Annotated in this window: 45 protein-coding genes and 1 tRNA gene (2 of these 46 running past the window's edge); 27 read left to right on the forward strand and 19 right to left on the reverse strand. The window is 39.7% G+C overall.

The window, feature by feature from the left end:
* Together WA338_RS06500 and topA are read right to left on the reverse strand one after the other, a co-directional pair.
* A protein-coding gene (locus WA338_RS06500) for a formimidoylglutamase (RefSeq protein WP_009779101.1) crosses the window boundary here: on the reverse strand, positions 1-250 show its 5' portion. 917 nt of this gene lie to the left of the window's left edge; the window shows 250 of its 1,167 coding nt (coding positions 1-250); it begins with the start codon at positions 248-250; its stop codon lies off the left edge, out of view.
* 3 nt (positions 251-253) lie between these two features.
* Positions 254-2,764: a type I DNA topoisomerase gene (gene topA, locus WA338_RS06505; protein ID WP_273005250.1), complete on the reverse strand. Its 2,511-nt coding sequence runs from the start codon at positions 2,762-2,764 to the stop codon at positions 254-256.
* Positions 2,765-3,029: 265 nt separating this feature from the next.
* Between topA and miaB the strand changes: the two genes are divergently transcribed.
* From miaB to groL, 7 genes are all read left to right on the forward strand, one after another.
* The gene (gene miaB, locus WA338_RS06510; RefSeq protein ID WP_009779099.1) at positions 3,030-4,475 is read left to right on the forward strand and encodes a tRNA (N6-isopentenyl adenosine(37)-C2)-methylthiotransferase MiaB; all 1,446 of its coding nucleotides are present in this window, start codon (positions 3,030-3,032) and stop codon (positions 4,473-4,475) included.
* A gap of 10 nt (positions 4,476-4,485) precedes the next feature.
* A complete protein-coding gene (locus WA338_RS06515; RefSeq protein ID WP_009779098.1) occupies positions 4,486-5,742 on the forward strand; it encodes a sigma-54 interaction domain-containing protein in 1,257 nt (418 codons plus the stop codon).
* A gap of 50 nt (positions 5,743-5,792) precedes the next feature.
* Positions 5,793-6,311, forward strand: a complete 519-nt coding sequence (lptE, locus tag WA338_RS06520; protein ID WP_272984584.1) for an LPS assembly lipoprotein LptE — start codon at positions 5,793-5,795, stop codon at positions 6,309-6,311.
* A gap of 36 nt (positions 6,312-6,347) precedes the next feature.
* The gene (locus tag WA338_RS06525) at positions 6,348-7,292 is read left to right on the forward strand and encodes a hypothetical protein (RefSeq protein ID WP_272984583.1); all 945 of its coding nucleotides are present in this window, start codon (positions 6,348-6,350) and stop codon (positions 7,290-7,292) included.
* Between the two features lie 54 nt (positions 7,293-7,346).
* Positions 7,347-7,694, forward strand: a complete 348-nt coding sequence (secG, locus tag WA338_RS06530) for a preprotein translocase subunit SecG (RefSeq protein WP_009779095.1) — start codon at positions 7,347-7,349, stop codon at positions 7,692-7,694.
* A gap of 145 nt (positions 7,695-7,839) precedes the next feature.
* Positions 7,840-8,115, forward strand: a complete 276-nt coding sequence (locus WA338_RS06535) for a co-chaperone GroES (RefSeq protein WP_167596191.1) — start codon at positions 7,840-7,842, stop codon at positions 8,113-8,115.
* Positions 8,116-8,190: 75 nt separating this feature from the next.
* Positions 8,191-9,834 carry a chaperonin GroEL gene (groL, locus tag WA338_RS06540; protein ID WP_009779093.1) on the forward strand — a complete coding sequence of 548 codons (1,644 nt, stop codon included), beginning with the start codon at positions 8,191-8,193 and terminating at the stop codon, positions 9,832-9,834.
* A gap of 88 nt (positions 9,835-9,922) precedes the next feature.
* Here the strand turns inward: groL and WA338_RS06545 are convergent, their stop codons facing one another.
* The 3 genes from WA338_RS06545 to xrtF are packed head-to-tail and all read right to left on the reverse strand — an operon-like array spanning position 9,923 to position 11,478.
* The gene (locus WA338_RS06545) at positions 9,923-10,462 is read right to left on the reverse strand and encodes a DUF3347 domain-containing protein (RefSeq protein WP_272984582.1); all 540 of its coding nucleotides are present in this window, start codon (positions 10,460-10,462) and stop codon (positions 9,923-9,925) included.
* 39 nt (positions 10,463-10,501) lie between these two features.
* Positions 10,502-10,939 carry an exosortase F system-associated membrane protein gene (locus WA338_RS06550; protein WP_272984581.1) on the reverse strand — a complete coding sequence of 146 codons (438 nt, stop codon included), beginning with the start codon at positions 10,937-10,939 and terminating at the stop codon, positions 10,502-10,504.
* The gene (gene xrtF, locus WA338_RS06555) at positions 10,936-11,478 is read right to left on the reverse strand and encodes an exosortase family protein XrtF (RefSeq protein ID WP_272984580.1); all 543 of its coding nucleotides are present in this window, start codon (positions 11,476-11,478) and stop codon (positions 10,936-10,938) included. The genes WA338_RS06550 and xrtF overlap by 4 nt, the downstream gene beginning before the upstream one ends.
* Before the next feature lie 38 nt (positions 11,479-11,516).
* Here xrtF and WA338_RS06560 point away from each other — a divergent pair, with 38 nt between their 5' ends.
* Both WA338_RS06560 and WA338_RS06565 read left to right on the forward strand, forming a co-directional pair.
* The gene (locus WA338_RS06560) at positions 11,517-11,975 is read left to right on the forward strand and encodes a GAF domain-containing protein (protein ID WP_009779089.1); all 459 of its coding nucleotides are present in this window, start codon (positions 11,517-11,519) and stop codon (positions 11,973-11,975) included.
* Between the two features lie 145 nt (positions 11,976-12,120).
* Entirely contained in the window at positions 12,121-12,585 is a 465-nt protein-coding gene (locus tag WA338_RS06565; protein ID WP_009779088.1) for a hypothetical protein, read from the forward strand.
* Positions 12,586-12,588: 3 nt separating this feature from the next.
* On the opposite strand, the gene WA338_RS06570 is transcribed toward WA338_RS06565, so the two are convergent.
* Entirely contained in the window at positions 12,589-13,842 is a 1,254-nt protein-coding gene (locus WA338_RS06570; protein WP_009779087.1) for an ABC transporter permease, read from the reverse strand.
* A gap of 138 nt (positions 13,843-13,980) precedes the next feature.
* Here WA338_RS06570 and purH point away from each other — a divergent pair, with 138 nt between their 5' ends.
* From purH to rodA, 6 genes are all read left to right on the forward strand, one after another.
* Entirely contained in the window at positions 13,981-15,507 is a 1,527-nt protein-coding gene (gene purH / locus WA338_RS06575; protein ID WP_009779086.1) for a bifunctional phosphoribosylaminoimidazolecarboxamide formyltransferase/IMP cyclohydrolase, read from the forward strand.
* Positions 15,508-15,578: 71 nt separating this feature from the next.
* On the forward strand, positions 15,579-16,607 hold the full coding sequence (locus WA338_RS06580; RefSeq protein WP_009779085.1) for a rod shape-determining protein: 1,029 nt from the start codon (positions 15,579-15,581) through the stop codon (positions 16,605-16,607).
* A 14-nt stretch (positions 16,608-16,621) separates the two neighbouring features.
* The gene (gene mreC, locus WA338_RS06585; protein ID WP_009779084.1) at positions 16,622-17,446 is read left to right on the forward strand and encodes a rod shape-determining protein MreC; all 825 of its coding nucleotides are present in this window, start codon (positions 16,622-16,624) and stop codon (positions 17,444-17,446) included.
* Complete coding sequence (locus tag WA338_RS06590; RefSeq protein WP_272984579.1) at positions 17,436-17,942, forward strand: rod shape-determining protein MreD; 507 nt, start codon at positions 17,436-17,438, stop codon at positions 17,940-17,942. The genes mreC and WA338_RS06590 overlap by 11 nt, the downstream gene beginning before the upstream one ends.
* Positions 17,939-19,855, forward strand: a complete 1,917-nt coding sequence (gene mrdA, locus WA338_RS06595) for a penicillin-binding protein 2 (RefSeq protein ID WP_009779082.1) — start codon at positions 17,939-17,941, stop codon at positions 19,853-19,855. The genes WA338_RS06590 and mrdA overlap by 4 nt, the downstream gene beginning before the upstream one ends.
* The gene (gene rodA / locus WA338_RS06600) at positions 19,855-21,120 is read left to right on the forward strand and encodes a rod shape-determining protein RodA (protein ID WP_009779081.1); all 1,266 of its coding nucleotides are present in this window, start codon (positions 19,855-19,857) and stop codon (positions 21,118-21,120) included. Before mrdA ends, rodA begins: the two co-directional genes overlap by 1 nt.
* Here rodA and WA338_RS06605 read toward each other — a convergent pair whose 3' ends face one another.
* The 3 genes from WA338_RS06605 to WA338_RS06615 are packed head-to-tail and all read right to left on the reverse strand — an operon-like array spanning position 21,121 to position 25,188.
* Positions 21,121-21,930 carry a DNA/RNA non-specific endonuclease gene (locus tag WA338_RS06605; protein ID WP_009779080.1) on the reverse strand — a complete coding sequence of 270 codons (810 nt, stop codon included), beginning with the start codon at positions 21,928-21,930 and terminating at the stop codon, positions 21,121-21,123. It abuts the gene before it with no gap.
* 3 nt (positions 21,931-21,933) lie between these two features.
* Positions 21,934-23,055 carry an ABC transporter permease gene (locus WA338_RS06610; RefSeq protein WP_272984578.1) on the reverse strand — a complete coding sequence of 374 codons (1,122 nt, stop codon included), beginning with the start codon at positions 23,053-23,055 and terminating at the stop codon, positions 21,934-21,936.
* Between the two features lie 3 nt (positions 23,056-23,058).
* A complete protein-coding gene (locus WA338_RS06615) occupies positions 23,059-25,188 on the reverse strand; it encodes a carboxy terminal-processing peptidase (RefSeq protein WP_272984577.1) in 2,130 nt (709 codons plus the stop codon).
* A 143-nt stretch (positions 25,189-25,331) separates the two neighbouring features.
* Here WA338_RS06615 and surE point away from each other — a divergent pair, with 143 nt between their 5' ends.
* From surE to WA338_RS06635, 4 genes are read left to right on the forward strand one after another with little or no spacing between them, the layout of a single operon-like run.
* Positions 25,332-26,114 carry a 5'/3'-nucleotidase SurE gene (surE, locus tag WA338_RS06620; RefSeq protein WP_009779077.1) on the forward strand — a complete coding sequence of 261 codons (783 nt, stop codon included), beginning with the start codon at positions 25,332-25,334 and terminating at the stop codon, positions 26,112-26,114.
* A gap of 34 nt (positions 26,115-26,148) precedes the next feature.
* Positions 26,149-27,279: a lipid-A-disaccharide synthase gene (gene lpxB / locus WA338_RS06625; RefSeq protein ID WP_272984576.1), complete on the forward strand. Its 1,131-nt coding sequence runs from the start codon at positions 26,149-26,151 to the stop codon at positions 27,277-27,279.
* 6 nt (positions 27,280-27,285) lie between these two features.
* Complete coding sequence (locus WA338_RS06630) at positions 27,286-27,864, forward strand: C40 family peptidase (protein ID WP_272984575.1); 579 nt, start codon at positions 27,286-27,288, stop codon at positions 27,862-27,864.
* 59 nt (positions 27,865-27,923) lie between these two features.
* Positions 27,924-29,960, forward strand: coding sequence for a ComEC/Rec2 family competence protein (locus tag WA338_RS06635; RefSeq protein ID WP_272984574.1), 2,037 nt, complete (start codon positions 27,924-27,926; stop codon positions 29,958-29,960).
* Positions 29,961-29,969: 9 nt separating this feature from the next.
* Here the strand turns inward: WA338_RS06635 and WA338_RS06640 are convergent, their stop codons facing one another.
* Genes WA338_RS06640 through WA338_RS06655 form a run of 4 tightly spaced genes read right to left on the reverse strand, consistent with a single transcriptional unit; the run spans position 29,970 to position 35,910 of the window.
* Positions 29,970-30,521 (reverse strand): thioredoxin family protein, encoded by a 552-nt coding sequence (locus WA338_RS06640; RefSeq protein ID WP_272984573.1) that lies wholly within the window; start codon positions 30,519-30,521, stop codon positions 29,970-29,972.
* 40 nt (positions 30,522-30,561) lie between these two features.
* A complete protein-coding gene (locus tag WA338_RS06645; protein ID WP_336092764.1) occupies positions 30,562-32,304 on the reverse strand; it encodes a peptide MFS transporter in 1,743 nt (580 codons plus the stop codon).
* Between the two features lie 15 nt (positions 32,305-32,319).
* Entirely contained in the window at positions 32,320-33,732 is a 1,413-nt protein-coding gene (locus WA338_RS06650; RefSeq protein WP_272984571.1) for a peptide MFS transporter, read from the reverse strand.
* A 6-nt stretch (positions 33,733-33,738) separates the two neighbouring features.
* Positions 33,739-35,910: a S9 family peptidase gene (locus WA338_RS06655; protein WP_272984570.1), complete on the reverse strand. Its 2,172-nt coding sequence runs from the start codon at positions 35,908-35,910 to the stop codon at positions 33,739-33,741.
* A 410-nt stretch (positions 35,911-36,320) separates the two neighbouring features.
* Between WA338_RS06655 and WA338_RS06660 the strand changes: the two genes are divergently transcribed.
* Genes WA338_RS06660 through WA338_RS06670 form a run of 3 tightly spaced genes read left to right on the forward strand, consistent with a single transcriptional unit; the run spans position 36,321 to position 39,656 of the window.
* Entirely contained in the window at positions 36,321-37,649 is a 1,329-nt protein-coding gene (locus WA338_RS06660) for a hydroxymethylglutaryl-CoA reductase, degradative (RefSeq protein ID WP_009779068.1), read from the forward strand.
* Positions 37,646-38,734: a serine hydrolase domain-containing protein gene (locus WA338_RS06665; RefSeq protein WP_009779067.1), complete on the forward strand. Its 1,089-nt coding sequence runs from the start codon at positions 37,646-37,648 to the stop codon at positions 38,732-38,734. The genes WA338_RS06660 and WA338_RS06665 overlap by 4 nt, the downstream gene beginning before the upstream one ends.
* Position 38,735: 1 nt before the next feature.
* Complete coding sequence (locus tag WA338_RS06670; protein ID WP_009779066.1) at positions 38,736-39,656, forward strand: GYDIA family GHMP kinase; 921 nt, start codon at positions 38,736-38,738, stop codon at positions 39,654-39,656.
* A 174-nt stretch (positions 39,657-39,830) separates the two neighbouring features.
* Here the strand turns inward: WA338_RS06670 and WA338_RS06675 are convergent, their stop codons facing one another.
* The 6 genes from WA338_RS06675 to WA338_RS06700 all read right to left on the reverse strand — a co-directional run bounded on the left by WA338_RS06675 (position 39,831) and on the right by WA338_RS06700 (position 47,532).
* Complete coding sequence (locus WA338_RS06675) at positions 39,831-41,954, reverse strand: peptidylprolyl isomerase (RefSeq protein WP_336092765.1); 2,124 nt, start codon at positions 41,952-41,954, stop codon at positions 39,831-39,833.
* A gap of 108 nt (positions 41,955-42,062) precedes the next feature.
* Entirely contained in the window at positions 42,063-43,349 is a 1,287-nt protein-coding gene (locus WA338_RS06680) for a hemolysin family protein (protein WP_273017130.1), read from the reverse strand.
* A 197-nt stretch (positions 43,350-43,546) separates the two neighbouring features.
* On the reverse strand, positions 43,547-44,137 hold the full coding sequence (gene lptC / locus WA338_RS06685; RefSeq protein ID WP_040532557.1) for an LPS export ABC transporter periplasmic protein LptC: 591 nt from the start codon (positions 44,135-44,137) through the stop codon (positions 43,547-43,549).
* Complete coding sequence (locus WA338_RS06690) at positions 44,137-45,510, reverse strand: tetratricopeptide repeat protein (RefSeq protein WP_009779061.1); 1,374 nt, start codon at positions 45,508-45,510, stop codon at positions 44,137-44,139. Before WA338_RS06690 ends, lptC begins: the two co-directional genes overlap by 1 nt.
* A gap of 34 nt (positions 45,511-45,544) precedes the next feature.
* Entirely contained in the window at positions 45,545-46,801 is a 1,257-nt protein-coding gene (locus tag WA338_RS06695; RefSeq protein ID WP_009779060.1) for a hypothetical protein, read from the reverse strand.
* Positions 46,801-47,532: a type III pantothenate kinase gene (locus WA338_RS06700; protein WP_009779059.1), complete on the reverse strand. Its 732-nt coding sequence runs from the start codon at positions 47,530-47,532 to the stop codon at positions 46,801-46,803. The genes WA338_RS06695 and WA338_RS06700 overlap by 1 nt, the downstream gene beginning before the upstream one ends.
* A gap of 144 nt (positions 47,533-47,676) precedes the next feature.
* Here WA338_RS06700 and WA338_RS06705 point away from each other — a divergent pair.
* The 5 genes from WA338_RS06705 to WA338_RS06725 all read left to right on the forward strand — a co-directional run.
* Positions 47,677-47,749 (forward strand) — tRNA-Phe (locus tag WA338_RS06705).
* A gap of 49 nt (positions 47,750-47,798) precedes the next feature.
* Positions 47,799-47,945, forward strand: a complete 147-nt coding sequence (locus WA338_RS06710) for a GIY-YIG nuclease family protein (RefSeq protein WP_273006568.1) — start codon at positions 47,799-47,801, stop codon at positions 47,943-47,945.
* A gap of 400 nt (positions 47,946-48,345) precedes the next feature.
* Positions 48,346-49,182 carry an EcsC family protein gene (locus tag WA338_RS06715; RefSeq protein ID WP_009779058.1) on the forward strand — a complete coding sequence of 279 codons (837 nt, stop codon included), beginning with the start codon at positions 48,346-48,348 and terminating at the stop codon, positions 49,180-49,182.
* Between the two features lie 196 nt (positions 49,183-49,378).
* Positions 49,379-50,599, forward strand: a complete 1,221-nt coding sequence (dinB, locus tag WA338_RS06720) for a DNA polymerase IV (RefSeq protein ID WP_009779057.1) — start codon at positions 49,379-49,381, stop codon at positions 50,597-50,599.
* 24 nt (positions 50,600-50,623) lie between these two features.
* Positions 50,624-51,296, forward strand: partial view of a DNA polymerase III subunit alpha gene (locus tag WA338_RS06725; RefSeq protein ID WP_336092767.1) — the 5' portion only. 2,336 nt of this gene lie beyond the right edge of the window; only the first 673 of its 3,009 coding nucleotides appear in the window; the start codon lies at positions 50,624-50,626; its stop codon lies off the right edge, out of view.

Consider the following 51,296-nt stretch of genomic DNA (forward strand, 5'->3'; position numbering starts at 1 on the left):
TATGCCAATTGCCAGGAAATAATCGATATAAAGCTTTACGTATAGGAGCGAAATCAATCAAAGCATCTTCCTGCTCGCTTGCGCCCCGATTTTCGCGCACACCTATAATAGCAATTTGAAGCTCCTGAAGTTCAGGCATTCCATTTTGCCGGGTATGCAATTTAATTTGATTAAAAAGACTTTGCTCATTGAATAAAGCTGCATGAGCCACAACAGCATCTGAAATTGGGATCAAGTTTTCAAAAGCCATGCATTACTTCTTTTTAGCTGTTGATTTTTTACGCGTAGTCTTTTTCTTGGTCGCTTTCTTTTTAGGTTTTGGCCCTTGCTTTTCTAAAATATCCTTAACCTCTTCTAGTGTTAGTTTTTGAGCATCAACAGTTTTAGGCAATTCGATCTTCACCTTACCTTTTATAATATTAGAGCGCCCCCAACGTGCCTTTTCAACACGAATTCCTTCTTCTTTAAAGTCGTGAATAACTTTATCTTTTTCTTTCTGCTTTTTATCTTCAATAAGCTGAACAATATCTTCATCAGACAAATTATCAAAGTCATACTTTTTATTGACATTGATAAACATACTGTTCCATTTTATATAAGGACCAAAACGCCCTACACCTTTTTGAACCGGCTTATCTTCGTAATGATAAATTGGCGCATCAGCTTTTTGCTTTTCCTTGATATATTTTACCGCCTCATCATACTCAACCTCCAACGGATCTCTTCCTTTAGGAAGCGAAACATAGGTTTTACCAAATTTCACATAAGGACCAAAACGCCCGTTATTTACTTGAACAGGCTCGCCTTCAAACTCACCTAAATCTTTAGGAAGCTTAAACAAATCCATCGCCTCTTCAAAGGTGATACTTTCTAATTGCTGATCTGGAAGCAATCCGGCAAATTGCGGCTTCTCTTCATCTTCAACAGAACCTATTTGCACCATCGCACCGTATTTACCTAAGCGTACACTCACCGGCTTTCCGGTTTTAGGATCGGTACCCAAAACACGCTCTCCTACTTCACGTTCGGCATTCTCAGCAACATCTTTTACGTGAGGATGAAAGTCTTTATAAAAGTCCTTCATCATTTTTGTCCACTCCTCATTTCCTTCAGCGATCTCGTCAAAATTCTCTTCAACTTTAGCTGTAAAATTGTAATCAAGAATGTTCTCAAAATGATTCACCAAAAAGTCATTTACAACCATCCCAACATCAGTAGGAACCAACTTCCCTTTATCTGAACCTACTTTTTCGGTAAGCTTTTTGGCTTTGATCTGACCTTTTTTAAGCGTTAAGAGATCATACTCACGCTCAGTTCCTTCAACATTACCTTTCTCTATATATTTTCTATTCTGAATCGTGGTAATTGTAGGCGCGTAGGTAGACGGTCTACCAATACCTAGCTCTTCTAATTTCTTAACCAGAGAAGCTTCCGTATAACGGTAAGGAGCTCTTGTAAAACGTTCTGTCGCCGTGATCCAAAGATTATTCAGCGTTTCACCTTCTTTTAATGGAGGAAGAATTCCGCTTTCTTCTTGATCTTCATCATCAGTCCCTTCAAGATATACTTTTAAGAAGCCATCAAACTTGATCACCTCTCCGTTTGCTGTGAAATTAGAAGGATGGTTTGATGAAGCGATTTGAACATTAGTACGTTCTAATTTAGCTTCACTCATTTGTGAAGCGATTGCTCGTTTCCAGATCAATTCATACAAACGCGCTTGATCGCGCTCCATATTCACCGTATGACGACTAAAATCCGTTGGACGTATCGCTTCGTGAGCTTCTTGCGCTCCTTTGCTCTTTCCTTTATAATTACGCTCTTTATGGTATTTTTCGCCGTAGGCAGAAACAATCTCATTTGCCGCACCTTGCTTAGCATCCTGAGAAAGGTTTACACTATCCGTTCTCATATAAGTAATAAGCCCCGCTTCATATAAGCGTTGCGCCATATTCATGGTCTTACTTACCGAAAAATATAATTTACGCGCTGCTTCCTGCTGTAAGGTTGAAGTCGTAAACGGCGGTGCCGGATTCTTCTTAGCCGGTTTTGTGGTAAGTGCTTCTACCGTAAACGTAGCATCCGAATTTGCCTGAAGAAAATCTTCTGCCTCTTTCTTAGTATCTAAATTCTTCGGAAGCTTTGCTTTTAAAGTTTTACCACCTGCATTTGCAAATTCTGCATCTACTCTAAAGTAATCTTCTGTATTGAAGGCTTGAATTTCTCGCTCACGCTCTACTATAAGACGCACAGAAACCGACTGCACTCTACCCGCACTGAGTCCGCCTTTTACTTTTCTCCAAAGAACCGGAGAAATCTCATAACCTACTAAACGATCCAGAACACGACGTGCCTGTTGCGCGTTGACCAAGTTATAATCTATATCACGAGGATTTTCGATCGCTCGTAGAATGGCTTTTTTGGTAATTTCTGAAAAGACGATACGTTTGGTCTTATCTTTATCAAGTTTCAACTCTTCAGCAAGGTGCCATGCGATCGCTTCTCCTTCCCGGTCCTCATCACTCGCTAGCCAAACGGTCTCTGCTTTATTTGCTAAATCCTTCAGCTTTTTTACAACCGATTTCTTATCCTTATTTACCGTATACTTTGGCGAAAAATCACCATCTACATCAACTCCGAGTTCTTTTGTTGGCAAATCTGCAATATGACCAAAACTACTTTCTACCTTAAATTCCTTACCAAGAAACTTTTCTATAGTTTTTGCCTTTGCAGGTGACTCAACAATTACCAGATTTTTTGCCATAATGCTCTTTTCAAAAATTTGTCATTAAAACGATAAAGACTGCACAAGTCTACATTTTTTCTGACTTTAGATTGGCAAAAGTAGTAGAAATTTTATTATTCGGTATTGAAATCACACGTATACCTATAAATAAGGCAGCGCATACCACACCGATAAACACCTCAAAATTGTAATTTTTCTTTTTTCAATTTCAACCAAATGACACTTTGTCACAACTTTTGTTAATCGTATCTTTGCCCACTATTTTTAGGTAGCAGTACGTATTATGGAGAAGATCATTGACGAAAACAAACAAGGTGAAGCACTGGTTCTAGAACCTCAAGCCGCTAACAGCAAAAAATTATTTATTGAAAGTTACGGTTGCCAAATGAATTTTAGCGACAGTGAGATCGTCGCTTCTATTTTGGCTAAGGAAGGCTACAACACCACGCAGCAACTTGAAGATGCAGATTTGGTTCTGGTTAACACCTGTTCGATTCGAGATAAAGCCGAGCAAACGGTGCGCAAACGCTTAGAAAAATACAACGCCGTAAAAAAGGACAACCCAACGATGAAAGTTGGTGTCTTAGGCTGTATGGCTGAGCGTTTAAAAAGCAAATTCTTAGAGGAAGAAAAAATCGTTGACCTGGTTGTAGGACCAGACGCTTATAAAGATTTACCTAATCTACTAGGCGAAGTTGAAGAAGGTCGCGATGCGATAAATGTTATTCTTTCTAAAGAAGAGACGTATGGAGATATCGCACCGGTACGCCTCCAAAGCAACGGGGTGACCGCCTTTGTGAGCATCACCAGAGGTTGTGATAATATGTGTACGTTTTGCGTAGTTCCTTTTACACGCGGTCGCGAACGCAGTAGAGATCCTCAGAGTATTGTTGAAGAAGTGAATGATCTTGCAGCAAAAGGCTTTAAAGAAGTTACGCTTCTTGGGCAAAATGTTGACAGTTACCTTTGGTACGGCGGTGGTCTTAAAAAAGATTTTGAAAAAGCCAGCGATATGGCAAAAGCCACAGCAGTGAATTTTGCCGGCTTATTAAGTCTTGTTGCAGAAGCTCAACCCAAAATGCGCATACGTTTCTCTACTTCTAACCCTCAAGATATGACGCTTGATGTGATTAGAACTATGGCAAAATATCCTAATATCTGTAAATACATTCACCTACCGGTTCAAAGTGGTAGCGATCGTATTTTAAAGGAAATGAACCGCCTGCATACCCGTCAAGAATATTTTGAGCTTATCGACAACATTCGTGAGATTATGCCAGATTGTGCTATTTCTCAAGATATGATCACCGGTTTCCCTACAGAAACTGAAGAAGATCATCAAGACACCTTAAGTTTGATGGAATATGTAAAATATGACTTCGGTTTTATGTTTGCATATAGTGAACGCCCGGGAACTTTAGCCGCACGTAAACTTGAAGACGACATTCCATTAGATGTAAAAAAACGCCGTCTTGCTGAAGTGATCGCGTTGCAACAAGAGCACTCTTTATATAACACCCAAAAACAAGTAGGCAAGACCGTCGAAGTGCTTATCGAGAAAGCCTCAAAAAAGAGTGACGCAGAATGGGCTGGCCGTAATTCTCAAAACACCGTAGTGGTGTTCCCAAAAGAACACTATAAAGTTGGTGATTTTGTAAATGTTGAAATTTTAGATTGCACCAGCACCACACTTTTAGGCAAAGCTGTTGGATATTCAGAAAATAATTAATCGATTTTAAATGGAATCAGTTCACGCAATTAAACAGCGTTTTGGGATTATTGGAGATGACCCAAAACTCAACAGATCGATTGAAAAAGCAATTCAAGTTGCTCCTACCGATATTTCGGTTTTAGTAACCGGTGAAAGCGGTGTAGGAAAAGAAAGTATTCCGCGCATTATTCACTCGTTATCTCACCGCAAGCACAATAAATATATAGCCGTAAACTGTGGTGCGATTCCTGAAGGAACGATTGATAGTGAACTTTTTGGTCACGAGAAAGGTGCTTTTACCGGCGCAACATCTACGCGTAGCGGTTATTTTGAAGAAGCAGACGGCGGAACCATCTTTTTAGACGAAGTAGGCGAATTGCCTTTACCTACACAAGTACGCCTATTACGCGTTTTAGAAAACGGCGAGTTTCTAAAAGTAGGTTCGTCTAAAACCCAAAAGACAGATGTACGCATCGTTGCGGCCACCAACGTAAAGATGTTTGAAGCAATAAAAAACGAGCGTTTTAGAGAAGACCTTTATTATAGATTGAGCACAGTAGAAATTAACCTGCCTCCGTTGCGCGATCGTAAAAACGATATTCATCTTCTATTTAGAAAATTCGCTTCAGATTTTGCTACAAAATACAAGATGCCAACGATTCGGTTAGAAGAAGATGCTGTTCAAAATTTACTGAAGTATCGCTGGTCAGGAAATATTAGACAGCTACGTAATGTTGCCGAGCAAATTTCGGTATTAGAACAAAACAGAAGTATTTCTGCAGAAAAATTAAGAGCTTATTTACCTGATACAGGGGCTAATCTTCCTGCTGTTGTAGGACAAAACAAAAAGAGTGAAAGCGATTTTAGCAGCGAGCGTGAGATTCTTTACAAAGTGCTTTTTGATATGAAAAGCGATTTAAACGATCTTAAAAAGCTTACGCTTGAATTGATGGAGAATGGAAACAACGCCACCGTTCAAGAGGAGAACAAATCCTTGATCAAAAAAATTTATAGCGAGGACGACACCGATGCCTACGAAAGCGCCGAAGATATTACCGAAGTGCTTCAGCTACCCGAAGAGTCAGTTGTAAGCGCGCCAATGAAAGATAAGTATCATTTCGCTGAAGATGTAGAGGAAGAAGAAACCCTTTCGCTTCAAGAAAAAGAACTCGAATTGATCGAAAAATCTTTGGAGCGCCATAACGGCAAACGCAAAGCTGCGGCAAAAGAACTCGGGATCAGCGAGCGTACGCTGTATCGCAAAATCAAACAATACGATCTATAAACGAATTCGCAACCTCGCGCGTTATAGCACCATAACGAAGTTCTACTTTTATGAAAAAACTACAAGTCGCATTTCTTTTTTTAAGCCTGCTATGCTTTAACAGTTGCGGGTTTAGGTATTCCTTTACCGGTGCAGACATCGGAAATGCCGAAACCTATTATGTGCGTTATTTTCAAAACAACGCTCCTATAGTAGAGCCGGGTATCGATCGTGATTTCTCTTTTGCACTTTCAGATCTTGTACAAAACCAGACCAGCTTAAACCTGGCGACTACAGCAGAGAGCGCAGATCTTATTTATGAAGGTGAGATCATTGATTACTATTTTGCCCCACAAACGGCAACTTCAGACAATGTCGCAGCGCAAACCCGATTGACCATTGTAATTCTTTGTAGATTCACCAATAAATCTGTCGAGGACGGAAGTCAGGATTTTGAGAAACGCTTTTCGTTTTTTGTAGATATTCCCGGTACCGCACAACCGGTAGGCGCAGTACTTGACGGAGCTATTGAAGAAATATTTGAACGTATCACGCAAGATATTTTTCAAGAATCACTGGCAAACTGGTAATCTTAAGAGTACACTTAATTCTCGCATATCGAGGACATGAATACAGAAACGCTCACATATCTTTTAGAACACCCTGACAAAGTAACTTCAGAGGAAACAACGCAACTCAAAACTGTTGTTGAGGAGTTTCCGTTTTTTCAGGCTGCGCGCGCTTTGCATCTCAAAGGCTTAAAGAATGAAGATAGTTTTCTGTACAACACTTATCTCAAAAAAACAGCAGCACACACTCAAGATCGCACCGTCCTTTTTGATTTTATCACTTCTGAAATTTTCAATCAGACCGCGATAAGCGCCCAGATAAAAGCTCAGGAAGATCACTTGCACAATATGCCGGTGCACGAGTTTGTAGATGTTTCTTCTGAAATGGAAGCCGAAGAATTACAAAAGGCCAATCGCGTTTTAGACCCGGAGTTTTTCGTTCGCAAAGAAGCATCTGAAGAAACACAACCTGAAGAACAGCTCCAACTAGGCAAACCGCTAGATTTCAATAAAGCGGAAACGCATTCCTTTAGCGAATGGCTCAAGCTAACGGCTTTTAATAAAATCGATCGTTCAAAAGAAGTGAAAGAAACAATTTCAGCTTCTGCTTCTGATAAAACCGAGGCGTCTTCAGAAAATACTATAATTGAAGAAACAGCTTCTGAAACGCCTCTAGAATTAGAAACTACGATCCCTTCTATTGAGGTAGATCAGGATCCCGAACGCGCTCGCAGATTAGAGCTCATCGATAAATTTATTGAGAGTAATCCTAAGATAAAAGTGAGCACTCCTGACAGCAATTTCAAAAAGCCCAATTTAGAAGATCGCTTTCAACCCAGTGATAGCCTAATGACGGAGACTTTGGCTCGTGTTTATGTAGAGCAAAAAAACTTTTCAAAAGCCAAACAAGCTTATAGAATTTTAAGTTTGAAATATCCGGAAAAAAGTGGTTTCTTTGCAGACCAAATTCGGGCAATAGAAAAATTGCAAGAAAATAAATAAACAACTTAGCGGCAAAAGCCATAGCTTCAAACCGCATATTATAAAGTCAAAACTATGTTTTTTATATTTTTAGTTTTAATCGTAATTGTAGCCTTCTTACTTATTGTTGTAATTATGGTTCAAAACCCAAAAGGTGGTGGTCTTTCTTCTTCTTTTGGAGGAGGCGGTTCTCAGCAAATTGGTGGTGTTAAAAAGACCGGCGATTTCTTAGACAAAAGTACTTGGGGCTTAGCTACTGCATTATTGATCCTCATTTTAATCTCTAATGTGACTATTTTTGGTGGACGCTCTGCAAACACCGAATCTAAATTGATTGACGGTGAAGATGTAGAAAACATTATGCCTGTTCAAGATGCAGCACCGGCTGATATGGCTCCGGCTGCAGACAGCACTACAAACTAAATGACAGTTTAGACATATACAATTTAAAAAGACCGCAATATAGCGGTCTTTTTTTTGCCGTTTTGTCAGTGAAATTTTGATGGCATAATTTCTGACTATACAGCAGCACAACTAAGAAAATTGTTAACTAAAAATTTATATTAAAATGGGAGTAAACATTAAACCTCTTTCAGATCGTGTTTTGGTAGAGCCAATGGCAGCCGAAACCAAGACAGCTTCAGGACTTTATATTCCTGACACAGCAAAAGAAAAACCTCAACAAGGTAAAGTTGTGGCTGTAGGAAGCGGTAAAAAAGACCACGATATGACCGTAAAAGTGGGCGACACTGTTCTTTATGGTAAATACGCAGGAACAGAATTAAAACTTGAGGGTACAGATTACTTAATTATGCGTGAGGATGATATCCTTGCAATAATCTAAGCCTTAAATCTTCTATTTAAATTAAATAACAACATCGTATTTTTCGCAGCCGCGAAAATTCAAAAAACTCAAAAAATGGCAAAAGATATAACCTTTGACATCTCTGCAAGAGATGGCATCAAGCGCGGTGTAGACGCACTCGCAAACGCAGTAAAAGTAACGCTAGGACCTAAGGGTCGTAATGTGATCATCAGCAAATCTTTTGGTGGACCACAAGTAACTAAAGATGGTGTTTCGGTAGCAAAAGAGATCGAATTGCAAGATGCTCTTGAAAACATGGGAGCACAAATGGTAAAAGAAGTTGCTTCTAAAACTAATGATCTTGCCGGTGACGGTACTACCACTGCAACTGTACTTGCTCAGGCAATTGTACAGGAAGGTCTTAAAAACGTTGCTGCAGGCGCAAACCCAATGGATTTAAAACGTGGGATTGACAAAGCAGTTGAAGCGATCACAAAAGATCTTGAAAAGCAAACGAAAGAAGTAGGAAGCTCTTCAGAAAAAATCAAACAAGTTGCAGCGATCTCAGCAAACAACGACGATGTAATTGGTGAACTTATCGCTGAAGCATTTGGTAAAGTTGGTAAGGAAGGTGTGATCACTGTAGAAGAGGCAAAAGGTACCGAAACGTACGTTGATGTAGTTGAAGGTATGCAGTTTGACCGTGGATATTTATCTCCATACTTCGTTACAGATAGCGAGAAAATGCAAACAGAATTGGAGAATCCATATATCTTGTTATTCGACAAGAAAATTTCTTCAATGAAAGATTTGCTTCCGGTACTTGAGCCTGTTGCTCAATCTGGTAAGCCTTTATTGATCATCGCAGAAGATGTAGACGGTGAAGCACTAGCTACTTTAGTAGTAAACAAACTAAGAGGCGCGCTTAAAATCGCAGCGGTAAAAGCTCCTGGTTTTGGCGATCGTCGTAAAGCGATGCTAGAAGATATTGCGATCTTAACTGGCGGTACTGTAATCAGCGAAGAACGTGGCTTCTCATTAGATAACGCAACTATCGATATGTTAGGTACTGCAGAGAATGTAACTATCGATAAAGACAACACTACAATCGTAAATGGTTCTGGTAGCAGTGACGATATCAAAGCGCGTGTAAATCAAATCAAAGCGCAAATCGAAACTACAACCAGCGACTATGATAAAGAAAAACTTCAAGAGCGTCTTGCTAAATTAGCAGGTGGTGTAGCTGTACTTTATGTTGGTGCTGCTTCTGAGGTTGAAATGAAAGAGAAGAAAGACCGCGTAGACGATGCACTTCACGCAACGCGTGCAGCTGTAGAAGAAGGTATCGTTGCTGGTGGTGGTGTAGCTTTAGTACGTGCTAAGCGCGTTTTAGAAAGCTTAGAATCTCTAAATGCTGATGAAGCTACCGGTGTAAAAATTGTAGCAAAAGCAATTGAATCTCCATTACGTACTATTGTTGCTAACGCTGGTGGTGAAGGATCTGTAGTTATTGCCAAAGTAATTGAAGGCGATGAAGATTATGGTTACGACGCTAAAACAGATCGTTATGTAAATATGCTTGCTGAAGGTATCATTGATCCTAAGAAAGTAACGCGTGTAGCATTAGAAAATGCAGCATCAGTTTCTGGAATGATCTTAACTACCGAATGTGCATTGACCGATATTCCTGAAGAGAATGGCGGCGGCGGTGCTGCAATGCCAGGAGGAATGGGCGGCGGTATGCCAGGTATGATGTAAGTACAAGCCGAACAGGCAAACCTTATAAAGCAAAAAATCCCTTCAGAGTATTCTGAAGGGATTTTTTTATAACTCTACTTTTTTTTGCTTAGTTTATTTCAGCATCTACGGTTCCACAGTGTAGCATAACATCACCAAAATACGGGTTAAAAACCTCTTTTTCATTAGAAATCCAATAGGCACCTTTACCTTCAAAGGCCATTGGACAATATTGATAATATAAGGTTCCTGATGTTATATGCTCTTCAACTAAAGCCTTTACTCCGGCCGTCACCGCTTCAAAGTATTCACGTTGAACATTTACATCTTCTTCACTTGAGATCTTCTGTACCGCTTCGGTAAAACCAAGCTCTAATTCGCTAGCCTGTATCGATTCTTGTAAGGTCTTGGCAGCAGCTTGTGCTTTTTGTGAATTGGTATTCACCAGCGCTGTTTTCAGTAAATTGTAGTCATCGTAAATTTGAGCGATTTCAGCATTCTCAAATTCAGCTTCACGTGCTGCTGAAGGGTATTCTGCTTTAGTTTGCTCTGTAGCTTCCTGATTGACCGTTACCGTTTCTTGTTTTGATTTTTGCTCACCACAAGCCAAGAAGGTCAACACTAGAGCGCTTAAAACTATTTTTTTCATTTTAAATCAATTTGACAAATTACAGGGTAAATATACAACCTAAGCTTTGCTCAAAACATTGTTATAGTAAAAAGCAGGCACCAAAACCAGTAAAAATATAGGCTGAATCAAAAAACGCCGTACATAAAACAGCAACATACTAAGGTGTTGATCGTATGTCATCACGATCACACTAAACGCGATGATAAGCAATACGAATAGCGCAACGTATAAAAGTAAGCTGATCTTAAAGATTCCTTTTCTGGGAAAAAACAGAACTAACGTGAGGATAGACAATGCCGAATTGAGCCAATAACGCAAAGAAATATTCAGCAGTAAACTGAAGAAATCAAGCTTTGGCAAATGTGTAGCGTTTAAATATGCTCCTTCAAAAAACAACAACAACGGATCGTAAAACAATGCAGCTTCCCAATAGCGCACACTCACCAAACCGAGGATTAAAATCAAAACAAGGATTGCAGATAGGATCTTTTTCAAAGCCGTTGCTTTTTAAAATTTCGAACCCAAAGCAACCAAAGAACGATCACTAAACCATAAATAATTCCGGGAAAGACGATATCATGCAAGATCATTTTATGCTCTGGATATTTATAGAAACCTATACTTAAAATGGCGATACGAACAATATTGATCAAATAAATCAAAAGACTTCCGCCAAGCACAAAAAACAAAGTAGCGCGCCAGCCCTGAAAAAAGGCAACCACAAAAGCTATAAACAAAATGATGACGCTAATCGCATTACAACCTTCAACGATGCGAGCGACAAACACGTTTTCTACATTCAGCTTCATAGACGCTTCATCGGGATGAGGCGCTATTGAAGCGTCATATCCTAAAAAGTTAACCAACCATTCACTCTGAACAGCCACCTGGTGCGTTATATACTCGGGATAATATGTTTCTGAAGCCGCTGTACGCAAGTAAAAACCATAAATCATGCTCAGCACCACATACACTCCTAAAAATGTAAGGATAAATAAGATTACCGACTTATATTTGCGAATTAACTGAATCAATTTTACAACGGTTTAGACCGCCCTAAAATACGAGAAAAATGGCTCTTGAAACCCTAAAACCTCAAGTATCAAAAATTTTAGAAAGCAGTGCGCTTTCGGTTGAGCACCGCTTAGAAGAAGTATGTTCTTTACTTAAAGACAATGTAGCATACTATGACTGGGTTGGTTTTTACTTTAAAAATGGAGATAAAAACGAATTGAAATTGAGTTCGTATGCAGGCGCTCCAACAGACCACACCATCATCCCTTTTGGCAAAGGAATTTGTGGTCAAGTAGCGGTTTCTAATCAAAACTTTGTTGTTCCTGATGTTGCTGCGCAAGACAACTACATTGCGTGTAGTATTACTGTAAAGGCTGAAATTGTGGTTCCGCTTTTTATTAATGGTGAGAATATTGGTCAGATCGACATCGACTCTAACACTCCAGATCCTTTTACCGAGGCAGACGAGCGCTTTTTAGAATGGGTAAATGAGCAAGTTGCTCAAATCTTAGACTAGTTTTACGCAACCTTTTTTAAAAATACACATCTCATAGTAGACTACCTCAGGGCGAGTCCTCGAGACATTTGTTAGAAACAAATGTATAATTTCAAGACAAACTCAGTAGTACTAAGCCTTTGGTGGCGCCAATAAACAACCTATTATGAGATTTTTTATTTTACTGGCCCTAAGCCTTTCAGTGCTCAGCTGCAACAACAATGATGACCAAAATCTACCCGACTGCAGCTTGGTGGATTGCGCAATTAATGATTTAAATCTAGAACTCATCTCAGCCTCAAGCGGAGAAAATCTTTTTGAGAATGGAACTCTAACCGAAGAAGAGCTGACCATCACAATTATTGAGACTAGCGATGAAGTGCCATTGATGCTTTACCAGGATATACTCAATATTCCTCTAGCCAGCTACGTTGACGGACCTTCACAAATTACGTATCAAATTTCTACGAATGAAGAATTGCTTTTTGAGGTAAGTTTTTATTCAGAACCTGACACTGCAACAAACGTTTGCTGCCCCAACACCCTAATAGAAAACATCTCTTTTGGTGATACTACTATCGAAGTGGTTAACGAAGCGCTTTTCAGCTACAAAGTGTTTTTAGACCTATAGCGCTTACATTCCGGTTCGTATCGCTTCTACAGGATCAAGTCGTGAAGCCATAAATGCAGGAACGATACCGGCGATTAGCCCGATTATTATAGAGCTGCTAAGACCAAAAATAACGTTGGTTGCTGAAAGCACAAACTCAAAATCCCCTGTAAATTGTGACATTACCTGTGCAATGATCCACACGAGCGTGAGACCTATCAATCCACCAATGGTAGCCAGAATAACCGATTCAAATAAAAACTGAAGTAAAATAAAGCGGTTTTTAGCTCCAAGCGCTTTTTGAATCCCTATTAAATTGGTGCGTTCTTTCACGCTCACAAACATAATATTTGCAATACCAAAGCCTCCCACGAGCAAAGAAAACAGACCAATAAAACCGCCGATGGTTGACATAGTTCCTGTAATATTATCTATAAAATCGGTAAGACCTGACAATTGATTAATAAAGAAAGTATTGGTTTCCTCAGGACGCAAGCCTCTTAATTGACGTAAACGCTGTTCTAAAATAGCATTAAACTCTGCGATATCAACACCATCTTTTGGCTTGATCGTAATTTGCGGAAAAGCCGATTTGTTGTTACTTCCATAAATACGGCGCACCACATTAACCGGAAGCACTGCAACTCCATCTTTTGACGGACCAATAAAACTGCTTCCCTCCTTTTCCAACACCCCAATCACAGTAAAGCGTTGTCCAAGTAAACGCACCTGCTTGCCTATAGGATCAAAACTACCAAAAAGTCCGTCTGCAATTTCACTTCCTAAAACCAAAACATTAGAACCACTGTTGGATTCTGATTCATTAAAAAATCTTCCTTCAGCCAATTTTAGTGCTTCAATATTATAATAACCGTCGGTCACCGGAGCGATATTCACTCCTGTCACCAGTTTATCATCATATTTTATAGATTCTGCGCCTACATTCAAACTGAACGACGCCGCCTCCACATCCGGCACATTCCGCTTGATGTATTGATATTCCTCATAGGTCACATCTGGAAACTGCTCCCGTTTCCACTGAGGAATATCGGTAGGACCAAATGAAAAGCGCATCAAAATGATCGTATTGTTATCTAATGAAGATAAGCTTCCCTTAATCTCTTGTTTAAGTGAATCTACAGCGGCCAGAACACCGATAATTGAAAAAATACCAATGGTAACGCCCAGCAATGACAACAAGGTACGCAACTTGTTATTGCGCAACGCATTAATTGCAAAAGCAAGACTTTCTTTTAATACCCTAAGATAGATGAGCATAAAGGCGTTTTAATTTGAATACAAGTATGACGCAAAAGCCTAGAATGTGTTACAAAATTATACTAAGAAATTACGAAAATTAGCAACCAATTTTAGTACACAAATTCATACTTTTGCACCCAAATTAAATATTTCTTCATGAGTACTCCCATTAAGGCAAAAGCCGCGCTGATTTCTGTTTTTAGTAAAGAAGGCCTAGAGCCACTAATTAAAAAGTTTGACGAACTAGGTATAACCCTTTATTCTACGGGAGGCACCGAGAAATTTATCAAAGATCTAGGGGTGCCGGTGGTACCCGTTGAAGATGTAACTTCCTATCCTTCGATTCTAGGAGGAAGAGTAAAAACACTTCATCCAAAAGTTTTTGGTGGAATTTTGAACCGTCAAGACAATGAGAGTGACGTTGCAGAAATGAAAGAATATGATATCCCGCAACTTGACATTGTGATCGTTGACTTGTATCCTTTTGAAAAAACAGTTGCTTCAGGAGCTTCAGAACAAGATATTGTTGAAAAGATTGATATCGGTGGAATTTCATTGATTCGTGCCGCTGCTAAGAACTTTAAGGATACGCTTTGCGTTTCTTCGGTTGATGATTATGAAGAAGTTCTAGAACTCATCAGCGCTAATGAAGGAACGACCACGCTAGCAGATCGTAAGCGTTTTGCTGCAAAAGCATTCAATGTTTCATCACATTATGACACTGCTATTTTCAACTACTTCAATGAAGAAGAAGTTGTTTACAAAGCCAGCTACACACAAGGAAAGTCTTTACGCTACGGAGAAAATCCACATCAAAAAGGAACTTTCTTTGGTGATTTTGATGCGATGTTTGATCAACTTCACGGTAAAGAATTATCGTATAACAACCTGCTTGACGTAGATGCTGCAGTTAATTTGATGGCAGAATTTCAAAATGAAGCCCCCACTTTTGCGATCTTAAAACATAATAATGCTTGCGGTCTTGCGCAACGCGACACCTTACATCAAGCCTATGTAGATGCTTTAGCGGGAGATCCTGTTTCTGCTTTCGGTGGAATTTTGATCGCAAATAAAGAAATTGATAAAGCTACTGCTGAAGAGATTCACAAATTATTTTGTGAGGTAGTTATTGCTCCAAGCTATTCTGAAGAAGCACTTGAAATTTTAAAAGGAAAGAAAAATCGTGTGCTTTTAATTCAAAAGCCAATAGCGCTTCCTAATGATCAGGTACGCAGTTGCTTGAACGGTATTTTGGTTCAGGATAAGGATGCCAAAACCGATAGCCTTGAAGATCTTTCTACCGTTACAAACAATAAACCTACAGAAGAAGAGTTAAGTGATTTAATCTTTGCTTCTAAGATTTGTAAACACACCAAATCAAATACGATTGTATTTGCAAAAGGTAAGCAACTTTGCGCCAGCGGAACCGGTCAAACCTCACGTGTTGATGCTTTACGTCAAGCTGTGGACAAAGCGGTTTCTTTTGGCTTTGACCTTAAAGGTGCTGTGATGGCAAGTGACGCATTTTTCCCATTTCCGGATTGTGTTGAGCTCGCAGACAAAGCCGGGATTACTGCGGTAATTCAGCCGGGTGGTTCTATCAAAGATCAGCTGAGCATCGATTATTGTAATGAAAATGATCTGGCAATGGTAATGACCGGTACCAGACATTTTAAACATTAAAAAGTCATATTTTTTAACTAGATTTAATATTTAACCTTTTAGCATACTCACCCTAATCTCCAGCAGCGCATATGGGCTTTTTTGATTTTCTTACCGAAGAAATAGCGATAGATCTTGGTACCGCAAACACACTTATTATTCACAATGACAAAGTTGTGGTTGACAGTCCGTCTATTGTTGCCCGTGACCGTATGAGCAATAAAATCATTGCTGCCGGTAAAGATGCTGCAATGATGCAGGGAAAAACACACGAAAACATCAAAACCATACGTCCGCTTAAAGATGGGGTAATTGCAGATTTTGACGCTAGTGAACAAATGATGAGTATGTTCATCAAAGAAATCCCGGCGCTTAAGAAACGTATGTTTGCTCCCGCGCTAAGAATGGTGGTGTGTATTCCGTCAGGAATTACAGAGGTAGAAATGCGTGCGGTAAAAGAAAGTGCCGAGCGTGTTAACGGTAAAGAGGTTTACCTTATTCACGAACCCATGGCCGCTGCAATTGGTATCGGAGTAGACATCATGCAGCCTAAAGGAAATATGATCGTCGACATAGGTGGTGGTACCACAGAAATCGCTGTAATCGCTTTAGGAGGAATTGTATGTGATAAATCGGTTAAAATCGCAGGTGATGTCTTTACCAATGATATCATTTATTATATGCGCACGCAACACAACTTGTATGTTGGAGAGCGCAGTGCGGAAAAGATAAAGATTCAAATAGGAGCCGCTACCGAAGATTTAGAGGTTCCACCAGAGGATATGAGCGTTCAAGGACGTGATTTGCTTACCGGTAAACCGAAACAGGTTCAAATCTCTTTCAGAGAGATCGCTAAAGCTTTAGATAAGTCCATTTTACGTATTGAAGATGCAGTGATGGAAACGCTTTCTCAAACGCCACCAGAACTTGCTGCCGACATTTACAATACCGGGATTTATCTTGCCGGTGGTGGTAGTATGCTACGTGGTCTGGACAAGCGTTTATCTCAAAAAACTGACTTGCCGGTGTATATTGCTGAAGATCCATTGCGCGCTGTAGTGCGTGGTACAGGGATCACGCTTAAAAACCTTAATAAGTTCAAAAGCGTACTCATCAAATAATAGCATCGTGATTCATGCAGCAAATCGTCAATTTTTTCATAAAGTACAGAAACTTTCTGCTCTATGTGCTTTTGCTGTTTATTTCACTGGTTTTTACGATTCAGTCGCACTCGTATCATCGCAGTAAGTTTGTCAATTCCGCTAACTTTTTAAGCGGAGGAATTTATAGTGGTCTAGATAACATCACAGCATATTTCGATTTAAAAGTACACAATGCGCAGCTGGTTGAAGAAAACAACAGGTTACGCACCAAACTATTAAACACTCGCGATAGCATTTCGCAGAAAATTGATACGGCTACGTTTCATAAACGCTTTCGGTTTATCACTGCAAAAACCATCAACAACAATTACACCTTTAAAGACAACTTTCTCACCTTACGCGCCGGAAGCAAAGACGGTCTAAAGCAAGATCTTGGGGTTATAACCAGCAAAGGAATCGTGGGGATTGTAGACCGTACTTCCACAAACTATGCTACGGTTATAAGTATTCTTAACAGCAATTCTCAAATAAACGCAAAACTTAAAAAAAGTAATCATTTTGGGATTTTAGTATGGCGTGGTGGTGACCCGAACATAGTAGACCTTATTGATGTACAATCAAAAGCACCTGTACAAAAGGGCGATACCATAGTCACCGGCGGAAAGTCTACCATTTTCCCAGAAGGTATTGGCATTGGCACGATCAAGTCTTTTGAGCTTGATCCCAGTGAAAATTTTTACAGCATCAAAGTAGAGCTTTTTAATGATATGACAAATATTGGTTATGTGTATGTTATTGAAAACCTTGACCGAGAAGAAATACAAACGCTAGAGCAACAAACAGCAGATGAACAATAGCATCACACATAACATCCTGCGATTTGTTTTTTTAGTACTTATTCAAATTGCCATTTTCAACAACATCAACTTTCTGGGATACATCAACCCATACCCCTACGTGTTGTTTATCGTATTGTTTCCTATTGGTGACAACAGAGCTCTACTTCTCTTTACCAGTTTTTTGCTTGGTCTTACAGTAGATATGTTTTGCAACAGCGGTGGGATGCACGCCGCAAGCTGCGTTACCATCGCCTACATACGCCCTTGGATTCTGCAGTCGATTTTTGGCCTGGCTTATGAATATAATGCTGTGAAGGTAGTTAAAGCTGGTTTTGGGCAGCGTTTGCTTTTTATCACCATTCTGGTTTTCACGCATCATTTACTATTATTTTTACTCGAAAGTTTTAACTTTTCAGACATAATCTATATACTTAAAAAGACGTTGTTTAGTGGAGTCTTTACTGTGCTTCTCTGTTTAATTTTTATAACCCTTTTTAGCGTAAAACGTAGATGAGAAAAATTTTGCTTTTTTCTATTGTTTTAATTTCCGGTATTTTATTTACGGGACGCCTGTTCTATCTCCAAATTCTAGATACTTCCTACGCAGGCTTGTCTGCAAACAACGCCATTAAGAGGATTTACGATTACCCACAGCGCGGTCATATTTATGATCGCAATGGCGAACTTCTGGTAAGCAACCAACCGTCGTATGACGTAATGGTCATTCCGCGCGAGGTCAAGCCCTTTGACACCACAGAATTTTGCAGTCTGCTAAAGATGACTAAAGAGGCCCTGGTCAAAAGACTGAATAAGGCAAGAGTATATTCTCCACGATTGCCTTCGATTGTTATCCCGCAGCTTACAAAATCTGAATATGCATACTTACAGGAAAAAATGCGTAAATACGAAGGCTTTTATATTCAAAAACGTTCGCTACGTGACTATCAGGTAGATTATGGCGCTAACTTTTTGGGATATATCGCTGAAGTTAACCGTGCTGACATTGAAGATAATCCTTATTATCAATCTGGAGATTTAAAGGGACGTACCGGTGTAGAACGACAGTATGAAGAAGTTTTACGTGGAGTCAAAGGTGTAAAATACATTCAAAAAGATCGTTTTAACCGTGATATTGGCGCCTACAAAAATGGAACTTTAGATACGCTTCCCACACCGGGAAAAGATCTTACGCTTACCATTGATGCAGAACTTCAGAAATACGGGGAAGAACTCATGGTTAATAAACGCGGTGGAATTGTCGCTCTCGAACCTTCCACCGGAGAAATTCTCGCTTTAGTAAGCGCGCCGAATTTTGACCCTTCGCTCTTAGTTGGTCGTGAGCGTTCACGCAACTTTACCGAGCTCTATTACGATTCGATTTCAAAGCCACTTTTTGATCGTGGTTTGCAAGCACAATATCCACCGGGATCACCGTTCAAAACTCTTAATGCTCTTATCGCTTTACAAGAAGGTGTTGTTGATGAGGAAGAAAGTTTTTCATGTCATATGGGCTATTACTACGGCTCTAGAGGACGTAAGCTGGGTTGCCATAGTCACCCCAGTCCGTTGAGTATGGTTCCCGGGATTGCAAACTCTTGCAATGCTTATTTTGCTAACGTTTATCGCCGCGTCATTGAAAAATATGACACTCCTCAAGAAGGAATGGATACTTGGCACGATCACCTGGCTAGTTTTGGACTTGGACAATATATGGGCACCGACTTGCCTACCGGCAAACCTGGCCATATACCTGATAGCGACTATTACAATAGAGCTTATCAGTACCCAAAATACAAATGGTTTAGTACTGCAACCATTTCCAACTCGATAGGACAAGGCGAAATCATCTTGACTCCGATTCAATTAGCCAATGTTACGGCTACCATCGCGAATAGAGGCTGGTTTTACACACCGCATATCGTGAAGGGTATTGAAGGAGAAACAGATGCGATTCCGGAGAAATATCGAACTAAAAACAAGACGACTATAGACCCGGCTAACTTTGAACCGGTGGTTGAAGGAATGTTTGGCGCTTATAATTACGGTACCGCTGCCGGCGTTCAAATACCGGGAATTGAGATCTGCGGAAAAACAGGAACTGCTGAAAACTACACCAAAATAGACGGTAAACGTCAACAATTAACAGATCACTCTATTTTTGTGGCTTTTGCTCCAAAAGACAATCCCAAGATCGCCATTGCAGTCTTTGTCGAAAACGGTTATTGGGGCGGAAGATACGGAGGTAAAATTGCCAGCTTAATGATTGAAAAACACATTAAAGGCGAAATTACCCGTACAGATCTTGAAGACTGGATTCTTTCACATAGCCTCGAAGAGGAATATGCAAAACCATTAAGTGGCAAGCCATTCCCAATTAATGATGGTAAAAAAATAAGTGGTCAAATCGAAGAAAAGCTTAAAAGCTAATGCGAAGCACCTCACGCAATGCACGCGGTAATTTTGACTGGCTGTTGATCTTGATCTATATGGCGCTTGTAGGCATTGGGTGGGTGAATATTTATTCTGCATCTATAGATCCTTCCGGTGTTGCAGATTTTTTTGATTTGAGCAATTTATACACCAAGCAATTGCTTTTCATCGGCTTGAGTTTGCTGCTCATCATTTTCATACTATCGCTGGAGGCTAAATTCTTCGAGCGCTTTGCCAGCCTCATTTATGTGGTTTCCATTTTATCACTTTTGGGGCTTTTTGTCTTCGGAAAAAACATAAGCGGCGCAACAAGTTGGTATTCTTTTGGAAGCTTCGGCTTACAGCCTAGTGAGTTTGCAAAAGCCGCTACAGCACTTGCTTTAGCCAAATACCTCAGCGACATACAAACCGATGTAAAATCGTTCACCCATCAGTTTAGAGCTTTTATAATCATTGCACTTCCGGCAATTTGTATTGTTCCACAGCCTGACCCAGGAAGCGCCCTTGTTTATGCGGCTTTTTTCTTTCCGCTATATCGCGAAGGACTTTCCGGTATTTATTTAATCATCGGCTCGATCACCATTGCACTTTTTGTCTTAACCCTCGCATTTGGACCGTTATATATTATTGCAGCGATCGTATTGATCGCACTTATTCTGCTTATTAAAAATCGCAAAAAGCGATTCGGGAAACGCTACTTTTATATGCTTCCGGTTGTCGCGATTCTGTTTGTTTTTTCAGTCAACTATATCTTTCAAAATGTCTTTGAGCAGCGCCATCGTGATCGATTTAATGTTGTTTTGGGTAAAGATGTTGATATGAAAAGTATTGGCTACAATACCTATCAATCAGAAATCGCAATTGGCAATGGCGGACTCACAGGAAAAGGCTTTTTAAAAGGAACTCAGACCAAAGGAAACTTTGTACCCGAGCAACACACAGACTATATTTTTAGCACCGTAGGAGAAGAATGGGGCTTTTTAGGAAGTACGCTTGTCATCTTTTTATTTGTAGCACTTATGCTCCGCATTATTATTCTTTCTGAGCGGCAAAAGAATCAATTCAGTCGTATTTACGGTTACAGCATTGCGGGTATTTTATTCATCCACTTTTTGGTTAACATCGGTATGGTTACCGGAGTTTTTCCCACGGTAGGTATTCCACTTCCCTTCTTCAGTTATGGTGGCTCGGGACTTTGGGGCTTTACGATTTTGCTGTTTATTTTTATTAAGCTCGATAGCAATCGTGTAAATGAGTGGTAATTAAAACACCCAATTAGCTAGCGGTTTTTCAGCTTCAATTTTCTGCTCTATTGAATCTTCTAACTGCGGAAAGAAATCAATACCGGTAACTTGCTCTACCTGATCAACAGCTACTACAAATTGCTGAAGCGGTGCATCACTTTCGCTATGCGGAATCAAAAATGCCAAGCAGGAATACCCCAGTTCATTTTTCCGAAGGATTAATTTATAAAATGCTCCGGGCACGACTACCTCTTCCTCTCCTATTTTCCCTAAGTTGTTTTCAAAAACGCCTCCTGTTACCACAGTAACTTTAGTATAGATCGAGGCCCATTCTCGTACCTGATGCTCTAGACGGTTCCACACACCAGCATTGAACGCATTCAACTGCGGACTAATATTACTCGTTAAAAAGGTTTCATTATACGCCTGCGTACTGAAGCTTCGATCTGCGGCGGGACACAAATGTCCCCGATCATAGCCGCTATTCTTATAATTTCGCCAATCTGCTGCTCCCGTTTTTACTGCATCGTCTACCATAAAATAAGGCCGACTCAAGGCTTTACTACTGGTTAACTGTGAATAGTCTAACGTATAAGCGACCCACGACGCCTGCTCTGCTTCTTCGTTATAGGCAAGACTGAAATATTGATGATGCACGAGCGTCTCCGGTGATGCTTCAGGAAGTAGAAAACTCAATGAAGTGGACTTAACTTCAGCTCCTGCTGAAACCTGAGCTTCCTTTTCCTTTTGATCTAAATAATCATTCGTTAAATAAATCAACGTGATAGCCACCATCATCAAAAGTGGATAGGTATATTTTCTTCGCATAGTTTATTGTACTCCTTTTACATCCAGCGCATCACGTAATGCATTTCCCATAAGCATAAACGCCATCACCAGACTCATAATCGCTAACCCGGGAATTATCGCCAGGTAGGCTTTTCCTAAAATGATATAAGAATAATGATCTTTGATCATCGCTCCCCAGCTAGGAATAGGTGGTTGTGCACCTATTCCTAAAAAGCTCAGCCCGCTTTCGATTAGAATTGCACTGGCAAAATTGGCAGCGCTAATCACAATCACAGGTGCCAATATATTTGGAATAATATGTCGAAAAAGAATACGCATATTCCCGTAACCTAAAGCTCTTGCTGCAGTCACATACTGCGCCTCTTTAACACTCAAAACCTGCCCTCTCACGACACGCGCAACCTCAACCCACATTGTGAGTCCGACGGCAATAAAAACCTGCCAGAACCCCTTTCCTAAAGCCAAAGTAATTGCAATCACCAGCAACAGTGTTGGGATCGACCACGTCACATTGATCACCCACATAATAAACGTATCTACTTTACCGCCGTAATATCCGGCAACAGCACCCAAAAACACGCCAATCAATAAAGAGATCAATACCGCCACAAAACCAATACTAAATGAAATACGCGTACCTATAAGTATTCTGCTCAGCAAGTCTCTTCCGTATTTGTCAGTTCCTAGCAGGAATGTTCTTTCGTTTACATAAAGTTCTTCAAATGTACTTTTAGAAGGATTAGAAAACTTAGGAAACTCCTTGATCGAAATGGCTTTAGTAAGCTGAAGTTCTTCATCTTCAGAATAGGGCGTATACTCAACCTCATCTTTGAGTAATTTGAAATCCAAAATGGGGATTTCGGTATCGGTGTTAACTTCCCCGGTAAAAAATGAACTCCACGTACTTTGATCACTTTGTTCCGGACCGGGAACCGTAAGCATTTTTACCGTAAATCCCGGCTTTTTAGAATGAATTGCCAAATGCATTTGATTGGCATTTCGAGAATCATCCGGGGCAATGAGGTACGCAAAGAGCGCTACGAGACCACAGAGTACAATATATATAAAACTCAAAACGCCCCAGAAATTTCGTTTGAATTTCTGGAGCGCTAAATGAGTTAATGAGCTTGAATGTTCTGCCATAGGTTAATCCCTAACGTCAGCCAATTTACCTCTTCTAATATTATTTACTTTTAGATCTTCTAACACGTTTATAGCCTCATCCATATAAACATCTTTAGCCAGATCTTCGTGCCAACGCTCACGTTTTTGCTTCAAAACAGTGTCGTTTTCAAATTTCTTAATTTCATAAGGCAAGGACTTAAAGGTAAGACCAGACTCATAATTACGCAGCTCGTCAAAGCGTTTTGCTTCGGCTTCATTTTGTTCCATCTTGGCTGCGTAAGCATCAATATTTAATGGCCAAACGGAATCATCTTGCTTACTTTTGATCCATTTTGCGTTTTCTTCAATAAGCTGTAGTTGCTTATTCTTTGCCATACGCTCGTTACTATTGCTAATGGTTTGATCATAGTCAATATAACCGTCCCAAACTTCGTAATCTGCAGCAGCAATTTTATCCCAAGGCAACGGGTTATCTAGATCTTTCTCACCAATATCAATATAGCTGAAACGGTCTGGAACTACCACATCACTTTTTACACCTTCAAGTTGTGTTGAACCACCATTGATTCGATAGAACTTTTGAGTGGTGATTTTTAAAGCTCCCATATCGCCAAGATCATTTTGACGCAACCAGCGATTTAAATCATATACATTCTGCACCGTTCCTTTACCGTAAGTTTGTTTACTCCCTATGATCACGGCTCTCTTATAATCTTGCATTGCAGCTGCAAGGATCTCACTCGCAGATGCTGAAATTTCATTCACCATAATCACAAGTGGCTTATCCCATAAAATCTCAGGATCTTTATCTTTTAAAATTTCGCTATCAGCACCATTGGACTTTACCTGTACGATAGGTCCTTCTTTGATAAATAAACCTGCAATATCAACAACTGTAGAAAGTGAACCACCTCCATTGTTACGCAAATCAATTACAAGACCATCTACATCTTGTTCTTTAAGACGAATGATTTCTTTTTTAACGTCGGTAGCTGCGTTACGCTGCTCTGCATTCTGCATATCAAAATAAAACTTAGGCAAGTTAATTACCCCATATGTTCTATCATCTTTATCAACCGTCGTGGTTTTTGCATACGTCTCTTCAAGCTCTACAACATCACGGGTGATCGCCACGTTTTTAATAGAACCGTCTTTCTTTTTCACGTTTAAAGTAACAACGGTTCCTTTAGGGCCTTTGATCAATTCAACAGCATCATCTAAACGCATTCCTACAACGCTTGTAGCCACATCTTCATCTGCTTGTTTGACTTTTAGAATGACATCTCCTTCCTCTAACTCTTCACCTCTCCAAGCCGGTCCACCTGAAATGATTTCTGTAATACTGATCTCATTACTTTTCTTTTGAAGACGAGCACCAATTCCTTGAAACTGTCCGCTCATTTGCATATCAAAACGATCTTTATCAACCGGTGCAAAATAAGTCGTGTGCGGATCAAACTCTTCTACAATAGCATTGATATAAACTGAAAAGTAATCTTCGCGATCTAATTCCTCTGCAAATTCAAAATATTCTTTAAGAGATTGTTTTGTAGTAGCTCTGGTTTCTTCTTCGATCTCTGCATTAGAAAGCGCTGTGTATCCTACTGAATCTTCAACCTTTTTAGCTTCTTCTTCAAGACGATCGTAGTACGTCCCGATCGTGTTGAATTTCATTTGGTTTGCCCAACGCTCTTTTAATTCCTTCTGATTTTTAGCATAATCCAAATTTTCATAATCGGTATCTATACTCTCCTGTTTTGAATAGTCAAATGGCGTTTCTAAAACCTCTGCATAAATTGCCTTTGACTCTTCCATACGCTCTCGTAAACGCGTGTATGCTAAATCGAAAAAGCTAATATCTTCATTGCGAATTTGATCATCAATCTGTGTCTTGTATGCTTCAAACTCTTTGATATCACTCTTTAAAAAATAGCGTTTAAGCGGATCTAATGAAGTCACAAAATCATCAAATACTTCTTCAGAAAAAGCATCATTGAATTCCTTTGCATCATAATGTCCTTTCTCAAGAACATAAGAGATCAAACTTACTAGGACTTTATCTTTTCCGGGATCTTCATCACTTGTGGTAAAACTGCAAGAGGCTGCAGCTAAAAGTAAGGTCAAAACAAGAACCTTTACATTTTTTATCATAATACGTTGCATTTTCATCTTTTACTAGCAATCTACATTAAAAACCGTGCCACGGCTCATTTTTTTCAGCTAACAATTTGTTAAACGTTAAGCCCAGCAATGGCTTGGTAATTTAGTATTTTAGCACCAGAAAGCAAAACCAAATGGAGAAACAAAAACCGCTAATACTCGTCACGAATGACGATGGCATCACCGCTCCCGGCATACGCACGTTAATAAGCATAATGCAAGAGCTTGGAGACGTGGTCGTTGTAGCGCCAGACAGTCCGCAGAGCGGCATGGGCCATGCTATAACCGTTAATGACACGATTTATTGCGACCCTATAAAAGAATTTCAAGCGGATGCCCATAAAGAGTATCGCTGCTCAGGAACACCGGCAGACTGCGTAAAAATTGCAGTTCAGGAAATCATGCAGCGTAAACCCGACATTTGTGTAAGCGGCATCAATCACGGTTCTAACTCTTCAATAAATGTGATTTATAGTGGAACCATGAGCGCAGCTGTTGAAGCTGGTGTAGAAGGAATTCCCGCTATTGGGTTCTCTCTTCTCGATTATTCTATAGATGCTGATTTTTCGCATTGCGAGACCTATGTAAAAAAGATCACCCAAGAAGTATTGCAAAACGGACTTCCGAAAGGCGTGGTACTCAATGTGAACATCCCAAAACTTAAGGCCAGCGAAATACGTGGCATTAAAGTGGGACGTCAAGCCAATGCACAGTGGGTAGAGGATTTTGACAAGCGCACCAATCCTATGGGTAGAGATTACTACTGGTTAAGTGGTGAATTTGTTAATGAAGATAAAGGGGAAGATACCGATGAGTGGGCGTTGGCCAACGGTTATGTTTCGGTAGTTCCGGTTCAGTTTGACCTTACTGCACATCATTTTATAGAAAAACTCAATGGCTGGAAATTTAATGCTTAACTTTTCGTTCTACGGAAAACAAACCAAGTAAGTTGTGAAGTATTACATCATAGCAGGAGAAGCCAGCGGCGATTTACACGCTGCAAATTTGATGAAGGCGATCGTAGCTGAAGATCCTCAGGCTGATTTTAGATTTTGGGGCGGCGATCTCATGCAAAAAGTAGGTGGGACACTTGTAAAACACTACCGTGACCTGGCATTTATGGGCTTTCTCGAAGTTCTAATGAATCTGCGTACCATCACAAAAAACCTCGCCTTTTGCAAGAAAGATATTGCTCATTTTGCTCCTGATGTGATCATCTATATAGATTATCCCGGCTTTAATATGCGCATCGCTAAATGGGCACGCCAAGAGGGCTATAAAAATCATTATTACATCTCACCCCAGATCTGGGCATGGAAAGAAGGTCGTATCAAGGCCATCAAAAAAGATGTTGACGAGATGTATGTGATTCTTCCGTTTGAAAAAGCATTTTATGAGGATAAACATAACTTCCCGGTACATTTTGTTGGCCATCCGTTAATCGATGAGATCAGCGCGCGCACTCCGGTTGTTCCAGAAAATTTTAGAAAAGAACACCACCTTGATGACCGCCCTATAATCGCTTTATTGCCCGGTAGCCGAAAGCAGGAAATTCAAAAAATGCTTGAAATTATGTTGAGCATTACCACAGACTTTCCAGAATATCAATTTGTAATAGCGGGTGCACCAAGTCAGGATCTGGAGTTTTACGAGCCTTTCTTAAAAAAGAACCGAGTTCATATCGTTATGAATCAAACGTACAACTTGCTCGATGTAGCACACGCGGCATTAGTAACTTCGGGAACAGCTACGTTAGAAACGGCGCTGTTTAAAGTTCCGGAAGTGGTTTGTTATAAAGGCGGAAGAATCTCTTATGAGATTGCTAAACGCGTGATCAATCTAGATTACATTTCACTCGTAAATCTTATTATGGACAAAGAGGTGGTGAAGGAGCTTATTCAAACCGAATTCAATACCAAAACACTGAAAAAAGCATTAACCGAGATTTTAGAAGAAGAAAAAAGAAAGGCGCTTTTTGATGAATATTATAAATTAGAGCAAAAGTTAGGCGGTGTAGGAGCAAGTGCCAACACGGCAAAACTTATTGTTAACGCTATAAAATCAACCGCAACACCGGTTTAAAATTTTATGACAAGAATAATTTTCTGCATTGTAGCAAGTTTCGTTTTAATAAGTTGTGGCGGCAGTAAAAAAGCTGCACGTGCTAAAGCATCTACCGAAAGTACACGATACACAGCTCCAGAAAAAAAACCTATCGCTACGTCCAGCCCTTCTACGCGAGAGCTTATTTATTTGTCTGAAATCAAACCTAGTGAAGAAAATAAGATTCGGTTTAACATCATTAAAAATGCGCGTCAATACGAAGGCACTCCGTATAAATATGGCGGAACCACACCAAAGGGTATGGATTGCAGCGGACTTGTTTACACCGCATTTCTTGAAGAGGGAATTAGCATTCCCCGAGTAAGCCGCCATATTGCTGAAGAAGGCAATCGCATAAAAACCAGCGATGTGATTCCCGGCGATTTATTGTTCTTCATTACCGGAAGGCGCAGTAAACAAATTAATCATGTTGGGATCGTTGTCGATGTGCTACCCGGTCAAATTCTTTTCATTCACTCTTCTACCTCTCAAGGGGTAATTGTTTCTTCGCTCAATGAAGGTTACTGGAACAACGCTTTTAAAGAAGCCCGAAGAATTATGTAACTCATTGATTTTTTGACTAGTATTGTAAAACACTAACCTGTTTCTTGCTGCCGAAACCTATGAAAGGCATCAACCCAACTTTTTTGATCGCACTTCCTGCTTTAATTCTGGGAATTGTGATCACGCCGCTATTCAATATCACACTTTCTGATAGTGGATACGTATTCTGCGCATTATTTTTATTTGTCGCCGCTGTTCATTTTGCACTAAAACTTAAACAGATGCAAAGTATAATCAGCACATTAGCAGTATTTTTTCTGTTTGTTTCCCTCGGAAATCTTTTATTCAGCCTAAGCGATCCCAAGAATCAGAAAAGTCATTATACTCATTGGATACAAAATCAAAAACCTGAAAACAATTTCTACCTACGAATTGAAGAAAAACTCCGGCCCGCCTTCTATGCTGGTCGCTTTGTAGTTACGCTTACGCAAATTGACACAAAAACGACTTCCGGTAAGCTTATTTTGAATATTGAAAAAGATAGCGCCTCCCCGCTTTTAAGTTTACATGTAGACGATCAAATTCTTGTAAAAACTGCTTTAGCTGAAATTACCCCTCCGCGAAATCCTTTTCAATTTGATTATCAAGAATATTTGAGAAAAGCAGGGATCTATCATCAGATCACAGCATCAACCCCAGAAGTTTATCTCATAAAACGAGGTCCAAATAGCTTAAGCGGTTATGCAGATGCATTACGAACTAAACTCAATACCGATTTAAACAAATATGCTTTTAGCAAAGATACTAAGGCAGTGCTCAACGCTTTACTACTTGGGCAACGGCAAGAGCTTTCCACTACGCTTCGCGATGATTATGCAAATGCCGGAGTTATGCATATTCTAGCAGTTTCTGGATTACATGTAGGCATTTTGATGCTTGTGCTGCAGTTCTTACTCAAACCCATTGGAAATTATCGTTATGCGCGCCTATTGCGCACATTGATCATCATTGCTGTCATTTGGATTTTTGCTTTCATCACCGGACTTTCTCCTTCGGTTTTGCGTGCAGCTACGATGTTTACGTTCATACAATTAGGGACTTTGCTTCATCAGCGGCAGGCCGGATTAAATGCGCTTCTTACTTCCGCAGTGATCTTATTGGTAATCAATCCAAGTTTGATATATGAAGTGGGGTTTCAACTGAGTTATGCGGCTGTATTTGCCATAATGTGGCTATATCCCAAATTAGAACCGCTTTGGAATCCCAAGAACAAAATTCTTAGATATTACTGGCAACTCATAGCAGTAAGTATAACAGCACAGCTGGGCGTGCTTCCCTTAAGCTTATATTATTTTCATCAATTTCCGGGCTTATTTCTTGTAGCCAACATTGTAGTGCTTCCGGCCTTAGGCTTTTTACTTATTTATGGTTTGATCCTTCTCATGCTTGCAGCAACCGGAATACTTCCGGAATTTATCGCGAGCCTTTACAATATCTTGCTCAATACCTTAAACCAATTTGTAAGTACGCTTGCTCAATTTGACGCATTGCTTTTTAAGAATATCTATTTTTCTATTCCGTTGGTGATTTTGAGTTACCTGCTGTTATTCTTTATGGTTCAACTTGCTCAAAAGAAAAACTTCACAAACCTAGTAAGTTCGCTAGCAGTTCTTATAGCATTCCCTTTAAGCTTAACACTTATCGAGTACAATCAAGCAACACCAGCACTTTACGTACATTATTTATATAAAACCAGTCTATTTACGTATCGTAGTGCTGATCTCGATTATACATTCTACACCGAGAAAAATCAGCACATACCAGAAAACCTCATCGCAAATTTTAAATCTGAACAACGCATAGCGGAAATGTATCACGAAGAACTAAAACCTATTTTTAAAGTAAACGAAAGCTATATTTTAAGAATTGACAGCTTAGGCGTTTATGATCTGAAAGCTTTTAACCCCGATTATATTGTACTAAGCCAATCTCCAAAGATCAATTTGGAGCGCATGCTTAATCAATTCCCAAACACCAGGATCATTGCAGACGGGAGCAATTATAAAAGTGATGTTGACCGCTGGGAATCGACTTGCCTCAAAAAGAAAATCCCTTTTCATAACACGTATGAAAAGGGATTTTATAAGATAGAGTAATTACTTTTTTCAACTCTTAAATGTACTTTCAAAATTAGATTGATATTCTTGCCAAGCTTCAGCGGTTGTGATTTCTAAATAGTCATCACTTTCAATCATTTTTAGAAAAATCTCTAATTGTTGTGGGGTTTTGTATCCCGGCAAAGGTTGAATAAGATTGCCTTCCTCATCAAAAAAGACAACACTGGGATACGCATTAATCTTCATAGCGTGTGCAAATAAATGCTGGCTATTTCTACCTTCTCTGTTAGGATCGTAGTTGGGATTTGTATATACGAAATCCTGATAATCTATAGACTCCGTTCCTTCAGCATTAAACTTAACAGCGTAGTAGTTTTCATTTACATACTTTGCAACATCTGCATTTTGAAAGGTATTTTTATCTAGTAATTTACAAGGCCCACACCAATCGGTATAGACATCCATAAAGATTTTACGAGGTTCTTTTTCTTGTGCTTCTAAAGCTTCATTAAAGCTCATCCAGTTGATTTTATCTTGAGCGAGAAGGCTTCCTTCAAAACCAACAAATACAAAAAATATAAGGGTAACTAGTTTTTTCATGTTTACTTTTAAATAATTTAGGGCAAAAAGCAGGCCACAGTTAATGAATGCCGTGCATTAGTTTTTTAAGCAATGGATGAAGCAAAATTATTAAAACTCCGGCTCCTTCGGGAATTAAAAAGAACAATAAAAAGAAGGTAGACAAACTGTATTCTTGGGTGACTTGATCGATCATTCCTCCGGTACTACCAGCGAGTTTATTTCCTATAGCGATAGCTAGATACCACACGCCATACATCATCGCTATCATTCTACCGGGCACCAGTTTACTCACATAAGAAAGTCCCACCGGCGAAAGACAAAGTTCACCCATGGTATGAAAATAATAGGCAAGTATCAACCAAATTATACTTACAGCAGCGGTTTGTGCTCCCTGCGGAATATCGCTGGCACCGTATGCCAGGGCTGCAAAACCAGTTCCTAAAAGTATGAGTCCGATTCCATATTTTACCGCCACACTTGGGTTGTATTTTGACTCCCAAATCTTAGAAAAGAGCGGCGCAAAAATAATAATGAACAGGGAGTTCAAAACACTAAACCAAGAAGCAGGAACTTCTGGAGATTCTGCGGTGTATTGCTCGTAAAGCATCGTGATTACGAGTCCCCAGATTATTAAAAAGCTTGCTCCTAAAATGATATTTGCCCACTTATAATTCTTGAAGGTTTGCTTGAATAATAAGTACAACACCCAGGTGATCACGCCTAGCGGAATGATCGTAATTAGTGTATTTGCGATTCTAAAGATCGTTCCGGCGCTTCCTTCTAGTATGCGATCTGTATAATCATTTGCAAAAATAGTCATCGAGCCACCGGCTTGCTCGAAAGCCGCCCAGAAAAAGATGGTAAAAAATGCAAAAATAGATACTGCGATCATTCGATCTCTTACGATAGCGGCATAGCGTACAATCCTAGAGATAACTAGAACCAAAAACACCAATAACGCAAGAAGGATCATAAAATTACTTCCTGAAAGGCTGCTTACTTCAAAAGCAAAAACATCGGTTCCGGCAATTTTTGACATGGGGTCATTGATGATCCATACCAAACCGATCAAAGCACTCGCTGCAATAAAAATTTTATCAATCGCCGTAAACGGATTTCTTTTAACCGAAGGATCTTCGGCAACTTCGCTACTTTCAATCTTAACCGGCTTCTTGCCTACTTCGCCAAATATTCCTTGAGCAAAATAAAACTGAAGCATTCCGGCAAACATAAAAACTCCGGCCAGACCGAAGCCCCAATGCCAACCCCATTGCTCACCGAGATATCCACACAGTAGAATCCCTAAAAAAGCTCCGGCATTAACGCCCATATAATAAATGGTGTATGCGCCATCTTTTTTATGCTCGTGATTAGCATACATTTCAGAAATGATCGAGGTCATTGTAGGTTTAAAAAAACCATTCCCTGCACAGAGAAGAAACAAGCCTAAGTACAATGCAAACTCACTATCAACCGCCATTGAAGCGTGCCCCAAAGTCATCAATAAAGCCCCAACAACCACAGCCATTCGATAGCCGATGATTCTGTCGGCAATATAACCGCCCAAAATAGGTGTTAGATACACCATAGAAGTGTAGGTTCCGTAGAGCGACAACGCGTGTTCTCTTGGCCACGCCCAGCCTTCTTCAAACAACGAAGCCGTTAAAAATAAAACCAACAGTGCGCGCATCCCGTAATACGAAAAGCGCTCCCACATTTCGGTAAAGAATAAAACAAATAATCCGGCGGGATGACCCAACACCGGATTTTTGAAAAATTGTTCTGTAGAAGAAGTAGCCATAAAAACTAGTTGCTATTAGTTGATATCGGGATCTGCGAGTTCATACTCCTCTTGCTCCAGCATCTCACGCTCGTTATCTTCGGCTCCGTGGGTGAGCTTTTCTAATTTCTTTCTGAAAACTAAAACCAGTAAAGCAAAAGCAATACAGAAAACTGCAATTCCGGTAAAAATGGTATACTCTCCTAACTCTGAAGCAGACTCTCCTAAAAGTCCGGCTACTTTATTACCAAAACCTGTCATCGCAAAATAAACTCCCATCATTATAGAAGCATATTTCAACGGAGCAAGTTTTGTAATGTATGAAAGCGCAACTGGCGATAAGCAAAGTTCTCCTACCGTATGGAACAAATAAGCCAAAACCAACCAGTACATTGCTGACGCTCCGTTTGCTTGAAACTGTGCAGAAGCCGCAGTCATAAAAAAGAATCCAGACCCCATAATAATGAGCCCCATAATCATTTTGAATAATGACGTTGCAGTCTTTCCTTTCAGTTTACGCTTTGCCCAAAAACCTGCTACCGTTGTCCCAAGCAAAATAATAAACATCGCATTTAGTGATTGAAACCAAGATGCCGGCACCTCATTACCTATAAATGGTAGTGCAAAAGAAAGGGTTCTATCTGTCTTTTCTGAAGCATAGATATTCATCAGACCACCCGCTTGCTCAAAAGCTCCCCAAAAAACGATTACCATTAAGAAGGAAACCAATAAAACAATCACGCGGTCTTTTTCAATTTTACTTAGTGGGCGCTTACTTGCTGCGAGTTCTTCAGGATCTGTAGACGAACCCAAAAAGTTACCTACACGCTTTAGGTATTTTTGACCTAACATATATTGTAAAAGTCCTAAAGCCATACCAATTCCCGCGAGACCAAAACCATAATGCCAGCCGTAAACTTCACCAACAGTACCAACCACTAAACTTGAAATGAAGGCTCCCAGGTTGATTCCGATGTAAAAAATGGTAAATCCTTTATCTCGACGAATGTCTCCTTGCTTATACAGACCTCCAACCATTGTAGAGATATTTGGTTTCAACATCCCAACTCCGGCGATAATCAAACCAAGACCCGTGTAAAACGCCCACATTTGTTCAACTGCTAAGATACCGTGACCGGCAACGAGAAGTATTCCACCGTAAAGAACCGATTTTTTCTGACCTAAATATTTATCAGCAATCCAACCTCCCGGAATGGAAGAAACATAAACAAGCATCGTGTAGGTACCATAAAGCGAAAGTGCTTCGGCATTAGTCCATCCCAAGCCGGGGTTTCCAGATGCAGTTTCTGCAACCAAATACAATACTAAAATCGCGCGCATCCCGTAATAGGAAAAACGCTCCCACATTTCTGTGAAGAATAAAATATAAAGTCCTACCGGATGCCCAAACAATTCTTTTTGTTTAGGAAGTTGTGCTGATTGTGCCATAATTGCCTATAGATTTTCTTTAATAAAATTCGTCATTTTAGTATACAAGTGTAAGCGTGTGTTACCCCCGTAAATACTGTGATTTTTATCAGGATAGATCGCCCAGTCAAATTGTTTATTGGCCTGTACCAAAGCCTCGATCAAACGCATACTGTTTTGAACGTGTACGTTATCATCTGCGCTACCGTGTACCAATAAAAACTTTCCTTCTAATTTATCTACATGAGAAAGTGGCGAATTGTTATCATAGCCCGAAGCATTTTCCTGTGGCGTCGTCATATAACGCTCTGTATAAATCGAATCATAAAATCTCCAACTGGTTACCGGGGCAACAGCAATCGCCATTTTAAAGGTGTCTGCGCCTTGAAAAATACAGTTAGAAGCCATAAAACCTCCGTAGCTCCATCCCCAAATCCCAATACGGTCTGCATCTACATAATCACGCTGTCCTAGTACTTGTGCTGCAGCGATTTGATCTTCAACCTCATATTTACCCAATTCTTTCTGGGTCATTTTCTTAAAATCACGACCTTTTAATCCGGTTCCGCGTGGATCTACACAAACAATGATATAGCCTTCCTGGGCAAGCATTTGAAACCAATATCCGTTTCCACCACTCCAGCTGTTTGCCACACTTTGTGATCCCGGCCCAGAATATTGGGTCATAAACACCGGGTACTTTTTATTAGGATCAAAATCCTTCGGTTTGATCATATACGCGTTAAGCTCTTCGCCGTTTATAGGAAGCGTAAAGAATTCTTTTTCTGAAATCACATAATCGGCAAATTGATCTTTTAGCGCCTGATTATCTTTGATCTTTCGCACTAAATCACCATCATCGGCAGCATTCAAGGTAAACACATACGGAGTTTCAGCATCAGAAAAACTCTTTATGAAATACGTGAAATCTGTACTGAAATTAGCCGAGTTGGTTCCGGCTTCAGTGGCAAGGGCTTTTTTGCTTTTTCCGTTTACTTTAACCGAATACACACCGCGATTTATTGAACCGTTTTCTGAACTCTGGTAAAAAACACGTTTGCTTTTAGGATCATAGCCGTAATAACTGGTCACTTCCCAAGGACCTTGGGTAACCTGATTCTTTAACTTCCCGTCTTTGTCATAAAGATAAATATGATTCCAGCCGTCCTTTTCGCTGGTCCAGATAAAGTCATTATCCTCTAAAAACGTCAGGTTATTGGTGATGTCTACATAAGCATCATCTTTGTCTGAAAGAATGAGTTTTGCTTCGCCAGAAGTACCGTCAACAAATAATAAGTTGACGTCGTTTTGTTTTCTGTTTGTGGTTTGCACTGCAAGCACATTTGCCTCAGGTGTCCACTCCAGACGTGGGATATAATAGTTTTGAAAACCACTTAAGTCTACCGCTTTTGTATCAGCAGAAGTCACATCGTAAATATGAAGGCTTACGGTTGCATTGGTTTCTCCGGCTTTTGGATACTTGAATGTATCTTTTGAAGGGTATAATTCATTTCCGAAGACATCCATTGAAAATTCAGGAACTTCGCTTTCATCAAAACGGATGTACGCGATTTTATCTCCGTCTGCATTCCAGTCAAAGGCTCTTACAAAGGCAAATTCTTCTTCATAAACCCAGTCTGTGATTCCGTTGATCACTTTATTCTTAGCTCCGTCTGTAGTAACCTGAGTGGTTGTTCCACTAGCTAAATCTTTAATGTAAATATTATTATCAAGACCGTAAGCCACTTTTGAAGCATCTGGTGAGAAGGTTGGCTCTTGAATGGCTTCTTCGGCAACTTGAACCAATTCTTTGGTCTCCAAATCGTAAACATAATAAACACCTAAAGACGAGCGACGATAGATCGAACGCATTTTTGTGCTTAACAAAGCCTTGCTTTCATCTGCACTTAGGGTATAACCTATAAAATAATCAAGCCCATCAATTTCGCTTGAGTTGATCAAGGTATTGACCTTTTCTCCCGTTTTATAGCTATAAACATCAAGTGTTTTTGTTCCTGTATTTCGGTCTGTATTGAGAACGGCATATTCTTTCCCATTATTCATAGAATGCAGTCGGTCAAGATATTGCATTCTAAAGGTGCCGTCGTAAATTTCTTCAAGGGTGATATTCTTTTGCTGTGCAGTGACCACTCCCGCTACCAGCAATAATAGCAAAAGGGCAGTTTTTCTAATATTCATAGTTATTATTTCGTAAAAAATAGACCGCCAATTTTACTAAAAATTAACTAAAGAAGCGTCAATTTCGTTGTTAAATACGCAGTGTTTTGCGCAAAAGAACCCTAACGTTTACAATTCTTCAATCCATTTGACGACAGGCTTCGATTTGAACTATGATTTTTTAAGTGCGTTTACACAAAAACCATCTGATTAAAAATGCTGAACTTATTTTAATCTCAAGAATCCCCTATTAAAAATGAAGATTTCGGTTAAATTGCTTCTTTAAATTACCTCGGGGCACGCTCACGAGGTAGTGGTTGAAAACAAATTTTTAATTTCGAGCTAAGCTTCTGGGAATTACACCCTTTGGCGGCGCCAATAAAACACACAAGATCCTAATATAGACTTGCGTTATCAATATTTTTAAGACTATGTCTCGTACCGTTCAAGGTTTTTCTCGTTTAACAAAGGAAGAAAAGATCAATTGGTTGACTGAAAACTTCTTAGCAGACAACCCCAATGCTTCGACTATATTAAAGCAGTATTGGAATGATGATAAAAAATTGCAGCAGTTACACGATGAGTTTATAGAAAACACCATCTCCAACTATTATCTTCCGCTAGGGATCGCGCCCAATTTTGTGATCAACAATAAGAGTTTTGCGATCCCTATGGCGATCGAAGAAAGCTCAGTAGTCGCAGCAGCGAGTAAAGCAGCCAAATTCTGGATGTCTCGCGGCGGATTTAAAGCAAGGATTTTAGGTACTGAAAAAATAGGCCAGGTTCATTTTACCTATACCGGAGATACCAAAGCGTTGCTATCCTTTTTTAATCGGGTAAAAGATGAAATCCTAGAAGATCTGGAGCCGCACACACAATCGATGAAAAGTCGCGGCGGCGGATTGACCGATCTTATTCTGGTAGATAAGACCGATTCACTTGAACATTACTATCAACTGCACGCCACATTTGAAACGCTTGATGCAATGGGTGCCAATTTTATAAACACTTGTCTTGAGCAGATCGCTGAAAGCTGGCAACGCCTTTATAATGCCGAAGATTCTTTTAAAACCACAAATGCTGAAATGGTCGTGGTTATGAGTATTCTAAGCAATTATGTTCCCGGTTGCGTGGTACGCGCTGAAGTAAGCTGCCCGGTTTCTGAACTTTCTGAAGCAGACGGAATTGACCCGGAGGTATTTGCAAACAAATTTGTGCAAGCCGTGCGCATTGCAGAAGTTGAACCCTATCGCGCAGTCACGCACAACAAAGGGATTATGAATGGCATTGATGCTGTAGTCCTCGCTACCGGCAACGATTTTAGAGCGATTGAAGCAGCTGCTCACGCCTATGCGGCCAAAGGTGGAAGCTACTCGAGCTTAACGCACGCAAGTATTGAAGATGGGATTTTTAAATTTTGGATCGAGATTCCATTGGCATTGGGAACCGTGGGCGGACTCACAAAATTGCATCCTTTAGTAAAACTGAATCTTGAAATGCTGGGTAATCCGAGTGCTCCGCAATTGATGGAAATCATCGCAGTGGCTGGCCTTGCACAAAACTTTGGTGCTGTAAAGTCTTTGACGACGACCGGAATTCAAAAAGGGCATATGAAAATGCATTTGATGAATATCCTGAATCAATTTGACGCTTCAGAAGAAGAAAAAAAGATGGCAATTCATTACTTTAAGACACACAAAGTAAGTCACAGTGCTGTAAATCATTTTTTGGCAGACTTGCGCAAATCTGAAAACGCATGAAAAAGGCGCTAGGCATTTTACTTCTTTTTACAAACGGCTTGATTTGTTTTGGTCAGGAATTCTCAACGGCTTTTCAAGAACAAATAAAGAAAGCGCAACAAGAACATCAGATCCCTGCAATTTCGGTTAATCTGATTACTCCAGATACTATCTACACTTTCGTAAACGGAAAAGTACGCACAACCAAAAAAGAACGTATTACGCCAGAGGCTAAATTTCACTTAGGTTCAAATTCGAAAGCTATCACCTCTTTTATCGCAATGCATCTTTCTGAAAATAATAGCATCACTTGGGATACTTCCTTTTTTGAACTTTTCCCGGAACTCAAAGCTTCAAGCGACAAAGCTTATGAGGCGATTACTTTAAGTGATTTGCTCTCACATAACGCCAGGATCAAACCGTATACAACAGGTACCGCTTTGGCGAAATTCAACAGCCTTGCAGGCACTACTTCAGAAAAACGTTATGCATTCTCCAAAGCTGTGTTAGCTGAAACACCGGCAAAAACCGGAACGTATTCAAATGCAGGTTATGTACTTGCTGCGTTGATGCTAGAGAAAGCTTCCGGAAAGACCTTCAAACAACTTCTTGATGAGACTATGAACGAGCTCGACCTAGACTATTTTATAGGTTTTCCCAACAAAGAAAATGAAATGTTTCCTTGGGGACATATTGAAGAAAATGGAAGTTTTATTGCGCTCGATCCCAACCATCCCTACAAATTACCCAGTTATATGTCAAGCGCCGGAGACCTTTCTATGAACAGTGCAGATTATGCCAAGTTTATTCAATTGAATTTAAACGGACTTCTGGGCACTGACAACTACTTAACATCAGAAGACTATAAAACGCTACACTTTGGCAAAGCCTCTTATGCTTATGGCTGGGGGAACATCGTTAAAGACGGCGCACAATTAAGTTATCACGACGGCAGCACAGGTACCTATTATTGCCATACTGTTGTCTTTCCTGAGAAAAAAATAGCTGTTGTACTTATGGCAAACACCGCTTCACAAGAAGCCGTAAAGGCGCTTTATGAGCTTCAAAAAACCATATCAGACAATCCCAAAACTGTAATAAAGTAATATGCCACAGCATTTTTATGGCCACGGAAAACTTTTAATCACCGGAGAGTATCTCGTTCTGGATGGCGCTTTAGCACTAGCCATTCCAACCCAAAAAGGACAAAAGCTCACAGTATCAGAAACTACAACCCCAGGGATCACCTGGGAAGGCCTCAAAGAATCTGGAGAGGTTTGGTTCACTTTTCATCTGAATTATAAGATGTTTGAACAAACACAGGCAGCAAATTCAGAAAATCCGGAAGTTCGCCTTCTTCAAATACTACTGGCCGCTCAAAAACTCAATCCTGATTTTTTAAAAGACCAACCCAATTTAAAGGTGACTACGCAATTAGAATTTAATCAGAAATGGGGATTGGGCAGCTCTTCGACCTTAATCTTTATGCTTGCGCAGTGGGCGGAAGTCGACCCGTATAGGTTACTCGAACTCACCTTTGGCGGAAGCGGCTATGATATCGCTTGCGCAGGAAATGACAGCCCTATCTTGTATCAAATCACAGATGGTGTTCCTAAAGTTTTTCAGACGAATTTCTATCCGGAGTTTAGCGATCAACTTTTCTTTGTGTATCTCAACAAAAAGCAAAACAGCAGAGAAGCTATCGCCAATTACCGTAAACAACCTGAGGAACGTAAAAAAGAGGCTATACAGAAGATTTCAGGCATTACAGAAACTTTATTGACTACAGATAGCATTTTTAGTTTCAACGCGCTTATAGACACTCACGAACGCATTATTGCTTCCGTTTTAAATATCCCGACAGTCAAGCAACAATTATTTCCTGATTTTAAAGGAAGCATCAAGAGCCTTGGCGCATGGGGCGGCGACTTTATTTTAGCAACCGGAGGCGCAGATGCTCAAGAATATTTTAGCGCTAAAGGCTACACCACGATTCTTTCTTTTGAAGAAATGATTTTTAAAGGCTAAGCTTTAGAACATATTCCCGTAAACTACCTCGGGGCAGGCCCAGGAGGCATTGCTAGGAAACGAGTTTTCAATTTCTAGGCAAGCCTCGGGTTACTTAACCCTTTGGTGATGCCAATAAAAAAAGCGCCGCACAAATGTGCGGCGCTTTTTTATACTATTAAGAATAGGTATCTCCTAGTAAAAGTTAGATCTTCTATCTTCAATTTCTGCTGCATCCTTAAGCGCTTGTATTATTCTCATATTAACAGTAGCACGGTCAGCATTTTGTTTCTGCACAGCAAAACTAGCGTAGTTATCTAGTTCACGTGCCGGAGTGATCTTAGTTACTTTCACAACATATACTCCGCGATTTCCTTCAATAGGCTCAGAAACTTCTCCTTCTTCAAGACCAAAAGCCTTACCTACAACTTTAGGCTCGGTTCCAGAACCTGCAAGAGTTGGATTTTTAAGGTTAACACCAGGAGAGGTTTGAACAGTAGTATTGTTTGCACTTGCAATAGCACTTAGATCAGAACCACTGATGTTCTTCTTGATTTGTTCTGCTTTCTTTTGATTGCGTAAAACAGGCGTCACACGTGGTGAAGCTTCATCTGCAGGAAGCAGACCTTTTTCGGTCTTCTTGGTAACTTGTACTACTAAATAACCACCTTCAACATTAAAACGCTCTACATCTCCAGTCTTGCGCTCTTCATCAAATGCCCATCTGATGATTTCACGCTGGCTTCCTTGTCCAGGTAAGGTTTCATCTAAAGCATTGATGTTGTTTACCGGGCGTACATTGTAACCGCCTTCTTTTGCGATATCATCAAAACCGTTTTTATCTTCAGTAACTGCCATTTGAAATTTGGTAGTCTCATTAAAAACATTATTGATGGTTTCCTGAGAAGGCTCCACAGCTTTAGTTACCGTAGCCAATTTGATCGCACGTTGTACATTCTTTTGATCTGTAATGCGGATCACGTGATATCCAAAACGTGATTCAACAACACCTACATCTCCAGTTTTCCCGTCAAAAATGAAATCGTTGAAAGGCTTTACAAAACGACCTTTTGTCGCGTAACCTAAATCACCACCCTTTTCTTTGCTTCCGTCAGCTGAAAACTCAGGAGCTAAATCTGCTAATTTAGATGGAGAAGCTTTGATCACACCTGCAAGACTATCTGCAAGCGCTTTTGCTTCTGCCTTAGTACGTGTTTGCGCTCCTGCATTAGCAAGACCTTGATAGGTTAATAAAATGTGCGATGATTGAACGGAATCAGGAATTTGAGTTACCGCAACAACTTTTGAAATTTTAAAGGTTTCGCCGTCTTTGTAAGGACCGTAAACCGCTCCTTCATCAAGAGCCCAAAGCTCATCTGCAGCTGCAGAAGGCAATTCGTTCTTGAATAAATATGCATCAGTATAACGCTCATCTGAATATTCGTTAACAAAATCTTCAGGATTTGTAGTAGTTGCTAATCCTGCAACCGTATCGTTAGTTTTTGTAGCCGCAGTATATTCAACTCTTTTTTCAAGTAGTTGCGTTAGACTTTCTTTTACCGCTTCCTCATCTTTTAAAGTAGGATCTTCATTGAATTTCACATAACGAATGTTACGGGCAGCTTCAGTTTGAAATTCATTTGAATGTTCTTTGATGTATGCAGTAATTTCTTCTTTTGACACAGACACCTCTTCATCAGGAATAGAAGTGTAAGGCACTTGTACGTATTCTAGATCACGCAGGTTATTTTCCATTTCAAAAGCCATTTGACCTTCTTTAAAGCTTGTGTTTAAACCTGCTTTAATCAAGTTGAAATAGATTTGACGTTGCTCATTTTTTGCCAGCTGCTGCTCATAAGCAACCCACTGCTGATACATCTGCGGATTTGTAGACTTCAAGGTCGCGATGTATTCTTTTAATTTTTGCTCACTAAAAACTCCGTTTTCATTCTGAAAATTAGGATCGGTTTGTAGTGCTTCTTTAAGCAAATCATTAATACGGTCTTGCTCGATGCTAATTCCTAGCTCTTCATACTGCTCGTCAAGAATGATACGACTCACTTCTTGCTCCCAAGCTGCATTAACCGCTTGTGTATTTGTAATATTATTACCGTAACGCGCTGTCTGCTGGTCTACTAATTGTGCAAATTCTTGTTGCTCAATATCTGTATCGTTTACAGATCCTAGAACTCTCTGAGACTTTTCTGTAGAAAAACCTCCGTTTTTAAATACATCAGCCAATACGAAGGCAAATAATGCCAAAGCGATGATCGCAATTAAAAATACAGAGCGCTGTCTAATTTTGTTTAAAACTGCCATTTTTTATGTGTTTGTCAAATAGTGGGCGAAAATACCATTTTAAATGAAAAAATAAAATCTAAAATCGCCAAAATAAAAAGTAATGTTAAAGGAAATAAGTGCCGCATTTTAGTCGCTTTCTACAACGCGCACCTGCACCAATTCGATCTTGGTATTTGAAGTTTGAATAATATGAAATTGATAGCCTTCTATATCGACGACGTCGTTCTCTTCAGGAATACCTTCGGTATGATTAACAATGAGTCCGCCCAAGGTTTCATAGTTCTCATCTTCAGGAAGTTCTAACTTATACGTTTCATTGATGTAATCGACTTCAAGACGTGCCGAAAATTTATAAACGCCTTCTGCAACTTCTTCTTCGATCAAGACAACACTATCATGCTCGTCTTCAATCTCCCCAAATAATTCTTCTACAATATCTTCAACCGTCATCATCCCGCTAGTACCGCCATATTCATCTATAACTACGGCAATACTTTTACGTTTTTTGATCAAGACGTTCAGCACATCTTTAACGAGCATAGTTTCGGGCACAAAAATCACAGGTCGCAAAACATCGGTGATACTCTGTGGTTTTTTAAACAGCTCAAACGAGTGCACATATCCTACAATATCATCAATAGAATCCTGAAAGATCAAAATTTTTGAAAGACCGGTTTCGGTAAACATCGCATTAAGCGCATCTAATGATTCCTCCTTCTCCACCGCCACGATCTCGGTGCGCGGAATCATCACTTCTCTGGATTTTACTTCTGAAAATTCCAATGCATTTTGAAAGATCTGAATCTCAGAATCCAGCTCTTCATTGGTTTCAACCGACTCTATTTGTTCGGTTATATAATTTCCTAGTTCAACTTTGGTAAATGCCAATTGCACCTCGTCTCCTTCGGTCTTAAAGAATTTCTTCAGCACTTTATCTGAAATCCAGATAATAAAAGAAGAGATCAAACTGAAGGCTACATAAAAAAGATAAGCCGGCACGGCAAAGACCTTTAGCAACGAATTTGCATAAATCTGAAAAAACACTTTAGGGAGAAATTCTGCAGTAATCAGCACCACAAGTGTAGAAATCAGGGTTTGCGTAAGCAGGCTGAATTCCACAAAAAAATTAGTCAGCCATGGGTAACCAAAATCTGCGCCTTCAACCCAGGTTTGCAATAAACCGCCCATATAATAGGCATAAACCACAAGCGCCAGATTATTCCCCACCAGCATGGTAGCGATGAATTTGGAAGGCTTTTCAGTAAGCTTGGTAAGTACTTTTGCTATAAGATCATTTTGTTTCTTCTCTATTTCAATATGAATTTTATTTGAAGAAACATAGGCGATCTCCATCCCAGAAAAGAACGCCGAAAGAATTAAAGAAACAATGATTATGAGAATCTCGGTCTCCATAAATTAATTCTGGTTGCGTTGCTCGTATTTTTTCCTAAACCTGCGTTTGAAAAAATACATTCCTATTGCTACTGCCACAAAAAACAGAAACACATAGGCTTTATTACGCTCTGTCCCCCAAATTCTGAAAGCCTCAAATAAAAATAGGGCTGCAAAAAATAAGTAAGCGTACTCGAAGTATTTAAAATATTTTGACATTATTGTATACTATCATTAGGTGCCGCTGTAGCAGTTTCACTCACATACATACGGGCTTGATTATCTAAAGATATAAAATTTTTGAAGTCTTCACTGCTGTCAAACAAGTCTCCATTATTATAAGAATCGTCAGGAAACTTTATGGTATAGGGTTTATCTGTAAAAACCCATTTGTTTTTTTGATCCCAATACAATTGTGAAGCATCAAGCCGCGTAGAGTCGCTGGTGATCAACACCACATTTTTGCGCAGATCAATCAAATTAGTACGTTTATAACGTATCGCATAGTCAGAAGTGACATAATTCTCCTTTTGATTATCATCTATAAACGTCACCGATACACCTTGAGGAAACTCTTCATAAGGAAAATCTACCAAGCCATACTCGATAATGAGTGGAGTTTTTAATGTCGCCACAACCTTACCTGAATCGGTATACTTTAAAAGCACACCTTCTCCTTCTGCCGAAGGACCTTCTGAGCGCTGATTGAACTTTTGAATCTCGCCGGTGTCATTCCCGCAGCTAAAAAACAAAGTCACAGCAAATGCTGTGACTAAGTTTAAGATTATATGTCTTGATTTTATACGCACTATAGATTCGGTACGGTTACACTACCGCCTACCCAACAGTTAAAAGTAATACGTTGACCTGCATTACCTGCATTAAAAATCATTGTTCTATCAGGAGCAAGACCTCTATATGCTGCTGCAGTTTTTTGTGCTGTACTAGATAGCGAAGGGTCTATACGACCTGCACGCTCAGCCATATCTGCTGCTAACCAGTAGATCGCTCTTTTGTTGAAAACAGAGTCTCCACAGCTGTTAGCGCTTTTAGCATACATATCTGCAATTCTCAAGTAAACAATACCCATAGAAGGCTGTGCTGCCACCGCTTTCTGGTAGTAACCACGAGCTCTACCGTAGCTTCCTTTTTCTCTAAAGTTTTCCCCAAGTCTATAGTATACTTTAGCTTTTTCAGCAGGCTCTGTTTGACGCTCTGCAGACTCTTCATAATACTCGATAGCTTTAGCATCCTCACCTCTTTGCTCAGCAAGACGACCTAAGTAGAAAGAAGTTTTTGCTGAAGGCTCTAAAGTGTTTAACTGCTCTACAAGTGTCACAAACAATTCACTATCTGTACACTCTTTAGCAACAAGACGACCAGCTGCACCTCTTACCCAAGCAACATCATTTTTCTTAGCTTCATAATCTGCCTCATAGAAAGGAATCAAACGATCACAATCTGCAAGAGCTCCTAATTTCTGATTGATACCTGCAGAAATTTTTGAATAGTTAGAAAGGTTAACTTCAGAAACCTGCTCTACGCGTTTTTCCTGAGAAGTTAAAGCTGTACCTGCTTCTTTTTTCTCCAAAATCTTCTGAAGACGCTCTGCATAATTGTTTTGAACATCAGTTATTTTTGTTTGCAATGCATCATAAAGATCAAATACTTCTTGCAATTCGATCGCACCTGCTTCCTGCAATTCTACAGCCAAGTTGAAATATACATAAAGACCCTTTGCATTATTGAAAGTTTCCTTATCAGTCTCCCAAGCTTCATTAAACATTGCATATTGCTCTTGAGCAGTACCAATTTTATTTTCGTTCATCACAAGCGCAACATCAGCGATATCATCACCTTCTTTGGCTTTACTTGCGAAGTGTGTTTTTTTCTCTTTATATAATTTCTTTAAATCATCAAGAAATGCTTTTTGCTCTGCACCAGACGAGTTTTCAATTTTATAGTGAAGAATGCGCTCTCCATATTGGTAAAGAGCGTAAGACGTGGTAGGACAGTCTTTACGCAGTTTCATAAATGGTTCATAAGCCGCATCGTAGTTTTTAACTTTTGCGTGTTCTGAAAATATAGACATTGTGGTGATGCATTCTTCAGTCGCTTGAGCGCTTACGAAGTTTACAGCTCCCACAAGGGCTATAAAAAGTAATGTCAGTTTAGTTTTCATCATTGTAAGGTTTAAAAAAGCAATATTAAGAATTTTAGTTGTATTTGTTAGGAACAAACCACGGTCTAAGCGGGTTAAGCGATAAACTAAGACCAACTTTGAAAAAATCTTCTTTTACCAGTCCGGCGGTGGTTGTACCACGCTGCCCGTACTCAAAAGTTAAGTTGGCATTACTGAATCCTCTTCCTAACGGTAATCCAAGTCCAAAAGATATGCCAAACTCATCAATCGACTGATTTTCTATCAATAAACCTGATTCTTCGTAACGAGCACCTAACCTATAAGTAACTCTACCCCAGTAACTTGTTATCGAATTATAATCAGGAACAAAATAACCTCCTAAACGATACTTAAACGAATCTTCATAGCTTGCATTAGCAATATTAAAACCTCTGTTTGAGGTGTTACTGGTTTCTGCAAACTCAACCTGACCACCGGCAAACCACTTGTTTACTTGCCCGGCTCCTAATCCAAAACTATATTTATTTGGAATAATTGACTCCGTATCACCTACTGGAAAATCCTGAGAATCTACCACTCCTACGACGGCGTTATCCAATCTAGAATAAATCACAGATTGCAGCGAACGCTCATTTTCTAAAGTAAGGCTGGTTTCAGGCTGAAAACTTGCTGAAGAATAAATTTTATACTTTTTTGCAAATGTCAATTCGTACTGCGCACCAAGATTATACGTAAATCCGCTTACATCAGATTGTTCGATCTCGCGTACACTATACTGCTGATTTGCATCTGCCTGAATGTTTTCATTTCTGATATTTCCGAAGTTATAGCTTCCTTCAGCCCCTATTCTAAAGCCTTTAAACAGTTCAATACCGGCTGCTAGAAAAGCACGGTTCACACCACCTCTTCCTGAATATTGCGACAGCGACTCATCATCACCATCAAAAATCTCATAATCAACAGAGGTTTCTGGAATTAATCCAAAGCCAAAACCCAAACGTTTTGAAACGGGAAATGAAAGCGACAAATAATCTATAGTGGTTGAAGTCGTAGAACCGGTCTCTCCGCTCGCCTCTAGGTTCGTCTCGCGATGACTTCCGGCGATGGTAAAATTGGTAAGCTTTAATGCTCCAAAACCTGCCGGGTTTTGAAAATTGGTATGTATACTATCACCTAAGATACTTATACCTCCCATCGCTTGATTCTCTATAGACCCTTTAAAGTTAGAGAGCCCTAAACCATAAAATGAGTATGGTGATGAATTTCCTTCCTGAGCAAATGCAGAAGTTGTAATGGTGATTAAAACAACTACTAATATCCTTTTTATCATTAATCTCTATTAAATTCTATTATATAATTCAGTCCTTCCAGGAGAAAATTAGAATTCGCAAAGATGCCATTTTTTAGCCTACTAGACAAAAATTGCCCATCTCCTCCTGTTAAAATAATCGTTAACGGCTCATAATTTGATTTATACCAACTAATTACCCCTTCTATTTCGGCCAAAATACCGTGGATTGCTCCTGATCGCATGGCACTTTTTGTATTCTTACCTATAACATTTTCAGGCATTTCAGGATAGTCTACCAACGGTAATCCGGCTGTAAATTCGTGCATCGCTCTAAAACGCATACCCAAACCAGGCGATATTGCTCCACCTTGATAAACATCTGCAGTGTCTTTAAAGTCATACGTCACACAAGTACCGGCATCGATGACCAAAACATGCTTCCCGGGGTACATTTTTTGAGCACCTGCCACTAAAGCCATCCTGTCTACGCCTAATGTTTCTGGAGTTTCATAAGCATTGCTGAACGGTAATTTTGTTTTTGATGATAAAACCTCAATTGAAAGACCTGCTTTTTCTGCAAACGTGACAAAATCTTTTGAATTGCCCGTAGAACAGATCATCACCTGGTCTATGACATAGGTTTGTTGCAGTTTTGATATTTGTGCTTTTGCTGCTGCTACATCGCCACTCCAGGTTTCTATCAATTTAGAATCCTGAAATACTCCATATTTCACTCGGGTATTTCCAAAATCGACAGCAAGATTTACCATTAGCTATTTTTTTTGCAAAAATACAAATACCTAAGACCTCGCAATCATACAATTACAAAAAGGTCTAAAAATTATTAGAAGATTTTTTCATCTAACTGTTGTGCAATCTAAAAATTGATTTTATATTTGCAGCCGCTTTAGCGAGGTACCTTAGCTCAGTTGGTAGAGCAACGGACTGAAAATCCGTGTGTCCCTGGTTCGATTCCTGGAGGTACCACTTACAAACCCTGAAACTTTTGTTTCGGGGTTTTTTGTTTTAGACCAAAATGAAGCACTATCTATACATCATATATTCAAAGAGTCTAGATAAATTCTATACAGGTGAAACATCAAATATTGAAGAGCGTATTACTTTACACAACGCCCACGCAATTAAAAATGCTTACACAAAAGCCGAAATGACTGGAAACTGATGCTATCTTTTCCCTGTAAGGATAGAACCGAAGCCTTATTTCTCGAACGCTTTATAAAACGCATGAAGAGTAAGAAATTCATTCAAAAAATAATAGACAACCCCAATTTATTGTTTAACATTCTGAACAAAAGATAACCCTGGTTCCCCCGAAGCCTCGGGGCTGGAGGTACCACTTACAAACCCTGAAACTTTTGTTTCGGGGTTTTTTGTTTTTAATACCTTTCTAAAATCTTACTCCCTAAGATTGCTTTCAATTACATAAGCGCTAAGACTAAATACACACAAAGCGTTATACCATCAAAACCGCCACTATTCAAACGTGGTTACTTATATTAATTTGTAATTTTGGAAATAGTCCTTCTGGCTTTAATTAGAAGTATCAATTAAGAACACGATTTATGACGCAACTCGTAAAAACAGATAAAATTTCGCTTGAAGATTTAGCGCTTATCAAAATATCACGTAAAAATCTAGATGAAGTTTCGTTCTTAATGCGTGCACTAAATACCATAGGAACTCCTATTGATCAGGGCCTAGAACTCTTGCCAGAAAACATCCAACACAAAGTAAGCGACACTATTCAAAAAGCACTACAGCTAGCAGTAAAAGCCAACTTAAAAACATTAAGACCAGAAAAACGAAGTTTACCTTCTTCAAACTTAACCTATAAATTGGCTACCGGAATTTCAGGAGCTACAAGTGGCTTTTTTGGAGTAGCAGGTTTTACAGCAGATTTGCTGTTTTCTACTAAGTTTATGATGCGTTCTATAATGGATATAGCTCGAAGCCAAGGAGAAGACATTCATAATATTGAAACCCAATTGGCGTGCTTACAAGTTTTTGCCCTTGGCGGAACTTCTGAATACGATGACGAACTAGACACCAGCTATTATGCTACGCGTGCTGCTTTACACACCACAATGAATCAAGCCAGCGCCTATATCGCCGAAAATGGCACAAAGAAAATAATAGAAACTATCACTTCTCAAACTGCTGCCCCAATTGCACGTCTCATCAATCAAGTGGCTGCTCGTTTTAGTGTACAAGTAGGAGAAAAATTTGCTGCTCAAGCCATTCCTGTAATTGGCGCTGTGGGAGGCGCTTCGATAAATGTATTATTCATCTCGCATTTTCAGAAAATGGCAACGGCACATTTTACGTTGATACGTTTAGAGCGCAAATATTCTAAAGACTTGATTCAAGAAACCTACGAGCACTTGCAACTACAGCAATAGTAAACTTCCTCGAGACAAGCTCAAAACGCATTTTTTAGAACCAAATTTTCAATTTCGCAGAAGCTTTAGAATACTAAAATCTTTGCCGGTGCCAATAGAAGAGCAATCACGTTCTTCAAAATTTTAACACACCGATTTTTTTCGATTCGCTAAAATTAGGAATATTTCCATAATTTTGTATTAATTCCAAATTATTATGAATCGAAATATTTTACACCTTGATCTAGATACGTTTTTCGTTTCCTGTGAACGAAGATTAAACAGCAGCCTTATAGGCAAACCTGTCATTGTAGGTGGCACAGGAGATCGTGGCGTTGTAAGCGCCGCAAGCTACGAGTGTCGTGCTTTTGGTGTGCACTCAGGAATGGCGATGAGAATGGCAAGACAGCTTTGCCCACAAGCTACATACATACGTGGTAACGCGAGTGTTTACACCAAATTCTCTAAAATGGTAACCGAAATTTTACAAGAACAGGTCCCGGTTTTAGAAAAATCAAGTGTAGATGAGTTTTATGCAGATCTCACCGGGATGGATCGGTTTTTTGGTTGCTACAGGTTTGCTAAAGAGCTTAGAACTAAAATTATCAAAGAAACAGGATTACCTATTTCTTTTGGACTTTCAGTAAATAAAACGGTTTCAAAAGTTGCTACTAATGAGGCTAAACCAGACAGCCAACTCAAAGTAGACGCCGGTTTTGAAAAAATTTTCCTCGAGCCGCTTTCCATAAAAAAAATCCCTATGGTGGGAGAAAAAACCTTTCGTAGGTTTTGCCACCTCGGCGTAAAAAAAATAGGCCTCGTGCAGCAGATGCCTGTAGAGATGATGGTTTCGGCATTTGGTAAAAACGGCAGAACAATTTGGGAACGTGCTAACGGCATAGATCGCACACCCATCATACAATATCACGAGCGCAAATCGATCTCCAGTGAGCGCACGTATGGGAGAGACACTACAGACTTGGTCAAACTCAAAACTACGCTGCGCGCAATGGCAGAAAATCTGGCTTTTCAATTACGAGCAGGTAATAAACTAACCTCTTGCATCACGGTAAAAGTTAGGTATTCAGATTTTCAGACCTATTCAAAACAGCTTAAAATCCCATATACGGCAGCAGATCATAATTTGATTCCACAGGTTTTAGAGCTTTTTGAAAAATTATATCAGCGCAGACTGCTCATACGCTTAGTTGGCGTGCGCTATAGTGGTTTGACCGAAGGCCACTATCAAATAGATCTTTTTGAGAATACTAACCGCACCGTTAATCTCTACAAAGCGATGGATGCGATACGCCTGCGTTATGGTGATCGCAGCATTATGCGTGCTGCAACGTTGGGCGAAGGCTCGCGTACCATAGGCGGACAAGGCAATCCGTTTAACGGGCAACCTCCTATCGTTTTAGCGCACAGACACCAGTAGCATGTATAGAAACCTAAACATCTTATGTATTTAAATTGCCATTCCACTTTCAGCTTACGTTATGGCACTCTTTCTGAAGAAGAGTTGCTTGCGCTTGCTGAACACTATGACCTTGATTGTATCGCGCTTACTGACATTAATAACACTTCAGCAGGACTCAATTTTGTACGCAAAGCGAAAGAAAAAAATATAAAACCGGTTCTGGGTATCGATTTTAGAAACGGAATCGAGCAGTGTTATGTTACGCTTGCTAAAAACAACGAAGGCTATCTTGAACTGAATAATTTTCTGGCACAACATCTACATAAGAAAATTGATTTTCCTGAGATAGCTCCGGCTTTTGAAAATGCATTTACCATTTATGCTTTTGAACGTGCACTTGAATTAGACAAAACGCATTTTACCGAAAATGAGTTTATAGGTATTGGCATTCACGATTTGAATAAACTTCGTTTCTCACAATACAGTACGTATCATGACAAACTGGTTTTATTGCTTCCGGTGAGTTTCAATTCTAAAAAAGATTTTAATGCGCATCGGTTGTTGCGCGCAATTGATTTAAACTGCTTATTAAGCAAGCTACCTAAAGAAGAGCAAGCTTTACCTGATGAGATAATGTTTGCGCCAAAAAAAATCGAAAATCTTTTTAAAGATTACCCGCAGATTGTATCAAACAGTCAAGAAGTGCTAAAAAGTT

Origin of the sequence: Leeuwenhoekiella sp. CH_XMU1409-2 (genome assembly GCF_037029365.1) — a bacterium.
Taxonomy (GTDB): domain Bacteria; phylum Bacteroidota; class Bacteroidia; order Flavobacteriales; family Flavobacteriaceae; genus Leeuwenhoekiella; species Leeuwenhoekiella blandensis.

Excerpts from the sequence above, each read along its gene's own strand:
- WA338_RS06580 (WP_009779085.1), top strand. The coding sequence starts at position 15,579 with ATGGGCTTTTTTGATTTTCTTACCGAAGAAATAGCGATAGATCTTGGT.
- WA338_RS06590 (WP_272984579.1), top strand. The coding sequence starts at position 17,436 with ATGAACAATAGCATCACACATAACATCCTGCGATTTGTTTTTTTAGTA.
- mrdA (WP_009779082.1), top strand. The coding sequence starts at position 17,939 with ATGAGAAAAATTTTGCTTTTTTCTATTGTTTTAATTTCCGGTATTTTA.
- WA338_RS06560 (WP_009779089.1), top strand. The coding sequence starts at position 11,517 with ATGGCTCTTGAAACCCTAAAACCTCAAGTATCAAAAATTTTAGAAAGC.
- surE (WP_009779077.1), top strand. The coding sequence starts at position 25,332 with ATGGAGAAACAAAAACCGCTAATACTCGTCACGAATGACGATGGCATC.
- groL (WP_009779093.1), top strand. The coding sequence starts at position 8,191 with ATGGCAAAAGATATAACCTTTGACATCTCTGCAAGAGATGGCATCAAG.
- WA338_RS06570 (WP_009779087.1), bottom strand. The coding sequence starts at position 13,842 with ATGCTCATCTATCTTAGGGTATTAAAAGAAAGTCTTGCTTTTGCAATT.
- WA338_RS06690 (WP_009779061.1), bottom strand. The coding sequence starts at position 45,510 with ATGAAAACTAAACTGACATTACTTTTTATAGCCCTTGTGGGAGCTGTA.
- WA338_RS06645 (WP_336092764.1), bottom strand. The coding sequence starts at position 32,304 with ATGGCTACTTCTTCTACAGAACAATTTTTCAAAAATCCGGTGTTGGGT.
- WA338_RS06655 (WP_272984570.1), bottom strand. The coding sequence starts at position 35,910 with ATGAATATTAGAAAAACTGCCCTTTTGCTATTATTGCTGGTAGCGGGA.
- lptE (WP_272984584.1), top strand. The coding sequence starts at position 5,793 with ATGAAAAAACTACAAGTCGCATTTCTTTTTTTAAGCCTGCTATGCTTT.
- WA338_RS06640 (WP_272984573.1), bottom strand. The coding sequence starts at position 30,521 with ATGAAAAAACTAGTTACCCTTATATTTTTTGTATTTGTTGGTTTTGAA.
- WA338_RS06605 (WP_009779080.1), bottom strand. The coding sequence starts at position 21,930 with ATGCGAAGAAAATATACCTATCCACTTTTGATGATGGTGGCTATCACG.
- WA338_RS06515 (WP_009779098.1), top strand. The coding sequence starts at position 4,486 with ATGGAATCAGTTCACGCAATTAAACAGCGTTTTGGGATTATTGGAGAT.
- dinB (WP_009779057.1), top strand. The coding sequence starts at position 49,379 with ATGAATCGAAATATTTTACACCTTGATCTAGATACGTTTTTCGTTTCC.
- WA338_RS06650 (WP_272984571.1), bottom strand. The coding sequence starts at position 33,732 with ATGGCACAATCAGCACAACTTCCTAAACAAAAAGAATTGTTTGGGCAT.
- WA338_RS06610 (WP_272984578.1), bottom strand. The coding sequence starts at position 23,055 with ATGGCAGAACATTCAAGCTCATTAACTCATTTAGCGCTCCAGAAATTC.
- WA338_RS06665 (WP_009779067.1), top strand. The coding sequence starts at position 37,646 with ATGAAAAAGGCGCTAGGCATTTTACTTCTTTTTACAAACGGCTTGATT.
- WA338_RS06715 (WP_009779058.1), top strand. The coding sequence starts at position 48,346 with ATGACGCAACTCGTAAAAACAGATAAAATTTCGCTTGAAGATTTAGCG.
- mreC (WP_009779084.1), top strand. The coding sequence starts at position 16,622 with ATGCAGCAAATCGTCAATTTTTTCATAAAGTACAGAAACTTTCTGCTC.
- WA338_RS06565 (WP_009779088.1), top strand. The coding sequence starts at position 12,121 with ATGAGATTTTTTATTTTACTGGCCCTAAGCCTTTCAGTGCTCAGCTGC.
- WA338_RS06675 (WP_336092765.1), bottom strand. The coding sequence starts at position 41,954 with ATGGCAGTTTTAAACAAAATTAGACAGCGCTCTGTATTTTTAATTGCG.
- WA338_RS06670 (WP_009779066.1), top strand. The coding sequence starts at position 38,736 with ATGCCACAGCATTTTTATGGCCACGGAAAACTTTTAATCACCGGAGAG.
- WA338_RS06680 (WP_273017130.1), bottom strand. The coding sequence starts at position 43,349 with ATGGAGACCGAGATTCTCATAATCATTGTTTCTTTAATTCTTTCGGCG.
- rodA (WP_009779081.1), top strand. The coding sequence starts at position 19,855 with ATGCGAAGCACCTCACGCAATGCACGCGGTAATTTTGACTGGCTGTTG.
- WA338_RS06635 (WP_272984574.1), top strand. The coding sequence starts at position 27,924 with ATGAAAGGCATCAACCCAACTTTTTTGATCGCACTTCCTGCTTTAATT.
- WA338_RS06695 (WP_009779060.1), bottom strand. The coding sequence starts at position 46,801 with ATGATAAAAAGGATATTAGTAGTTGTTTTAATCACCATTACAACTTCT.
- topA (WP_273005250.1), bottom strand. The coding sequence starts at position 2,764 with ATGGCAAAAAATCTGGTAATTGTTGAGTCACCTGCAAAGGCAAAAACT.
- WA338_RS06630 (WP_272984575.1), top strand. The coding sequence starts at position 27,286 with ATGACAAGAATAATTTTCTGCATTGTAGCAAGTTTCGTTTTAATAAGT.
- miaB (WP_009779099.1), top strand. The coding sequence starts at position 3,030 with ATGGAGAAGATCATTGACGAAAACAAACAAGGTGAAGCACTGGTTCTA.
- purH (WP_009779086.1), top strand. The coding sequence starts at position 13,981 with ATGAGTACTCCCATTAAGGCAAAAGCCGCGCTGATTTCTGTTTTTAGT.
- WA338_RS06700 (WP_009779059.1), bottom strand. The coding sequence starts at position 47,532 with ATGGTAAATCTTGCTGTCGATTTTGGAAATACCCGAGTGAAATATGGA.
- WA338_RS06710 (WP_273006568.1), top strand. The coding sequence starts at position 47,799 with ATGAAGCACTATCTATACATCATATATTCAAAGAGTCTAGATAAATTC.
- WA338_RS06525 (WP_272984583.1), top strand. The coding sequence starts at position 6,348 with ATGAATACAGAAACGCTCACATATCTTTTAGAACACCCTGACAAAGTA.
- WA338_RS06660 (WP_009779068.1), top strand. The coding sequence starts at position 36,321 with ATGTCTCGTACCGTTCAAGGTTTTTCTCGTTTAACAAAGGAAGAAAAG.
- WA338_RS06535 (WP_167596191.1), top strand. The coding sequence starts at position 7,840 with ATGGGAGTAAACATTAAACCTCTTTCAGATCGTGTTTTGGTAGAGCCA.
- WA338_RS06545 (WP_272984582.1), bottom strand. The coding sequence starts at position 10,462 with ATGAAAAAAATAGTTTTAAGCGCTCTAGTGTTGACCTTCTTGGCTTGT.
- WA338_RS06615 (WP_272984577.1), bottom strand. The coding sequence starts at position 25,188 with ATGATAAAAAATGTAAAGGTTCTTGTTTTGACCTTACTTTTAGCTGCA.
- secG (WP_009779095.1), top strand. The coding sequence starts at position 7,347 with ATGTTTTTTATATTTTTAGTTTTAATCGTAATTGTAGCCTTCTTACTT.